Consider the following 49196-nt stretch of genomic DNA (forward strand, 5'->3'; position numbering starts at 1 on the left):
GTCCGGGCCGTCATTGACGACGCCGTGTTCGATGCCCGCGGGGGCGAAAAGGGTGGAACCGGGGCCATGCGCCGCTTCCTCGTCGCCGATGCGGAAGCGGCAGCTTCCCTCCAGCACGAGGTACACCTTGTCGGACGTGGCATGCCGGTGGGGCTTCTGCGCCTGGCCCGGGGCCAGGCAGTAGACGTCGAGGAAGAAGCGACCCGACTGGAAGACGGAGTGCTTCTGGAGCTTCTCCAAGGAGAAGCCCTGGAAGGCCGAAAGCTGCTTCACATCCATCGTGGCATCCGCTCCTGCGCCTCTATATAGCGACGGGCATGGAACCGCTGACGCTGCATTTTGTTCACGAGCAGGTGGGTGCCCGCTTCATTTCGGTGGGCGGCCGCGAGGTCGTGGCCGGGTATGGAGACGTGGGCGCGGAGTATGGCGCGGCCCGTGACGCAGTGGCACTGCACGATGCGTCCTACCGCGAAATCCTCCGGATAACGGGGGAGGATCGCGCCTCCTTCCTCCACGGCATGGTGACCCAGGAGGTGAAGAACCTCCCGGTGGGCTCGGCCGCCTATGCCGCCCTCATCACGGTGAAGGGCGCCATGGTGGGAGATGCACGCATCCTCAAGCGGGAGGACGACCTCCTGCTGGACCTGGAGCCCGGCCTGGGCGCCAAGGTGCGGGAGTTCCTGGACAAATACCTCATCTCCGAGGACGCGGAGCTGCACGACGGCACCCCGGAATGGGGCTGGCTGAAGCTGCTCGGCCCCCGGACGGCCCAGGTGCTGGCCGCCGTCCCGGGCGGCCCCTCGGAGCTTCCGGCGCCCCTGTCCAGCCGCAAGGCGTCCATCGCTGGCCAGGAGGTGTTGCTCCTGGGGACGGCGCTGCCGGGCGGGCTGTCCGGCGTGGACGTGCTGGTGCCGCGCGCGGGGCTGGAGGCGGTGTGGGCGGCGCTGGTCCAGGCGGGAGGGGCGCACGGGCTGAAGCCTCTGGGGTTCGACGCGCTGGAGCGGGTGCGGGTGGAGGCGGGGGTGCCGCGCTACGGGCAGGACATGGTGGACACCACCATCCCGCTGGAGGCGAACCTCACCAACGCCATCTCCTACAACAAGGGTTGCTACATCGGGCAGGAGGTCATCGCCCGGGCCACCTTCCGCGGGCACATGAACCGCAAGCTGGCGGGGCTGCTGCTGGGTGAGAAGGACGTGGCGCCCGGCACGGAGCTGCGCCGCGGGGAGAAGAAGGTGGGCTGGGTCACGAGCGTGGTGACGTCCCCGGTGAAGGGTCAGCGGGTGGCGCTGGGCTACGTGCACCGTGACTCGCTGGAGCCGGGCACGGAGCTGACGTTGGGCGAAGGCGCGGGCACCGTCACGGTGGCCGCCCTGCCCTTCACGGCCTCGTAGCCTGAGACAGCGCCTGGCGCACCGCCGCGCGCACGGGCGCGGGCACCGCATCCCCTGGAATGCGCCGGCACAGGGACACCGTGCGCTTGAGCGAGTCGCACGCCTCGGTACAGCGCGGGCAGCGCGACAGATGGTCCTCCAGACGCACGCAGGTGGCCTGGTCCACCTCCTGCGCGGCGAACTCGGAGAGCTCCCGCGCCAGCTCCGGGCACGCCGGGGCCTGCTCCTCGGAGCCCTCCCCCATCAGCGTGGAGAGGTGTTCGCGCAGCTGGAGCCGCGCGCGGTGCAGCCGGCTCTTGAGCGCCCGCACCTCGATGCCCACCACCTTCGCCGCCTCCTCCGCCGGCAGGCCCTCCACGTCCCGGAGGATGAGCACCTCCCGGTGGGCTTCCGGCAGCGCGAGGATGGCCGCCTGCAACACCTCCCCCATCTGCCGCGCATGGGACACCACGTCCGGGGTGGCAGCCTCCGCGGCGACGTGGGTGGCCGCGGGAGAGTCGAGGGGCTGGAACTCCTCGGGTGCTCCGGCGCGCTTGCGGCGCAGGCGGAGGCAGTGCGTGCGGGCCACCTGATACAGCCACGTGGACAGCTCCGCGTCGCCCCGGAACGAGTGGATGCCCTGGAAGGCCGCGAGCAGCGTCTCCTGGAGCACCTCCTTCGCGTCCTCCTCCGAGCCGCACATGCGCAGGCCAAAGCGGTACACCTGCTTCTCGTGGCGGGCGAGGACCTCATCCAGCGCCTTGTCGTCGCCAGCGCGCGCGGCCTCCATCAGCTGCTCATCGGTTCGCGTCGACATCACCCGGTCGCCTCCTCCACGCTCGCGGTCCTTGAGCAAGGTACATGCCGGCGAACATGGCGGGCACGAAGACGAGCAACTGCGTCGCACCGGTGGCGAGCGAGGTGAGCGCGGGGCCAGGGCAGTAGCCGCCGAGCCCCCAGCCCACGCCGAAGAGGCCCGCGCCCACGAGGAGCCCGCGGTCCACCCCGCGGGCGGAGAACGTGGGGAACTTCGCGGCGAACAGGGGCCGCTCACGTCCGAGGATGAGGGGCCGCAGCGCCGCGTGCACGGCGATGGCGCCGCCCATCACGAACGCGAGCCGGTAATCCCAATCCCCCGCGATGTCGAGGAAGCCGAGGACGTTGGCCGGGTCCGTCATGCCGCTGATGCCCAGGCCGATGGCGAAGAGGAGGCCGCTGAGAAACGCACTGATGTTTGAACGCATGGAGGGCTTTCCCTAGAGGACGTGGCGGATCAGGAAGACGGTGAGGACGCCGGTGGCCATGAAGGTGAGCGTGGCCGCGATGGAGCGGGCCGAGCCGCGGCTGATGCCGCAGACGCCGTGCCCGCTGGTGCAGCCGTTGCCCAGCCGCGAGCCGAACCCCACCAGCAGTCCGGCCCCCACCAGCAGCAAGGCGCCGCCCGCGCTCAAGGACGTGGGGGCCGGGAAGGAGCCAGGGCGCAGCCACGCCAGCAGCAGGCCCCCGGTGAGCAGTCCGGCGAGGAAGAGCACGCGCCAGGCGACATCCCCGCGCACGGGGGCCAGCAGCGAGCCCACCACGCCGCTGATGCCGGCAACCCGGCCATTGGCCAACAGGAGCAAGGAGGCACTCAGGCCGATGAGCGCCCCACCCAGGAGGGGAGGGAGGAGGGAGGAAATCATGTCCTGTAAGAGCCAGATTCGGAGGTGGAGGATTCCGCCAGGGGAAGGCCCTGAATCCTTTTGTCCGCCCCCTGGCTCTCAAGGACAGGAGGCTTCGACATGATTTTCCGCCAGCTTTTCGACGCAGAGTCCTCGACCTACACCTATCTCCTCGGCGACGAGTCCACGCGGCAGGCCGTCCTCATCGACCCTGTCATCGAGCAGGTCGACCGGGATCTGAAACTGGTGGGCGAGCTGGGCCTCACCCTCACCCACGTCTTCGATACCCACGTGCACGCGGACCATGTCACCGCGTCCGGCGTGCTGCGCGAGCGCACGCAGGCCACGGTGGTGGGGAGCAAGGGAGGAGCCGCCTGCGCCAACGTCCAGGTGGGCCACGGAGACGAGGTGCGCGTCGGGCAGTGCGTCTTCCAGGTGCTCGCCACCCCGGGGCACACGGACGACAGCGTCAGCTACCTGCTGGGCGACCGCGTCTTCACCGGGGACGCGCTGCTCGTGCGCGGCAACGGCCGCACCGACTTCCAGAACGGGAACGCGAGCCAGCTCTACGACAGCCTCACCCGCGTCCTCTTCCGCCTGCCGGATGAAACGCTCGTCTACCCCGCGCACGACTACCACGGTCACCTGGTGACGAGCATCGGCGAGGAGAAGCGACACAACCCGCGCGTCGCGGGCAGGAGCCGGGAGGAGTTCATCGAGGTGATGAACAACCTCCACCTGCCCAAGCCCAGGAAGATCGACGTCGCCGTCCCAGCCAACCGCGCCTGTGGGCACACGGCGCCTTCTCCGCAGGGGGCCTGAAGTCCCCTGCCCTTCCCAACAGGAGCAAGCCATGACACCCCATCACCCCTATCAGGACCTCACGCCCTCGCAGCTCGACACGCTCGGCCCCGAGGTGCGGCGCATCGACGTGCGTGAGCCGGACGAGTTCACGGGCCCCTTGAGCCACCTTCCCGGAGCGGAGCTCGTCCCGCTGGGCACGCTGGAGGCGGCGGCCGCGTCGTGGCCGCGGGAACAACCGCTGCTGCTCATCTGCCGCTCGGGTGGGCGCTCCGCGAAGGCGGCGCAGGCGCTCGCCCAGCGTGGCTTCAAGCACCTCTACAACCTGGCGGGCGGGATGCTCGCCGTGCGCGAACCCCGCGCGCCCCAGGGCTAGCGGAAACGGACCCCATGCCCATCCTCGGCTTCTCGCTCGCGGCCCTCATCGGCCTGTCGCTCGGCCTGCTCGGCGGCGGCGGCTCCATCATCACCGTCCCCATCCTCGTGTACGTCCTGGGCTTCGGGGCCAAGGAGTCCATCGCCATGGGGCTGGCCGTGGTGGGCGTCACCAGCCTCTTCGGAGCGGCGGGCCACTGGCGCAAGGGCAACGTGCGGCTCCGGGCGGCCTTCGTCTTCGGGGCGGTGGCCATGGTGGGCACCTACGCGGGGGCGCGCCTGTCCGTCTTCGTCTCGGGCGCCGTGCAGTTGCTGCTCTTCGCCACGGTGATGCTCGTGGCCGCCTTCTTCATGTTCCGCAACGGCCGCAAGGAGGCCGCGCTCGCCGCGCGCCAGGAGTCCGCGCCCGTGCCCGAGCCCCGCAAGGCATCCTTCCCCGTCATGGCCCTGGCCGCGCTCGGCGTGGGTGGGCTCACGGGGCTGGTCGGGGTGGGCGGCGGTTTCCTCATCGTCCCGGCGCTGGTGCTCCTGGTGGGCCTCCCGATGAAGCAGGCGGTGGGCACGAGCCTGCTCGTCATCGCCCTCAACTCCTTCGTGGGCTTCGCCGGCTACCTCGGCCACGTCCAGGTGCCCTGGCTCTCCCTGGGCATCTTCACGGCCATCGCCGTGGCGGGCATCCTCGTCGGCACCTGGGCCACCCACTACGTCTCGCAGGCGGCCCTCAAGCGGGCCTTCTCCCTCTTCCTCGTCGTGATGGGCGCCTTCATCATGTTCAAGAACCGGGACGCGCTGGCGGGGTGGTGGTGAGACGCTGGGGATGACGCGCCCCGGCGTTCAATTCCTTTCAAAACCGGACCACCCTGTCTGCCCTTGAGGGCATGGACAGCGCAAGAATGGGCTTGCCGTACTTCACGGCAATCACCCCAGGGACCATTCCATGCGTTTGTCATTCATCGCGACAGTGCTGTCGGTGGGCTTCTTCGCGGGCTGTGGCGGAGTGGAGCAGGAGGCGCAGGAGACACAGGATGTGACGGCCATGGCCCCGCCGCCGTGTGAGCGCGCCTGCATCACCATCTACAACCACTGTATGCGGACCGCGACGACGCCCGAGCGGCAGGCTTGGTGCGCGGAGGACCAGGACCGCTGCTTCGAGGGCTGCGACCTGGGCGCGGCGCCCGTGCAGGCCCAGCAGCTGCCGCCGTGCCAGGACGCCTGCTACAGGGAGTTCCTGGTCTGCGCGCGGGCCGCGAAGACGCCGGAAGACGCACTCGAGTGCGCCACCACGCGCAACGACTGCTACCAGATCTGCGAATAGAGTCCCGTTCAGGTCGATTCCACCTCTCCGAGCAGCCACACCTCCGTCCCAAGAGGAATGTCCTGCTTGGAGAGTGTGCCGAAGCAGAGCACATGCTGAGGACGTGACCGTCCGCCGAGTGGAATCTGCGCCAGCGCGACAGCTTGCAGGACGTCGCCCTCCGGCCGCCGTAACGCCACACGGAGCTCCATCTGAGCTCGCGCTCCCAGGTCCACCTCGGGAACGACAAGGATTCCGCGCCCCTGGATGTCGAAGGTGTCCTCGACCACCAGCAGTCGTCGTGCGCCGGGGACAGGAGCGACCGGCGCCGGGCTCGTGCGGTGTTCCAACTCGTCCCAGTCCCGGGGCTGTGTTGGCGAGGTCATGGGGAGAGGATAGACGAAGCGTGGTCAGGGGCGCTCAGGGGGACGCCTTCCCCGCAGGTCGCGCAGCACCGCGCGCGGCCCTTTCGTGACCAGCGTCATCAACATCGCCAGGACGAACAGCAGCAGCAGCAAGAGGATGGGGCCCAGCACGACGCCTCCGACGAGTCCCGCCACCGCCCAGCCGATTCCCGACCCGAAGCCCCAGACCGCCCCCACCACGCCTCCGCTGGCGGCTCCCACGAGCATGATGGGTTCAATGAGGGTCATTGGGGATTCGCGTCGCAGTACACGTACTTCGTGCCGGTGGAGCAGCCCATGACGGAGCACTGCGGGTCCTTCTGGGCCGCCTGGTCCTTCTGGATGAGCGCCTGGAGGTCGTCCTTGTTCGCGCAGGACAGACACTTCACCTCCGGCTCCACTCCGCCGCAGCAGCCACAACCACACGCCACGTAGGTCGCTTTGCAGTCCAGCGGCGCCTTCGCTTGCACACCGTAGTCGGCGGACTGGCAACCCCACCCCAGCGCGCCCGCCAGAAACAGCCCCATGAACATTCGCATGGAGTGAAGATAGGCGATGCATGCCACCCTGGCAGCCCGCCTCATCTCACTCAGCCATGATAGACTTTCAATCCCTGAAAGACGGGCCAACTCCAACCGGGGCGGACAATGCGAAAGTGCATCATCGGCGGACTTCTGTCGTTGGGACTGCTGGCGGGCTGCGGCGGTGTCGAAGCGGACGCGGACGTGGGAGAGGAGATCCCACTTTCGACGCGTGAGGATGCGCTGGACCTCTGCGCGGCCACCTTCCACGTCAAATACTACAGCGATGCCACCTATACGACGCAGGTGGGCAGGGAGATCTGCCTGGTCTGCAATCGGCAGGTGGGCCGGAGCGGCATCCGGACCCAGTTCCGGGAGTGGATCACGGAGCTGCAGGTGTGCGAGCCGTACGACCCCTAGCCCACCGGAGCGGTAGCCCGGCCGCGATGCTCCGCGGCCGGGTCACTCGCGAAGCTAGACGCGCCCTTCGGCCTTCTGCGCGCGCTCGATGCTCTCGAACAGGGCGCGGAAGTTGCCGCCGCCGAAGCCCTGGTCGCCCTTGCGCTGGATGATTTCGTAGAAGAACGGGCCCGCGTCCGCCTGCTTGTAGAGGCTCGCCGCGTCCTTCATGAAGATCTGGAGCATGTAGCTGCGCTCCTTGTCACCGTCGATGAGCACCTCCAGCTCGCGCAGGACGTTGATGTCCTCGTCGATCTTCTTGATGCCCATGTTCTGGATGCGCTCCGGCAGCGCGTCGTAATACGAGCCCGGCGTGGGCATGAACTGGATGCCCGCGTTCTGCCGCATGTCCTTCACGGAGGACAGGATGTCCTTCACCGTGATGGCCAGATGCTGCACGCCGTCACCGCGGTGGTCCTCGTTGAAGATGTTGATCTGGCTGGCCTTGAAGAACGGGAACTTGGGCTCGTTGTTCGCGAACTTCACGCCGCTCTTCGGATCCCACATCACTTCCGACTTCAGGCCGCTGCCGTGGTCGCGCTTCTGCTGCGACGCCACGTCCTCGGTGTGGAACTCGATGTGCCAGAACTTCTCGAAGCCCATCACGTGCTCCATCCACAGGAGCATGGGCTTCATCGTCTGGAAGTTCGACGTGACGTGATCCAACTTGTCGAAGCCGTACTTGTTCTGGCCGCCCAGGGGCTTCGCGTGCACCTTGAAGCCCGGGTAGATGGACTTGTAGTTGTCCCGCTGCAGGAAGCGGAACGTGGTGTCGCCGAACGGCGTCGTGATGGAGAAGAACGACAGCTTGCCGCCCGCGTCGTCCGTGAAGCGCTGGATCTCCGTGATGAACGTGGCGCCGCGCTGCTCCAGCAGCTTGAACGCCTTCTCCACGTCCTCCACTTCAAAGTTCAGCGTGCCCACGCCGTCCGGGTGCTTGCGCAGGTAGCGCCACGCGCGGCCGCCCTCGCCCACGGGCTGGCTCACGACGAGGGCAATCTCACCCGCCTGGAACAGCGCGGACTTCTGCTTGCCGTGCGCGTCCAGCTCCGGCCCGGACACCGCCACCTCCGCGAAGTCCAACCCCTTCGTGTAGAACTGGCGGCTGCGCTCCAGGTCATGCACGTACCAGTGGATGCTCTCCAGGGCCTTGATGCCCAGCGATTCCTGCTTGGCCATGTCGCTGACTCCTCGTGGTGATGAAGAAGATGATTCGTGACTACGCCGGCTGAGCGTCGGGCTGCCGGTCCGGCTGCGCCGCCTGGAAGGCGGGGAGTTCGTTGCACGCCGCCTCGATGCGCAGCAGCGTGGGATAGGGCTTCAGGTCTACACCGAACCGGCGGGCCCCGTAGAGCTGCGGAACCAACAGCACGTCCGCGAACGACACTCCGTCCCCCACACAATAACGCCCCGCCGTCGCCTGCACCGCCGCCTCCAGCGCCGTCAGCCCGTGCGCGTTCCAGTGCGCCGCCCAGGCCTTCTCGTCCGCCTTCAGCTCGTTCTTGATGCGCAGCGTTACCGAGGTGTTCTGCAACGGCTGCATGCCGGCGTTCACCATCTCCGCCAGCATGCGCGCCTTCGCGCGGAGGTACGCGTCGCCAGGCAGGAGGGCGGGCGAGGGCACGCGCTCCTCCAGGTATTCCAGGATGGCCATGGACTCGGACAGCTTGCGCGCCTGCCCGTCCGCTTCCGTCCACTCCAGCGTGGGCACGCGGGCCATGGGGTTCACCGCGCGGTAGTCCGCTGAGAACTGCTGGCCGCCGTCCTTGAGCAGGTGCACCGCCAGGTACTCGAAGGGGAGCCCCTTCCAGTTCAGCGCGATGCGCGCGCGCCAGGACGCGGAGGAGCGCCAGTAGCCGTGCAGCTTCAGGTTCTTCATGGCGCCTTCACCACCGTCTGGGAGATGCGGCCGAAGAGGCTGTGCCCCTCGCCATCCAGCATCTCGATTTCGATGGTGTCCCCGGGCTTCATGAAGGACGTCTTCGGCTTCCCCTCGTCGATGGTCTCAATCATCCGGCGCTCGGCGAGGCACGAGATGCCGCGAGCGCGGTCCTCGTTGGACACCGTGCCGCTGCCCAGGATGGTGCCCGCGGTGAAGGCGCGCGTGCGCGTCAGGTGCTGGATGAGGTCGCGGAAGGAGAAGTGCATCTCCGGGCCCGCGTCCGCGTCGCCCACGAGCTGGCCGTTGAGCGTGCTGCGCATGCGCAGGTGCACGCGGCCGTCCATCCACGCTGTTCCCAGCTCGTCCGGCGTCAGCGCGAAGGGGCCGAACGCGGTGGCGGGCTTGCTCTGGAAGAAGCCGAAGCCCTTGGCCAGCTCCTCCGGGATGAGGTTCCGCAGGGACACGTCGTTGGCGATCATCACCAGCTTGATGTGCTTGTCCGCGTCCTCGGCCTTCGTGCCCATGGGCGTGTCGCCCAGCACGACGCAGACCTCGCTCTCGAAGTCCAGGCCCCACGCCTCGTCGCGCAGCGGGATGTCCTGCGTGGGCGCGAGGAAGTCGCCGGAGCCGCCCTGGTACACCAGCGGATCCGTGCGCAGCGTGGCCGGCGGCTCCGCGTTGCGCGCCTTGCGCACCAGCATCACGTGGTTGATGTACGCGCTGCCGTCCACCCATTCGTAGGCGCGCGGCAGGGGCGCGTGGAGCGCCTTCACGTCCAGCGGGCGGCTCTGCACCGCACCGGCTTCCAGCTGCTGCGCCAGCGCGCGCAGCTGTGGCTCCTTCGCGTCCCAGTCATCCAGGGCCGCTTGAAGCGTGAGGGCCACGTTGGTGGCCAGCGCGTAGGCGGAGTTGTCCCGCTTGACGACGACGAGCCGCCCGTCGCGAGTTCCGTCCTTGAGCGTCGCGAGCTTCAATTTCGCGCTCCTCGGCGGCCTGTGGGGAGGAAGGGGGAGGCCGCCTGACCCGACGGGCTTTTCCGCCGGGCAACCAGGCGAGTCAAGCACGCCCGTTGAACGCGGCGCGGCATCCTTCCTCCCACCAGCAACGTTGCTGGCCGCTCGCATTCGCGTGGCTGTCGGCTGAAGGACGATGCGCGGGCCTCCACACGCCAGGGCGTCGTGGAAACCCACGTGTTCGCCTGTCGGGCCGCCTGCTCCACGAACGGACAGGGGGCACCAGGGGACAGGGGCGGGAAGCGGGAGCGTGCCGACTGTTCAAATCCCGAGCAACTCGCGCACGGCGCGGGCCGCTCCCCCCTGGCAGGGACCCGGGCGGAAACCCAGCTTGTGGAAGAGGGACATCCGGCCGACCACGCCGCCGGGGCGGCGCGGTTTGGGGGCTCGCGAGGGCATTGAATGGCGCAAGGCTTCCAACAGGCCGGCGACACCCCCAGGGAGCCACACCCGGGCCAGCGGCTGGGCAACCGCTACGAGCTGCGCCAGCGGGTGAAGGCGGGCCGGGGCATCTCCACCTGGCAGGGGTTGGACCTGCTCACGCACGAGCGCGTGCTCGTGAAGGTCACCGCCCTGTCCGCCTTCGTCCCCACGTCCCGCCACCGGCTGGAGCACGAGGCGGAGGTGCTGTCGCGGCTGCACAGCCCCGCGCTGGTGCCCGTACGGCACCTGGGCACCTCCGACGAGCTGCTCTACCTGGTCACCGCGTGGGTGGATGGCGAGACGTTGGCGGAGCGCCTGCGGCGCGGCCCGCTGTCCCTGCCGGAAGCCATCGTCCTGGGCCAGCGCCTGCTCAATGCGCTCGCGGCGGCGCACCGCGAGGGCGTCCTCCACCGCGACTTGAAGCCCTCCAACATCCTGGTGCGCGACTTCCCGTTGTCCGCCGCGTGGCTCACCGACTTCGGCCTGTCTCGCAGCGAGCGGTTGGATCCGTCCCTGCGCGACCTGCCCGTGGGCACCGCGCGCTACATGTCCCCGGAGCAGGCGGGGCTCATCAACCGGCCGGTGGAGGCGCCGTCGGACCTGTACGCGGTGGGCCTGGTGCTCTTCGAGGCGCTGTCCGGCCGCCCTGCCCTGGAGGGCGCGACAGTGGGTGAGGTGCTGCGCCTGCACCTCACCGCGCACCCGCGCCTGAGGCCCGTGGGCGTGGAGGTGCCGCTGGCGATGGAGGAGCTCATCGCGCGGCTGAGCCAGACGGATCCGCGCGACCGCTACCAGTCCGCGGACGCCGCGCTCGCGGACCTGAACGCGCTGGAGGCCGCGCTGTCCCGGGGTGAGGCGGAGCCCGCGCTCGTCACCGGCGCGCACGACCACCGCCAGAGCCTCACCGAGCCGTCCTTCGTGGGCCGCCGCGAGGAGCTGTTGACGCTGGAGCGCGAGCTCGAGCACGCGCGCGAGGACGGCTCGCGCGCCGTGGTGGTGGAGGGCGAGTCCGGCGGCGGCAAGAGCCGGCTGCTGGAGGAGTTCTCCGCCCGGGCCGCGGGCCAGCGCGCGTGGGTGCTGCATGGGCAGGCGCAGGACCAGGCCGCGCAGCGCCCCTTCCAGCTCTTCGCGGGCGTGGCGGAGGGCATCGCCGCCGCCGTGCGCGAGGAGCCCGCGCTGGGCGCGCTCCTGAGGGAGAGGCTCGCGGGCCAGGAGGCCGGCCTGTGCACGGTGCTGCCCCCGCTCACGGAGGTGCTCCTCCCGGACTCGCGGACGCCGAGGTCCCAGGGGCTGGGGCCGGAGTCCCTGAGCGAGAGCCGCAGCGTGTGGTGCCTCACCTCGCTGTTGAGCGCGCTGGGCACGCCGGACGCGCCCGCGGTGGTGGTGCTGGAGGATTGCCAGTGGGCGGACACGCTCACCCTGCGCGCGCTGGAGGCGTGGTCGCAGGGCCGCCGCGCCGGGGACGGACGGCTGCTGCTCATCGTGTCCTTCCGCAGCGAGGACATCCACGCGGACCACGTGCTGAGGCGCCTGGCACCGGGCGCGCACCTGAAGCTGTCCGCCTTTGGCGCGGCGGAGGTGGCGCTGCTGGCGGAGTCCATGGCCGGCGTGCTGCCGCAGGAGGCCGTGGAGCTGGTGACGCGGCTGGCGGAGGGCAATCCGTTCATGGCCTCCGCGGTGCTGCACGGGCTGGTGGAGGACGGCGTCCTCATGCCCGGCCCGGACGGTTGGCGGGTGCAGCCGGAGGCGATGGCGCACGCGCGCTCGTCGCGACAGGCGGCCACCTTCCTGGTGCGGCGCCTGCGCCTCCTGCCGCCGGAGTCCCTGCACGTGCTCAGCGTGGGCGCCGTGCTGGGCAAGTCCTTCGACGCGAGGGCGGTGGCGGCCCTCTCCGGCACGCCGCTGGACGCCGTCACCACCGCGCTGGAGCCCCCGCGCCGCCGTCACATGCTGTGGACGGAGGGCACGCGCTTCACCTTCGTGCACGACAAGCTGCGCGAGGTGCTGTTGGACCTGCTCTCCCCGGAGGAGCGCCGGGAGCTGCACCGGCTGGCCGCGAGGGCCTCCCAGCAGTCCGTGCCCACCGACCCGTTCGAGCTGGCCTACCACTTCGACGCGGCGGGTGAGCGCGCGCAGGCCCTGCCCTACGCGCTGGTGGCCGCGGAGCAGGCGCGCCAGCGCTTCTCATTGGACAGCGCGGAGGTGAACTACCGCATCGCCGAGCGCGGCGCTTCAGGCGCGGACGCGCACACCCGCTACCGCATCGCGTCCGGGCTGGGCACCGCGCTGATGATGCGCGGCCGCTATGACGAAGCGCAGCGGCAGCTGGAGGCCGCGCAGGCCCTGGCGCGCGACCGGCTGGAGCAGGGCCGCACGCTGGGCCACCTGGGCGAGCTCGCCTTCAAGCGCGGCCAGACGGTGCAGGCCAACGCCTACCTGGAGCAGGGCCTGAAGCTGCTGGGCCGCTGGGTGCCGCCCGGCACGCTGACCACCGGCGCCAGCGCGGCGTGGGAAATCCTCACGCAGGCCGCGCACACCGTGGCGCCGCGCCTGTGGCTGGGCCGCAAGTCCCTGGCGCGGGGCGAGGAGGACCTGCTCGCGGTCAACCTCTACAGCCGGCTCGCGTACGGCTACTGGTACCAGCGGGGCCGCGCCGCGGTGCTGTGGGCACACCTGCGAGACATGAACCTGGCGGAGCGCTACCCGCCCACGCCGGAGCTGGCGCAGGCCTACTCCGCGCACTCGCCCGCGCTCACCACCCTGCCCTGGTTCCAGCGCGCGTACGCCTACGCGGAGAAGTCACTGGCCCTGCGTCAGCAATTGGGCGACGTGTGGGGCCAGGGCCAGTCGCTGCACTTCTATGGCCTGGCCCTCTACGCCTCGTCGCGCTTCAAGGAGTGCATCGAGAAGTGCCGCGAGGCGGTGCGCCTGCTGGAGCGCACCGGCGACCCGTGGGAGGTGAACAACGCCACCTTTCAAATCGCCATGTCGCTCTACCGCCTGGGCCGCCTGAAGGAGGCCGCGGTGGTGAGCCAGAAGCTGCACGCGGCGGCGCTCGCGCTGGGGGACCGGTATTCGCTGCGCCTGGGCCTGGAGGCGTGGGCCAAGTCCACCGGGGGCCGCATCCCCGCGGCGCTGCTGGAGACGGAGCTGGCGGCGCCCACCGCCACCGACCCGCAGTCCTTCGCGGGCGTGCTCCAGGCGGAAGGCCTGCGCCTGTTGCGTGAGAACGAACCCGCGCGCGCCGCGGAGGTGCTGGAGCGCGCCGAGCGCGTGGTGGAGGACGCGCACCTGCGTCAGGAGTACGTGGCCCCCATCACCCCGTGGCTCGCCACCGCGCGCCGTCGCCTGGCGCAGCAAGCCAGCCCGCTCAATCCCAGGCAGCGCGAACGGCTCCTGAAAGAGGCGGATGGCGTGGCGAAGCGCGCCCATGACGTCGCGCGCACCTACCGCAACAACCTGCCCCATGCGCTGCGCGAGCGCGGACTGATGTGCGCGCTGCGAGGCCGGCCCGCGCGGGCCCGCAGGTACCTGGACGAAGCCCTGCGCGTGGCCGAACAGCTGGAGATGCGCCAGGAGCGCGCGCTGACGCTCCAGGCCCGCGGCGAGGTGGCCCGGGTGCAGGGCTGGCCCGGTGCCGCGCGCGACCTGGAGACGTCGGCGCGCGAATTGGAGGCCATGGAGGACGGCCTGCACAAGGGGACGGAGCACGGCACCGGCGTGGAGACGCTGTCGCTGGTGGACCGCTTCCCTCGCGTGCTGGAGGTGGGGCGCAGGCTCGCCTCCGCCCTGTCGCGCGAGGCCGTCTTTGAAACCGCGCGCCAGTCCATGCAGGAGCTGCTGCGCGCGGAGCGCTGCGCCGTGGTGGATCCGCGCGCGGTGGTGTCCGAGGAGGACGCGAAGAACCAGGGCCTCAGCCGCACCGCGCTCGCACGCGCGCTGGAGACCGGCCGCATCACCGTGCTGGGCCAGGGACTGCCCGGCGGCATCAGCGAGAGCATGGAGCTGCTCGGGGTGCGCTCGCTCTTGTGCGCGCCCCTCCAGGTCCGAGGCAAGACGGTGGCGTGCGTGGTGGCCAGCCACCGCAAGGTGGGCTCGCTCTTCGGCGAGGACGAGGAGCGCCTGGCGTCCTTCGTGGCGGTGCTCGCGGGCGCGGCGCTGGAGAACGCGGAGAACTTCGAGCGCGTCGCCGCCCTCTCCGAGGAGCAGGGCCGCCTGTACCGCGAGGAGCAGGAGGCCGTGCGCCGGCGAGACGACTTCCTGTCCATCGCCGCGCACGAGTTGAAGACGCCGCTCACGTCGCTGCAGCTGCACATCCAGGGGCTCCAGGCGAAGGCCAAGGGCGCGCCCATGCCTCCGGAGAAGCTGACCGCGAAGCTGGAGTCCGCCTTCTCGCAGACACAGCGGCTGGGGAAGCTGGTCAACGACCTGTTGGACATCTCCCGCATCGCGCAGGGCCAGCTGCACATCAAGCGCGAGGACGTGGACCTGGTGGCGCTGGTGCGCGCCCAGCTGGAGCGCAGCCGCGAGGCCCTGGTCCGCGCCGAGTGCGAGGTGCGCTTCCACGCCAGCGAGCCACGCCTCATCGGCCACTGGGACGCGCTCCGGCTGGAGCAGGTGGTGGGCAACCTCTTGACCAACGCCATGAAGTACGGCGCGGGCAAGCCGGTGGAGGTGACGCTGGACGGCGACGCGACGGACGTGCGCCTGGAGGTGCGCGACCACGGCATCGGCATCGCGGAGGAGGACCGGGCGCGCATCTTCGAGCGCTTCGAGCGCGCGGTGTCCGTGCGCCACTACGGCGGCTTCGGCCTGGGCCTCTGGATTGTCCGCGAAATCGTCCAGGCGCTGGGCGGCAACATCGACGTCGCCGGCGCCCCGGAGCAGGGCTCCACCTTCACCGTCACCCTGCCCCGCTCCGGCTCACCGATGCACTGACTAGCGGCGCGTCACTTCCAGGTAGATGACGTTGTCCTGCGAGTCGCGGAACAGCCGCACGTTGTCCACCTGCTCCAGCGGCGTCTCCGACAAGAGGTCGCGCATGCCGTCCTCGTCCCGGTAGGTGAGCCACCAGTCCATGAAGGCCTCCATGTAGCCCGTCTCCGGCGGGTGCACCGCGAAGTTGGCCACCAGCAGGCGTCCGCCCGGGCGCAGCATCTGGAAGAGCAGCGCGGTCAGGCGCGCGGCCACGGAGTCCGACAGGTAGTCGTACAGCCCGGCGGAGTACGCGAAGTCCAGGTCCGCGAACGCCACCTTGCCCGCGAGCAGCGAGCGGACCGAGCCGCACACCGGCCGCACGATGCCGCCCGGGTGCAGGCGCGAAATCTCCGCCAGGCTCACCGGGTCCTGGTCGAACGCGATGAGCTCCTGGAGCCGGCGCTCCGCCACCGCGCGCGACGCCTCCGCCTCCCGCAGGTGCCCGCACGCCACCGACAGCACGCGCCCGTCGGGCCGTCGCCCGGCAGTCTCGTCCATCATCCGAGCGAGCAGCTCCCGGCGCTCGCGCACGCTCCGCGCGGACGGCTGCCCGTGCATGTAGCGGTAGATTTCGCGGCCCGCGTGCAGCTCGTCCGCCGCGTGGTCCATGTAGAGGTAGTCGATGAGGGCCGCGTCACCCGCGTAGCCACGTGGCCGTTCGAAGGCGTGCCGGGTGAAGGGGCACTGGTGCAGGAAGGGGCGCATGGGGTGCTTGCGCGCCAGCTCCTGGCAGAAGCGCTTCCACACCTCCGGGCTCCACTGCCGCCGCCGGTGGATGAGCCCCCCGTGAAGGGCGGTCATCCCGGCATGCAGCGTCTCGTCCGGCCCCTGCATCATCCGGGAGTGCAGGCTGTCCAGCCACTCTCGCGCCTCCGTGAACACTTCCTCTGGTAAAGGCGCCTCTTCCCGGGGGGGATTCACCAGGACGAGGTGGTTGGCTTCAGGCGCGACTGGGAGAGCCGCGCCGTGGACCGACAGGATGGGCTGGCGCATGGGCATCATACTGACAACCTGGGAGTGGGGGTCATTCACTTCCCGAGCCCGCGCCTTTCGCCAGGCCCGCCTCCAGTCAGCCGGCCGGGGCTCCCCTGCACCACCCGGCCCACACCGGCCGCACGTGGCGTGACGCACCGGGTCCGTGTGGCCCTCCAGTCACGGTTCTACCCGCAAGGTCCGACAATCCCCGCTCCAGGGGAGGGATTGCGGGGGGGCGCGGTATCCGGCGACAGGCACTGCGGTTAGGATGGCGCGCCCCGCCTGGAAGAGAGCCGCAAGCCGCGCATGAAGATTGAAATCGCCCACCTGCCCCACGACATCATCGAGATCATCTATCCGTCGGAAGTGACGCCGAAGGACGTGACCGAGTACGTCGAGCAACTGAAGAAGGACATCACCGCCCGCGGGGGCTCGGAGTGGTCCGCGCTGGTGGACCAGTCCAGGTTGCGGGTGATGCCCTCCACGGTGGTGGGGGAGATGGCCCGGCTGAACGCCTACGCCCAGCAGCGCGGCATGAAGCGCTCCGCGCGCGTGGTGAGCGACCCCGGCAGCGGCCTGCAGGCGTGGCGCATGACCAAGAACGCCGGCCTCACCATCCCGGCGAAGACCTTCGAGACCCGCTCCGAGGCCCTGTCCTGGCTCGAAGCCCCCGACGCGGACTGAAAGCAGAACCCCCGACATCCCCTACCCCCCGGTCCTTCCATGCGACCGCACGGGTCCGTCTACGTCTTCCAGTAACACCCCCTTTCTTCGCTGTATCTGTCGCCGTACCCGTCAGGAGTCACCCCGCATGTCCGTGTCCGCCCCCGCCCGCCGCGCGAAGCTGCTCGGCACCCTGTTCTGTACCCTCACCGCCCTGGCCTGCGGGCCGGCTCCCGAGTCCGGTTCGCCGGAGCAGCAGCCCGCGCTGAACGAGTCGAACGCGCCGGTCGTCTACGGCAACGACGACCGCATGGAAGTCTACGCGCACCCCAGCGCGACCCTGCAGGACCGGGCGCGTCAGTCCACCGTGGCGCTGCTGACGCCGGACTTCATCGACGACTCGAACCCGAACAACATCATCGTGGACCAGACGCCGCTGAGTGAGTGGGAGGGCCTGTGCACCGACCAGCGCTTCTACAACGACCCGGCGCCGGCCTTCTGCTCGGGCACGCTCATCGACGATGACCTGGTGCTGACCGCGGGCCACTGCGTGACGAGCGCGGCGGAGTGCGCCGACACGCGCTTCGTCTTCAAGTTCTACAAGACGTCGGAGAACACGCTGGAGACCATCACCAGCCAGGACGTCTTCTCCTGCAAGAGCATCGTGGTGCGCCGGCAGTCGTCGAACAGCGCCGGCGACCTGGACTACGCCATCATCCGGATGGACCGCTCGGCGGCGCCGCGCTTCACCCCCGCTCCGGTGCGCGCGGGCAACACCGCGATGACCGTGGGCCAGAACGTGGCCGTCATCGGCAGCGGCAGCGGTCTCCCGGTGAAGATCGACTCGGGCGGCTCCGTCCGCGCGGTCAACTCCGGCCTCAAGGACTACTTCGTCGCGACCACGGACACCTTCGCGGGCAACTCCGGCTCCGCCGTGTACGAGACGGCCACCAACACCATCGCGGGCATCCTGGTGCGCGGCGACGAGGACTACGTGCTGCGCTCGGGCCAGGGCTGCTACGAGGTCAACGTGTGCTCGGAGACGGGTTGCGGTGGTGAGGAGATCACCTACGTGAACCAGGCCATCACGGCGTTCTGCGCGGCCAACACCAACGTGCGGCTGTGCAACACCACGCCGCCCCCCGCGACCAACTACGTCTTCACCGCGTCCAACACCTCCAGCGCCACGCGCAGCACCATCAACGGCACGGTGACGCTCAAGGCCGGCGACAAGCTCACCGTGGGCACCTGCGGCGTCACCGGCGCGGCCCTCACCAGCGGGGACTCCTTCCTGCGCCTGCGCGGCCCGACGGGCACGGAGGTCGCCTCCAACGACGACGGCTGCGGCAGCGGCTACGGTTCGAAGATCAGCTACACGGCCAGCGTCGCGGGCACCTATGAAGTCCGCGCCGGTTGCTACCAGGCCGGCAGCTGCGCCGGCACGGTGGCGTGGGAGATTGTCTCGGGCGGCACGACGACGCCCGCGAGCGGCACCCAGGCCTTCAACGTCAGCGACACCGCCAACGCCACGCGCAACACGCAGAACGCGAACGTGGACATCGCCCCCGGCCAGACGCTGACCTTCGGCAGCTGCGGCGTGGGGAGCGCGACGGGCACCGGTGACACGGTGGTGCGCCTGTTCAACGCCGCCGGCCAGCAGGTGACGTTCAACGACGACGCCTCCGGCTGCGGCTCGCTGTCCCGCGCGTCCTACACCGCGCCGGCGAGCGCGGGCGGCGCGTACCAGATTCGCGTGGGCTGCTTCGGCAGCGAGGCGTGCAGCGGCACGCTGGCCTGGACCCTCCAGTAGCCTCCCGCGCCTGAGCTGTCCTTCCGGGCCTGTCGCTCCCTCGTGATACGGGGAGGGACGGGCCCGGTGTCTTTTGGCGCCCAGCCGCTCCTGCCCCGGGGGCTTCCCTCCCCACCCGAGGCTTGACACCTTGGAGGGCGAGGTCTAACGCAAGGCGCCATGAGCACACCCCGCTTCCCGCCGTCGCCCCGCCGCCCCGTGAGCACCGAGGGTCCGCTGCGAGTCCTGCTGCTGGAGAACATCCACGCCTCGGCCCAGGAGATGCTGAAGGTGGAGGGTTTCGAGGTGGAGCGGCTGTCCGCCGCGCTCAAGCCGGAGGACCTGGCGGAGCGGCTCAGGGGCGTGCACCTGCTGGGCATCCGCAGCAAGACGACGGTGCCGGAGGAGGCGCTGAAGTACGCGGAGGACCTGCTGGCGATTGGGGCCTTCTGCATCGGCACGAACCAGGTGGACCTGCTCGCCTCCAGCGTGCACGGCGTGCCGGTGTTCAACGCGCCGTTCAGCAACACGCGCAGCGTGGCGGAGATGGTGCTGGCGGAGGTGGTGGTGCTGACGCGCCAGCTCTTCGACCGCAGCCGCGAGGTGCACACGGGGCAGTGGCGCAAGGTGGCCACGGGCAGCCACGAGGTGCGCGGCAAGACGCTGGGCATCATCGGCTACGGGCACATCGGCTCGCAGCTGGGCGTGCTGGCGGAGGCGCTGGGCATGCGCGTCCTCTACTACGACGTGATGACGAAGCTGCCGCTGGGCAACTCGCGGTCGGTGGCCACGCTGAACGCGCTGCTGGCGGAGTCCGACTTCGTGACGCTGCACGTGCCGGCGCTGGCCTCCACTCACCTGATGATGGGCGCGGAGCAGCTGGCCGCCATGAAGCCGGGCGCGTGCCTCATCAACGCCAGCCGCGGCACGGTGGTGGACATCCCGGCGCTGGCGCAGGCGCTGCGTTCCAAGCACCTGGGCGGCGCGGCGGTGGACGTGTATCCGGAGGAGCCGGAGGGCAATTCCGACGGCTTCGTGACGGAGCTGCAGGGGCTGCCCAACGTGGTGCTCACGCCGCACATCGGCGGGTCCACGGAGGAGGCGCAGGCGTCCATTGGCAAGGAGGTGGCCACGTCGCTGCTCAAGTTCGTGAAGGGCGGCGCGACGACGGGTGCGGTGAACTTCCCCAACGTGGAGGCGCCCATCAACCCGGGCACCCACCGCATCATCAACGTGCACCGCAACACGCCGGGCGTGCTGCGTGACATCAACCGCATCGTGTCCGACCTGAACGCCAACATCCACGCGCAGGTGCTGAGCACGGACGCGAACGTGGGCTACCTGGTGATGGACCTGGACCAGGACGTGTCCCGCCAGGTGTGCGAGGCCATCGCCGGGCTGGAGACGGACATCAAGACGCGCATCGTGTCCTGAAACGCCGGGCGCTGGACCGCGCCCTCAGGCGTCCAAAATCTTCCCCGGGTTGAGGATGCCCGCGGGGTCCAACGCGCGCTTGAGGGTGCGCAAGAGCTCCATCTCCCCGGGCGCGCGCGTGTAGTCCAGATAGTCCTTCTTGAGCAGGCCGATGCCGTGCTCGGCGGAGATGCTGCCGCCGTGCTTGCGCACGAGGTCGAACATGGCGTGGTCGGACTGCTTCGCGTGGGCGAAGAAGTCCGCCTTCTCCACCGCGTCCGGCTTCATCACGTTGACGTGCAGGTTGCCGTCACCGATGTGGCCGAAGAGGCAGATCTCCCAGCCCGGGTAGCGGCTGGCGAAGATGGCATCCAGCTCCGCGCAGAACGCCTCCAGGTTCGCCACCGGCAGGGAGATGTCGTTCTTGTGCAGCACGCCCGTGGCGGACAGGCTCTCGCTGATGGACTCGCGCAGGGACCACAGCTCCTGCGCCTGCGCCGCGCCCTGCGCCTGGGTGCCGTCGGTGACGAGCCCGCGCTCGAAGAGGGAGCCGAGCCACGCCTCCACCGCCGCCGGGTCACCGCCCTCGGACTCCAGCAGGACGTAGCAGCCGCTGGGGGCCTCGAAGGGCGAGCGCAGCTTGCGGTGGCGCTGCACGCGGGCCAGGCACTTGTCGGTGAAGAACTCGTAGGCGGAGAGCACCAGCGGCGCCTGGCGCGCGTCTCGGAACAGCCGCAGCACGGCGGCCACGTCCGGCACCGCGAAGAGGAAGACGTCCTGCTTGCCGGGCAGCCGCGTCAGCTTGAGCGTGGCCTCCGTGATGACGCCCAGCGTGCCCTCGCTGCCGATGAAGAGCTGGCGCAGGTCCGCGCCGGTGTTGTTCTTCTCCAGCGCGCCGTTGAGCTCCAGCACCTGCCCCTGCGCCGTCACCACCTGGAGGCCCAGCACCCACTGCCGGGTGAGGCCGTAGCGAATGACCTTCACGCCGCCCGCGTTGGTGGCGATGTTGCCGCCCACGGTGCTGCTGCCCTTGGACGCGAAGTCCACCGGCCAGGTGAGCCCGTGCGGCGCGCAGTGCTGGTGCACTCCTTCCGTCACCGCGCCGGCCTGCACGCGCACCGTGTTGCCCAACAGGTCCACGGGCTCCATGCGGGTCATCCGCTTGAGCGACAGCACCACCTCGCCGTGCATGGCCACCGCCCCGCCCGCCAGGCCCGTGCGCCCGCCGGAGGGCACCAAGGCAACGCGGTGCTGGTGGCACAGCGCCACGAAGCGGGCCACCTCCTCCGTGGTGCGAGGAAAGACCACCGCACCCGGCGCAGGGGCGTACACGCGCGTCCAGTCGCGGCCGTACTCCTGGAGCTCCGCGGGCTCCCGGGTGAGGAAGTCGGCGGGGAAGGACTCGGCGATGGCGCGGAGGAAGTCGGCGGGCAGCGCGGCGGTGGACATGGGTCCAAGGCGTATTGCAGCCCCCGGGGCATGACAAGCCCGGCGGCGCCCCGGCGCACGGGGCCTGACGCATGCCGGGCCGGAAAAGAGCCAAGGAGTCCGGCTCTCTCCGTATAGGGCTCGGACGCCGCGCCCCCGTCGCGGCCCTGCCCTTTCGAGGAACATCCATGTCGTCGCTCCGCGCACTCGCCCTGCTGGCCACCCTGTTCCTTGCTCCGAGCACCGCCCGGGCCCAGACCCAGCCGGAGCAGCCCGACTGGGGCGTGCCCTATGTCTTCGCGACGGTGGACTCCTACACCACGGGCCCCATGGCGCTCGAAGTCACCGGGACGCTCGTGGGAGAGAGCACGCCGCGCACCTTCCGGTTCTGGGCGGGGGGGTACTCGAACGAGGCGAGCGTCTCCGTGGAGGCGGAACGGTGTGACCGGCTGGCGCTGCTCGCCATGACCCGGCCAGGGCGCTTCCTGTTCACGTGGAAGTGGGAGAACTCCGCCACCAACTACGTGACCTGCACGCTGACCCGCCAGTAGCCCGGGCCCTCTTCCATGGACACGCGGATGCGCATGATGCGGACGTGGGTGTGGCTCGCCCTGGGACTCCAGCTTGGCTGTGGTGGCGGCGTGGGTCCCCGGGACCTGGACGGCGACGGCCATCCGGCGGAGCTGGACTGCGATGACGCGAACCCCACCATGTGGCGGGCCGTCACGGGCTACGCGGACACGGACGGGGACGGCATTGGAGACGCGGCCCAGCCCGTCACCTGCGTAGGCGACACGACAAAGGGTTGGGCCCAGGAGGCGGGTGACTGCGCCCCCGGGGATGCCACCCGCTGGCGCTCGGTGCCGGGGCTGTATCCAGACGCGGACGGAGACGGGGCCACGGGCACGGGGCCGGTGACGGCCTGCGTGGGAGCCACGGTCGCGGGCTACCAGGAGCAGCCGGGCGCGCCTGACTGCGATGACGGGGATGCGGAGGTGTCGGCCCTGTCACAGGTGTGGGCGGACACGGACGGGGACGGCGTGGGCGCGGGGATGGCCATCGCGTGGTGCCCGAGCCGGGGACGCCCGCCGCCCTCGGGGTACGCACTCACCGAGGGCGACTGCGCGCCCGGAGATTCGAAGCGCTGGCGGATGCTCCCCTTCACGCACCGGGACGCGGACGGGGACGGACTCGCGGTGGCGATGGAGGGCACGGTGTGCTCGGGCGAGCAGCCGCCCTTGGGCTACGACACCGTGTCCGACCCGGAGGACTGCGACGACCGCGACGCGAATCGCACGGTCCGGGTCGAGCGCTGGTTGGATCCGGACGGGGATGGCTACGGCGACGGAGCGCCGGTGCTCCGCTGCGCGGGTCCGGGGGAGTCCGCGCCAGGAGAGACCTTCCGGGGCGGGGACTGCGCGCCAGGTGACGGCACCCGCTGGCGGCATCTGTACTACGCCGCGCGGGATGCGGATGGCGACGGCCGCCTGGCACCGGCGAAGGGCGAGGTGTGCAGCGGCTTCTGGCTGCCCGCGGGCTATGCCTGGGAGGAGCGCGACGACGACTGTGATGACGCGAACGGAGCGGTGTACTTCACCTGGAGCGTCCACGCGGACGCGGACGCGGACGGCGTGGGGTCCGGCGTGGCGGTCTCCGTCTGTGGCGGGGCGACCGTGCCCACGGGCTACTCCACGCAGGACACCGACTGCGCGCCCCAGGACGCGACCGCGTGGCGGATGCGGAGCTTCACCCACCGGGACGCCGACGGCGACACGTACACCGTGGCCCAGAGCGGTACGGTCTGCTCGGGCACGACCCTGCCCGCGGGCCATGCCTCCCAGCCGCTGTCGGGCGAGGACTGCGACGACTCGAACGCCACCGTCTACCGGAGCCTGAAGGCCTACTCGGACACGGATGGAGACGGCGTGGGCGCGGGAGCACCGACGGTCCTCTGCACCAACGGCCAGGTTCCCAGCCCCTGGTCCGACCGTGGCACGGACTGCGCCGAGGAGGATGCGGCGCGCTGGCAGAAGCTGACGGCCCTCCACGCGGACCGGGATGGGGACGGCGTCACCGCGCCCATCCCCGCGCAGTTCGTCTGCTCGGGACAGGCGTTGCCCGCGCCCTACTTCTTCAAGGCCGTGGGCCAGGACTGCGATGACGCGGACGCGGCCCGCTACCGGTGGACCTACCTCTACCGCGACCAGGACGCCGACGGCGTCGGGGCCACGCCCCGGCAGATGACGTGCATCGGCCAATCGGTGCTCGCCGGCTGGTCGCGGTACGGGGATGACTCGGATGACCAGGACGCCGCCGTCCAGACGGACGAGGCCGCGGAGGAGGAGCTGAGCCTCATCCTGGACCTGTGAGCCCTACGCCTCGAGGAAGGCCAGCAGTGCTTCGTTGATGACGTCCTGGTTGACGGAGCACATGCCATGGCTGAAGCCGGGGAAGACCTGGAGCTTCGCGCCCTTCACGAGCGCGGCGGTGAGGCGCGCCGAGTCGTCGATGGGGACCATCTGGTCGTCATCGCCGTGCATCACCAGCGTGGGCACGTCGATGCGGGCCAGGTCGGCGCGGAAGTCCGTCTCGGAGAAGGCCTTGATGCAGTCGTACTCGGCCTTGAGGCTGCCCATCAGTCCCTGGAGGCGGAAGCTCTCGCGCAGCCCTTCCGACACCTTCGCGCCGGGCCGGTTGAAGCCGTAGAACGCCAGGCTCAGCTCCTTGAAGAAGCTGGAGCGGTCCCCGCGCACGCCCGCGCGGATGTCATCGAAGGCCTCCATGGGCACACCCTTGGGGTGCCAGTCCGTCTTGAGCATGATGGGCGGCACCGCGCCGATGAGCACCGCCTTCGCCACGCGCCCGGTGCCGTGGCGCCCGATGTAGCGGACCACCTCACCACCGCCCGTGGAGTGGCCCACGTGGACGGCCTTGCGCAGCCCCAGCGCGGAGGTCAGCTCCGCCAGGTCATCCGCATACGTGTCCATGTCGTGGCCATCCCACGGCTGGGAGGAACGCCCGTGTCCCCGGCGGTCATGGGCGAGGGTGCGGTAGCCGCGCTCGGACAGGAACAGCATCTGGCCCTCGAACGCGTCGGCCGTGAGCGGCCAACCGTGCGAGAAGACGACGGGCGGACCCTCCTTCGGGCCCCAGTCCTTGAAATAGAGCTGGGTGCCATCGCGCGTGGTGAGGAAGCTGCCGGAGATTCTTCCCGTCTGCGTTTCACTGGTCATGTGCCCGTCCTTCGAGGTGGCGAGTCCAACCGCCTGCGACGGTCCGTATTTCCCCTCGATGCCGGGCATTGCGCGTTGGGGGTCAAGCCCTCAGTGTCGCTGACGCGGGCCCGCGTGGCCGTCATCCCCGTCGCGGTGCCAGTAGGACGCGGCCTTGACCCACTCCGCCGGGTGGCCGCGCTCCTCGATGACGTAGGTCCGCAGCTCGCGCACCCACTCCGCCTCGCCCGCCAGCCACACGAAGCCATCCCCCGGCGGAGGCGTGAACTTCGCCAGTTCGCGCCGCAGCAGCGCGCCATCTCCGGGCCCCGGCTCTCCACGCACCACCCAGGTCGGGTGCCAGGAGGCCTTCGTGACGAAGGTCTGCTGCTCGGACGCGTGGGCCACGACCGCCACGGTCGTCACGGGGACGCCCGGACGCAGCAGCTCCACCCGGCGGCCGAGCGCCGGCAGCGCGCTCTCATCGCCCACCAGCAGGTACCAGTCGAAGTCATCGGGCACGAGCTGCGAGCCCTTCGGTCCGCCAATCTCCAGCGTGGAGCCGACCTTCGCGCCGGCGGCCCATTCCGTCGCGGGACCGGAGCCGTGCAGCGCGAAGTCGATGGTCAGCGTCTGGCCGCGGTTGTCGTAGGCGCGAGGCGTGAAGTCACGCATCACCTGCTCCCCCGCCTGCGGGAAGAACAGCTTGATGTGGTCATCTGGCGACGGGCTGCTGAAGTCCGCCAGGTCCGGCGACGCGAAGTGGATGCGCCGCATGCGAGGCGTCACGGACTCCACGCCACTGACGACCAGGCTGCGCCGCCGCAGCTCGTGGCGCACGCGAACGATTTGATGCAGGTCCTGGGTGCTCATGAGCGGAGCCTCTCGATCTTCTGCGCGGCCTCGTCGATCAACGCCGCCACGTCGAGCACGACCTTCTTGTCGACGCCGGGCGACAGCGTGTCGAACAGCACGCTCTTCAGGTTCTGCATCGCGCGCCGGACCGGAGCCGCGTCCGTGCGCTCGCGAAGCTCACCGGCCTCCGCGAGCCGTCGCAGCAGCCCCTCCACTACCTTCGCGTTCTCCGCGAGCAGCGCCTTGCCCTGTGCCGTGATGGCGAAGAGCTTGCGCTGCGTGTCCGTCGTGTCCGGCTCGCCCACCAGCTCCATGTCCTTGAGCAGGGTGAGCGTGGGGTAGATGACCCCGGGGCTGGGGGCATACACGCCCCGGCTCAAGCCCTCGATGGCCCGGATGAGGTCGTACCCGTGCCGGGGCTCCGCGTTGATGAGGTGGAGCAGGACGAGGCGCAGCTCGCCGCCCTCGAACATCCGATGCCGCCCACCGCCGGGGCCGCCGTGCCGCCCCCGGTGGCCCTCCCCGCGCTCATGGTGATGCCAGTGCTCCGAGTCGCCCCGGTCTCTTCCGTGTCTGCCGCGCATGTCGCGTCCTCTCAGGGGTTCAAGATACCTTCCAGATGGCTCTGAGATATATCTCAGCATTATCTGGTGCAACCCGATCTGCGGGCACCCTGCCGGGCCAGCCCTCGGGTCATACGTCGCCCAGTCTGGCGGGCTTGTCAGGGCTGACCGCTATGAACGGGCTCTGCACGCCGCACCGGAGCGCAGCCAGGAGGCAAGAGCGATGGGCAAGCGCGGGCGGGCGGTTCGGTGAAGGGCCTGGGAGTGGACGATGCGCGCTGACGTCCTGCTCGGGTGCATGGCACTGCTCCTCACCGGCTGCGCTTCGTTGCCTCCCGGGCCCGGAAGGACGCTGAGCTACACGTCCCGCACGGAGACTGACGCCCCTGGAGTACGAGCGTCGAACGACGAGGCACCGCGTGCATCTGCCTCGGAGCCGAGGGTCACGCCCCGCGAGGAAGCGCCTCCCCTGTACCGCCGCAAGACCGTCCGCGAAGCGGTGACGGGGGTACGCCCCGTTCGTGCGGTGGCCCTGGCGGACGTCACCCGCTCCGACGACGTGCAACCGGATGCCTGGGAGCAGTTGCTGACGAACGCGGGACTGGAAGCGCGAGACGAACGCACCCTGGGAGGCACGCTGACGCCTACTCAAGCGGCGCGACTGATGGGAGTGCTCCTGGGCAAGCCCGTCACGTTGAGCACCTTCCCGCCTCGCATGGCCGCGGGCTTCCTCCTGCGCGAGGTGATGGAGGGAGGCGAAGTCACCCGGAAGGAGCTGTCGCGACGGGTGGAGCGATTCTCCCGGGAGCAGGTCGCGGTGTTGAGACCGGATGGCTACCTCGCGTGGGCACTCACCGGGAGTACCCAACAGAAGGTGGCAACGGTCGAATGGAAGGACGGCGCCTTCCGAGCGCATGGCTTCGAACTGGGCCGCTTCTACAGCGGTAAGGGCGGCGTCTTCCGGAACGTGGACGCGCAGCTTCAGGCTTCGGATTGGCGGCCCCTGGCCGAGGTGTACGACGACGCGGACGTCATCAGCCGCACCCTGGATGGAGCCGAGGACGCCGTCGTGGAGCTGTACCACGCGCTGGGACAGTTGCTCACGCGCCCCGTGGACAGCATCGCGGGATTGAGCCACCTGCCAGCGGGCGTGGCGGCGCTCATCGCGGCATCGCCCGCGTACTGGGAGCGCTTCCAGTCCATGACCCGTGGCGAGCAGATCCGCGAAGTGTCGCGACTGACGACGGGGATGCTCGTCACCTGGGGCGCGGCGTCGGCCACGACACGGACGTTGAAGGGGATGGCGGTGGGCGCGGAGGCCACGCTGCCAGTGCTCTCGATGTCGGCGGAAGGCGTGCTGGCGTTGGAGCGCGTCTCGGTGTCAGCGGGGCGCGCGGCGGCAGCGCTGAGCGGCGGGCCAGGTGCGGCCATCATTCTCCAACGCGTTGATGACTCCGCGGGCTCAGGAGGTGGCGACGATGGAGGCCCACAAGGGACAGGTCCTTCAAGCGGGCCGAAGGGTTACTCGTCCTTCAAGTCCTTCAAGCGGGCCATGGGACCTGCGGGTGACGGAAAGGAGTGGCACCACATCGTGGAGCAGACCGAAGGGAACGCGACCCGCTTTGGGCCACATGCTCTCCACAACAGCGAGAACATCGTCGCACTTGGCAAGGATGTTCACAGTGGAGTGAGTTCTCTCTACTCGTCGAAGCGGCCTAGACTCACGAACTCGGAAACCCTGACTGTGAGACAGTGGCTGAGCACTCAATCCTTCGAAGCGCAACGAGACTTCGGATTGGTGGCGATCCAGCACGTGACGAGAGGAATCTGGTGACGGACCTCGAAAAGTGGGTGGAGGAGTTCGCGCTGAACGTGTCAGCGCAGACGGCAGCCATCGCGCGTGGAGATGCCAAGGCGGGGAACAAGCATGCGGATCGTTACATCGCTGCTGTTCGGAAGTTGAAGGGGCAGGGAGATGCGGGGCGGGATGCGCTTGCGGTGCTGCTCAAGCACCCTGACAAGGACGTCAGCACCATGGCGGCGGCATACCTCTTGAGGCATCGGACGGCCGAATCGAAGGCTGTCCTAGAAGAGGCTGCGCAAGGTGAAGGGTTGATCGCCTTTGAAGCCGCGCAGGTGCTGAAGAACTGGGAAGCAGGTGTTTGGGCGCTGGATCCGGGATGATCTTCCAAGGCGCGTGGCGTTGAGGACAGAGGCACGCTGATCATTCTGCCCCCCGAGCACATCGCACTGACGCTGACAAACGGCCCGGGCAACAGGTGCCCGGGCCGCCGAGTGTCCTCCGCTACGGGTGGCTGGCGGGGTCCGCCGGGTTGGTGCCCGCGGCCCGTTCATCACCGTCCAGGAAGCCGTCCAGGTCCCGGTCGATGCCCACGCGCAGGCCTGAGCCCAGCGGCGCGCAGGTGTACGTCAGCACGCCCTGGCTCGCGGCCACGCCCGAGCGCAGCGACGCGGACGGCACCAGCGGCAGCGCCGCTCGGTCCGCCTTGAACTGCCCGCTGCCCAGGTAGCGGAAGCCCATCTCGTACGTACCCGCGCGGCCCTTCGCCACCAGGTCGCATTCGCCCGCATCCGCGCGCGCCATCAGCAGGTCGATGCGCGTCCCCACCACCGCCGCGTTGGTCGCGGTGAGCGTCACCTGCTGCCCGACGATGGGCGCCAGGTTGGTCTCGAAGGCGAACATGTACTGCTCCATGTCCTTCTTCGCCTGGAAGCCCGCGGGCGTGTCCGGGATGCCCACCTGATTGAAGATGGGGTGGAAGTCGAAGCCGCTGTTGAAGAGGAACAGCGTGGGGATGGCGCCGTCGCTGTTGAAGCCCGTGCCGCGCACCTGGTCCCCCAGGAACGGATCCACCGGCGTGTTGCCGAAGGGGAAGCCGGCGCCGAACATGCCGACCTTCTGGTACAGGTTCCGCAGGTGCGGGACCTTGGGGAACAGCGGCTCCGCGTCGAAGGAGCTGCGGCCGTCCGTGCCGAAGAAGCCCTTGAAGGGGCCCTCGCCCGGGTTCGCGTTCACGTCCACGCGGTGGCAGGACTCGCACGACCCCGGGAAGAAGCTGGTCGTGTTCGTGAAGAAGTCCTTGCCCGCCTGCTGCGAAGCCGTGAGCGAGTTGTCCAGCTTGCGGATGGGGTTGGGCGGGTAGACGACCTGGAGGATGAAGTCGGAGAACTTCTGCATCTCCGTCTCCGTCAGCTGCGCGCTGCGGCCCAGCAGGTCCTTGAACGCGGGGTTGAACTGCTTGAACGCCGCGACCTCGTCGAAGGTGCCGCTGTTGGGCTGCACGCTGGGCGCGCTGTCGCCGCCAGTGCGGTCGCCTCGCCAGTGCATGGGGCCCTGGTTGGCCATGCCGCGCAGGCTCTGCGTGGACAGGGGGCCCTTCATCGGGTGGAAGGACGTGTCCTGGCCGAACGTGGGGTCCGTGCCGAACTCCGGCAGTACCGGGACGATGGGGTTGTAGCTCGCCTTCACGTCACCGTCCGGGTTGCCCAGGTCCCAGGTGGTGCTGTCGAAGTCGCCGAAGATGTGGCAGCTGCCGCAGGACGAGTCTCCGTGGCTGGAGCTGCTGCGCGCGTCGTAGAGGAACGGGCGGCCCTGCACCACGCTGACCGGCTCCGGGTTGAACATGGGCAGGTGCGCGACCTCCGTCTTCGTCGCGGTGTTGACGACGGAGATGGCGTTGTCGAAGCGGGTGAGCACGTACACGCGCCCCCGGGCTTCATCCAGCACCAGACCGGTGGGGCCGCCGCCCGTCAGCGAGACCTGGTTCGCGGTGGAGGGCGTGAAGGTGCCGGACTCCAGCTGGGACGTCGCGTACACGCCCAGCTTCGATGAGCCGAACGCGGCGACGTAGAGCGTGGCGCCGTCGGACGTCACCGCCATGCCCGTGGGCTGCGCGAGGCTCTTCTCGCTCTCCGTGTTGGGCGTGGCCGCGCAGCAGGCCGCGTAGTTGATGTGCGTGTTGAGGTGGCGGGGCGTGACGGAGGGCGCGCTGGGGCCGCCCAGCACGGTGATGCGGCTTTCGTGCAGGTGGCCGCGCAGGGTGTTGCCCGTCATCGTGCCGGGGCCCTCGAAGCGCAGGTCGTTTCGCGCCTCGGTGTTGCTCACGTAGACCTTCCCGCTCACCGGGTTGACGGCCATGTTGAACAGGATGGTGCCCACGCCCGCGTAGGTGCCCGACGCGCCGGACACCTGCACGGGCGGGTTGGCGTTGGCGGAGATGGCGAAGACGTCTTTGTCCGGCAGGGTGAAGCGGAGCGAGTCCGTCCACGGGCGGTTGAGCATGTCCAACCAGTCCTCGCCGTTGTACTTCACGATGACGGAGACCTCCGGAGCGGGGATGCCCTGGTGGTTGACGTTGGGGCCGGGGACGCCGCCCTCGGACTCGCCGCCGTTGGGCACCAGGCTCTCGTGGACCACGGAGGTGCGGTTGCCGGAGTGGAACGCGGCCGCGTACACCCGGCTGCCGTCCGGAGTCGCCGCGAGCGCGCGAGGCGTGTCACCGAACAGGGTGAGGCGGGTGAGCGGCGTACCGCCCAGCGTCGTGCCCAGGCTGTCCGAGTCGAACACCCAGACGTCCGCGCGGCCGACGCCCGGCGTGGTGAGCTGCGGGTCGAACCCGGTGTTCTGTCCGCGGTGCGCGGAGGTGATGAACGCGCGCTTCTTGCCAGTGCCCGCGAAGACGATGTCGCGAGGCTCGTCGCCCACGAGCAGCGTGCGCGTCACGCTGCCGCCCTGTCCGTTCGCGTCCACCTTCACGACGCTGACGCTGTCGGACAGGTGGTTGACCACCCACACCTCGTTGTTGGTGCGCGCGGCCACGGCCACGGGCTCCAGGCCCACGGGCACGGAGCCCTTGTGGGTGAGGCCGCTGGTGCCCACCTGGAAGATCTCCAACCGGTTGTCCGGCGTGTTGACGGCGTAGAGCCACTGGCCGTTGGGAGACAGGGCCAGGGGACGCACCTGGCCGCTTTCAAAAACGGTGAAGTGCTGCGCGTGCGACGGGCTGCCCATGGCGAGGCCCAACAGCAGCGTCGCCGCGGACGCGGTGCGCTGGAAGACGCGGCGCACCGCCGGGTGTCTGGCTTTCATGAATGTCTCTCGGGAAAGGGGGGCTGGGGACCCCGGCTTCACTGTAGGTGTGGCGTCTGACATTGAGGGACGGGTGGACCCGGACCCGGTGGAATCGTTGCGCGGCGCAACGACTCCCTCCCTGTGTACGCAGTGAAGGGCGTTCCCTGGTCGGACCGCCGTCAACGAGGCCAGTCGCGCAGGATCCGTTCGGCGGCATCCTGCTGGTCCCATTGCACCCGGCCGGTCAGCGCCAGGCCCCGGTGCTCGATGCGGATTCGCCGCCACACCGGGAAGCCCGGAACATGGCGCGCGTCCACGCGGGCCCAGGCCACGCCTCCGGTGGCCTCCACCATGCGCGACACGCAAGCGTCGAAGTCCGCCTCCGGCAGCCAGCGCAGCGCATCCAGCACCTGGTCCGATTCAAAGTCGCGCAGCGCCGTCGGCCTGCCGGTGACGGCGCTCAAGGCCTGGGGACTCTTACCCTCCGGAATGAAGGAAAGTCCCTGGGGCCCCAACACGCAGAACCCCTCACGCCGGCCGAGCTTCGCGGGAAACAGCGCCACGCTGTCCAGGCGCACACCCGCCCGGGCCGCGCCGCGCAGTGGAGGCTGACGGTGCAGCTCCACGAGCAGGGCGACCGCCGTGCCTCCGCGGACGGAGCGTGCATGGAGTCGCCGATCTCCCTCTACCTTGAGGTCCACACTCTGTTCCAGCCGGAAGCCGTCAGGGGAAATGCTGCCCAGCCGCACCTCCTGCGGCTCACCGAACACCGGCGCCCAGATGAGCCGCTCGCTGGTGAGCCGGATCCGCCCCGAACGCAGGAGCTGGGATGCCACGATGCCAAGGGTGCCCGACACCAGGCAGGCCATCACCGGGACAATCATCGACCTGGGGAGGACGAATGACAGCAGCAAGGCCAGCGCGGGCAGCGCTCCCAAGGCGAACACCAGACGCGGCGACACTTCCTGCCTCAGGAACATGGGCACGAGGCTCGGGTCCGAGCTTCGCCGGGTATCGTCCTCGAAGACGAGCACCTCGCCCGGCTTCAGCGCCCAGCTCGCGGGTTGGCGCACCAGCGCATCCAGCCGCGTCAGCGCCTCTTCCAGCGAAACGTCCGCCCGCGCCACCGTCAGCACATCCAGCCTGCGCCGGGCCAGCCGCGTCAGCCGCTCCCGCCGGGCCGACAACTCCCGGGCCGCCTTCACCACGGGCGTGTCGTCCGGCCAGGCCTCCTGAGCCGCGCGGCGCTGGACGCGCTCCAGCGCCTCCACCACCGTCCGAGCCTCGGCCACGAGCGCGGGCACCAACTCCGGACGCCGCACCAGCACCCGCCGCCACCGCCGGCCGGACAGCGCCTTCTCCAGCTCCGCATACGGGCGCCGCGCCGCCGCGAGGACCTCCGCGCGGCCCTCCAGCTGACGCTCGACGTCCGCCACCGTGAGGCCTGTCGGGGCAGTGATGGGACGTAACCGCTCGGGCATCGCGCGGGACAGCATAGCGCCGTGGACTGCAAGCCCCCACGCCGTTACTCGACCGGCGGCTCCAGCTCCAATCGCTCACACTGACGCAGCACCTCCTTCGCATCAGCGGGCTCGTCGGGCGAGGGCGGCGCCGCCTCCGACCAGGGTACGGACGGCTGGTCCGGCGTTCCCATCGACTCCTTCAGGAGCGCGATGAGGTCCCTCGCGGGGTCCCTGGGAAACGACGTCACCACCCGCAACGGCCGAGGCACGCCGGGCGGCAACTCCTCGCTCGGAAGCGCGGCGGCCTGGAGCAACAGCGCGGGCGAGGGCGCCGGGGCCACCACCGCCACGGGCTCCGCGGGCAGAAGGTCATCCGGGTCGAATCCGAAGGGCACCTGGGGCACCACCTGGAGCGACACGGCCTCGCGCTCCACGTCCGGCTCATCCCCCTCCATCGGGATGCACCGCAGGGTGTTCAAGCGGGGCGTGGGCGCGTCCTCAAGCGTCGGCGTGGACACGGCGTCCATGCGCTCCGGCGACAGGGGCTCTTCCACCCTGGGAGGCCACAGGGGCACCTGCAGCAGCACCACGGCCGGCTCGCGCAGGGGCAGCGAGCGCACGCGCGCGCCTCCCAACTCCACCGCCGCCTTCGTCACCGCGGCGGCGTGCTCCGCGAGCACCCGCTCCGCCCAGGTCTTCAACCACCGCGCCAGGGACAGCACCCAGGCAAGGTGCCGCCGCGCGCGAGGCCGCGCCACCAGGGCCTCGACTGGCGGAGCCGCGTGCATCGTCACTCCTCCTTCACCGGCATCCGGATGATCCACGGCGACGTCCCGGTGGCCAGCCCCTCCGACTCCACCGACAGCAGCTCCCCTTCCGCGCGCACCTCCAGCCGGCCCAGCGACTCCCCCCGCGGCGGGCGGGGAAAGTGGAAGTGCCCCTCCGCATCCGTGCGCGTGCTCAACTGCAGCGAGGGCAGCGCCACCCACGCGTCCCGGATGGGCACGTCACCGGGCCCCACCACCCGACCCAGCAGGGGGGCCTGCGCGGACGCCCCGCCCACCAATGACAGACATCGCACCTCCGCCCGGGGTTGCTCCTTGCGCACCTGCACCCGCAGGCGGAAGGAGGGACGCGGCACGGAGCGCAAACCCGCCCACAGCGCCGCCGGCACCGGGCTCAGGTCCACCTCCAATTCCTTGTCGCCCATGGCCGCGAAGACCAGGTCACCCAGCAGCCGGTGCGCGCGCTCGGGCGTCTCCGCGCCCACCGTCACCAGATAGCAGACGGTGAACTGCAGGGCGCCCTGCTTCCCCGCCCGGGTCAGGGGCGCCGGCCCCAGCTCCAGGAGGTAAAGACAGACACCCCGGTCCAGGGCCTCGCGGTCGGGCACGCCCAGGTGCACCGGCGCGTCCGTGGCAATGCGTCCCACCCACGCTCTCATGCGCAGATCGACTTCGTCGATCATCCTTGGCCCCCCGGTTTCCGGCCCTGAATGCCACGTCACCGTTTCCTCTCATCATACGCTCGCATCGAGAGGTTTTGCTGGACATCACCCAGGGGATTGAACAGGACGTCCTTGATTTGACAGGCATTGCACGCATTCCCAGGTCCTGGGGTACAGCGCAGCGTGTCGGGAACCGGGCAGTCCCTCCACCGCGGGTCGGGGCATCCCGGAAAGCCCGTACGGGTTTCGCGTGAAGCACTTCATTTCCTGCTCGCCTTCCGCGAAGAATGGCCGCTGGGCCGGCATTCACCGTGGAACTTTCGTCATGACGATGGACTCTTCTTCCTTGAGACGACGACACCCTTCCCTTCTCTCCTCCGGCATCGCCCTGGGGTGCCTGGCGGTGTTGGGCACCGCCACTCCGGCGCTCGCCCAGGACGACGCGCCCCACAGGGTGGGCCTGCTGCTGGACGCGGGCGCTCCGCACGGCATCGGCCTGTCCGCGGTGGTGCGCCCCACGAACTGGCTGCGGCTGCAAGCGGGCCCCACCACGAACACGCTCAGCATCGGCGTGCGCGGCGGTGTGACCCTCCTGCCGATAGACACCTTCATCGCGCCGACCCTCAACGTGGAGGCCGGGCACTACTTCGGTTCGGAGTACAGCGAGGTGCTGGACTGGCTGGGCCGCGAGCCGAGCTCCACGTCGGAGGCCATCCGCGACGTCACCTACAACTACGTGACGGGCAGCGTGGGCCTGGAGGTGGGCACGAAGAGCCGCTTCAACTTCTTCCTGAACGTGGGCCTGAGCTATGTGGCGCTCACCGTGCCGGAGCCCACGCCGCTCATCCAGGACGCCTCCGGCGACGACAGCGTCACGTCCGGACCGCTGCACCTGCGCGCCACCATCCCGTCGGTGAAGCTGGGCTTCATCGTCTACTTCTTCTGAGCCAGGAGACCTCTCACCATGCGAACGAAATCCTTCCGCACCCTCCTGCTCGCTGGCGCCGTGACCCTGTTGGGCACGGGCTGTGATTCGCTCTTCACCATCGAGGTGGAGGCCGAGCGCATCTGCAAGACCGAGAACGACCTGTCCTTCCCCGCCTCCCCGCCCATCGCCGGCTCCGTGGAGCAGTCCTTCACGATTCCGCTGGGTGACTTCGCCAGCGCGCTGCCCGAGGACGCCGACGTGGAGACGGAGCTTCGGCTGAAGCTCTTCGACGCCACCGCCAGCACGGACATCAGCGGCATCGAGCGCGCCAGCCTCGCCGTGCGCAAGCCGGGCTCCGCGGAGTACGTGCAGTTGGGCGAGTTCCGGCGCACCGGCACCGGGGGCTCCACGAACAAGCTCGAGCTCACCAGCAGCGGCGCGGTGGACGTGCTGGACCTGGCCAAGCAGGAGGAGCTGGAGTTCCGCTTCCAGGCCACGGGGTCGCCCCCCACGCAGTCGTGGACCGCGGACGTCGAGGTCTGCGTGGGCGCCAAGGCGAGCGCCAACTACTTCGGCCTGCTGTTCTGAAGCCTCCACTCCCGCCCCGGCGCAGGACGCGGCCGGGGCGGCGAGTCGGCCGGAAGCTGGACGGGAACACCTGGCGCCCTTAAGTGGGGAGGGTGGGACGCAAGCGGGCCGTGGGCGGCATCGAGATTCCGAAATGGGCGTGGCTGGTGCCGTGCGCGCTGGTGCCCGTGGTGCTGCTCAACCTGGGCGTGGCGTGGCTGGGCGGGACGCAGGTGTCGCCCCTGTCCTTCTCCTTCCTCCAGACAAAGGCGCGCGCGCTGGGAGCCTACGTGGCGCACCGGCCCGAGTGCGTGCTGGACGGACATCCGCCGCTGGAGCCGCTCATCGAGGACACGGAGCGCCGCCACGGGATTCCGCCAGGGCTCTTGAAGGCGCTCATCCAGGTGGAGTCGGAGACGCGGGTGCACCGCATCTCGCCCGCGGGGGCCATGGGGCCCGGGCAGCTCATGCCGGACACGGCGGCGCTGATGCGGGTGGAGGACCCCTTCGACCCGGCGCCATCCGTCGACGCGAGCGGGCGCTATCTGGCCGAACAGCTGCGCAGGTTCCGCGACGTGCGGCTGGCGGTGGCCGCGTACAACGCGGGCCCGGGGTCGGTGAACGGGCGCGTGCCGCACAACGGGGAGACGGAGTTCTACGTGGCCAAGGTGCTCGCGGCCTATGAGCACACGCGGCCGAAGGCCCCCGTCGTGGTGAAGCGCCCGGCTGTCTCCGCGACTCCGGTCAAGGCGGTCGCGGTGAAGGCCCCCGTCGCGCGGAAGGCCCGTCCGCCGGATGCGTCCGCGAAGCCGGCCGTCGCACCGAAGCGGACGGCCCCCGTGAAGCCCGCGTCCCGTCCAGCCTCGGGCAGCAAGCCTGCCGCGAAGCTCGCCTCCGCGACGCGTTAGGGGCGAAGCCTGGGTGGGGCCTCCGGGTCACGGCGCAGCACGAAGAAGTAGGGCGCCATCTCCCGTGCATCCATCAGCCCCAGCAGCGTGTCCCCGTCCACCTTCCGGAACACATCGAGGCTGGGCCGGTCGTCGTAGACCATCGTCGCGCTGAGCCGTCCGCGGTACTCCATCACGCGCAGCCGCGCCTTGAACTGCCCGGTCTCCACCACGGCCCGGTGCGGCGCCACGGGACCTGGGAGCTCCGGCGACGGCCACTTGCGCGGATCCACCGGGAACACCGCCTTGCGGTCCTCCGTGAAGAAGAGCAACGGGTGCACGCTCTCCGCGTCGATGAACTGCTTGCCGTACCAGCCGGTCGAAGCGAGCAGTCCGTCCAACGGGTGTCCCGTCTGGAACTCGCGCCCCTGCCACGTGCCGCGCATGGACCCGATGTCCACCGCGGGCAGACTGTCGAACAACGCGAGCGCATCCTCCACATGGACACGCCCGGCCTTCACTGCTTCATCGAACGTCATGTCGTTCCGCCTCCTGGCATGCACAGCACCGGTTTGACCGCCACGCGCGCCTCCATGTCGTGGACCGCGTCGTTGATGGCTTCGAAGGGATACGAGCGGCTCAGCTTCTCCAACGGGAAGCGCCCCTCCGCGTTCAGCGCGACCAGCCTGGGGATGAAGGCCTTCGGATCCACATTGCCTTCCAGGATGCCCACCAGCCTCCGGCCCATGAGCAGCGCCGTCATGGAGAGCGAGACCTCCGCGTCCCGGCCAGGAAGCCCGAGCAACCCGCAGGTCCCCAGCGGACGTGTCACGTCGAACGCCTGCCGCAACACCTGGGGCGACCCGACGCACTCCAGCGCGAAGTCCACGCCTCCGCGGGTGAGCGTCACCAGCGTCTTCGTGAGTCCGGGCTCGTCCGCCAGGAACGTGTCCGTGGCCCCCAGTTCACGCGCGAGCTCCAGTCGCTCCGCGCTGAGGTCCACCGCGAGGATGCGAGATGCGCCCGCGACCCGCGCCGCCATGATGGCCGCGAGGCCGACGGAGCCCGCCCCGAAGACGGCGAGCTGCTGCCCCCGCTGGAGCCGGAACGCCTCCAGCACCGCCCCCGCCCCCGTCTGGAACCCACAGCCCAGCGGGGCAATCCGCTCGAGCGGCACCGAGGCGTCCACCTTCACCGCGTTGTGCTGATGCGCCAGCACGTGCGTGGCGAATGACGACTGATGGAAGAAGCTCGAGCGGACGGGCTCTCCGCGCCACCGCATGGGGAATGAGCCATCCGGCCGCGAGCCGGAGAAGTTCCCCGCGTAGCCCCGCTCGCAGTACGGGAAGTGTCCGCCCGCGCACGTGCGGCAGCCACGGCACGAGAAGTAGCTGAGCACCACCGCGTCGCCAGGCTGGAAGCCCGTCACGCCCTCCCCCACCGCCTCCACCACGCCCGCGCCCTCGTGGCCCAGCACCGCGGGCAACGGGAAGCGGCCCGCTCCCGCCCGGTACGTGAGGTCGGTGTGGCAGATGCCGCTCGCCGCCACCCGCACGCGCAGCTCGCCCTCCCGAGGCGCATCGAGTTCGACCTCGTCGATGACGAAGGGACCACCCACTTCCCGCAGCAGCGCGGCTCGCACTGGAAGACCCATGGCCGCATACTATTGGCACTTCGCCAATAAAGTCACATCCCCCCGGCCTTTCGGGGTCGCACGTGCCTTTCCGGGTCAGGTCCGGGCTGCTTCCAGCTTGCGCCCGTGCAGGCCGCTGGCCGCGCCCGTGTCCAGCCAGAGCTCCACGTCACGGTGGAGCTGGAGGAACGACGCGGGCCACCGGGGCGTGAGCGGGCCGTTCACCATCGCCGTCACCGCCGCGGCCTTGTTCACGCCGAACGCGAGCACCACCACCTTGCGCGCCTGGAGCACCGCCGCCATGCCCAGCGTCAGCGCCGCCATGGGCACCTTGGACGGATCATCCCCGAACGCCATCACGTGAGACAGCCGCGTCTCCCGCGACAGGCGCGCGCGGTGGCTCGTCGCCGTCAGCACCTCGCCGGGCTCGTTGAACGCGATGTGCCCGTTGGGCCCCACGCCCAGCAGCAACAGGTCCAGCCCCCCGGCCGCCGCGAGCGCCGCGTCATAGCGCGCGCATTCCGCCTCCGCGTCCGGCGCGCACCCGTCGAGGAAGTGGATCCGCTCCATTGACAGATTCACATGCCGGAACAGGTGCCGGTCCATGTACGCGCGGAAGCTGCCTGCGTCCTCGGGTGGCAGCCCCAGGAACTCGTCCACGTTGAACGTCGTCGCTCGCGACAGGTCCAGCGCCCCCTGGGCCGCCAGCTCCACCAGGTTCCGGTACACGTTGAGCGGCGAGCGCCCCGTGACGAGCCCCAGCACCAGCTCCGGCGTGTGGCGCACCGCCTCGGCGATCCGCGCCGCGCAGGTGGTAGCCGCCTCCTGCTCCGTCTGGAACACCCGTAGGTCCATGTGTTGGCCAGCATATGCCGGCCTCCCCGCCCCGGTCGCCGGCCCCTCAGCCGCCCGGTGCGTGGCGCCGCGCGGCAAGGCCACATGCTTCCGGGAATGACACATGAGCGCCGCGGACGATTGACAAGCCCGGTCCCCCGCACGCCCGGGGACCGGGGAAGGTTTCCCACGGGCACTCCGTGCAATCCGTCCTCACGCGCGGAGGCCGGGTCGCGCTAGAACCGGATCCATGAAAGTCGCCGTGCTCACCGGCGGGGGTGATTGCCCCGGCCTCAATGCGGTCATCCGCGCCATTGTCCGCCGTGCCAGCGAGCACGGCTTCGAGATGATGGGCCTGCGTGATGGATGGAAGGGCCTGCTGGACGACAACCACTTCCGCCTCACGCGGGAGACCACCTCCGGCATCCTCCACCGGGGTGGCACCATCCTGGGCACCTCGCGCGTCAACCCGTTCAAGGTGGAGAACGGCCTGGAGCGCGTGAAGCGCTCCATGGAGCGCAATGGCATCCACGCCGTCATCGCCATTGGCGGCGAGGGCACCCTGTCCGCCGCCACGCGCATGTCCCAGGAGGGCCTGCGCATCGTCGGCGTGCCGAAAACCATCGACAACGACCTCAACGGCACGGACTTCACGTTCGGCTTCGACACCGCGGTCCACATCGCGACGGAGGCCGTGGACCGGCTGCACTCCACCGCGGAGTCGCACAAGCGCGTCATCGTCTGCGAGGTGATGGGCCGTCACGTCGGGTGGATCGCCACCTACGCGGGCATCGCCGGCGGCGCGGACGTCATCCTCGTCCCGGAGATTCCCGCGGACCTGGAGGCCGTCGCGCAGCACCTCCAGCGCCGTCACGCGGGCGGGCGCACCTTCTCCATCGTGGTGGTGGCGGAAGGCACGCGCATCAAGATGTCCGCGGAGCAGAACGAGCAGCTCGTCACGACCGGCTCCCTGGACGAAGCAGGCCGTCCGCGCCTGGGCGGCGTGGGCAACATCGTCGCGGCGGAGATTGAACGCCGCACCGGCTTCGAGACGCGCGTCTCCGTGCTGGGCCACATCCAGCGCGGCGGCGCCCCCACGGCGCACGACCGGGTGCTCGCCACCCGGTTCGGCGTGCATGCGTGCGACATGGTGGCCCGGGGCGAGTTCGGCAAGATGGCCGCCCTGCGCGGCAACGAAATCGTCAGCGAGCAACTGGCCGAAGCCACCCGCGAGCTCAAGCGCGTGCCCAAGGAGTTCTTCGAAGTCGCGCAGGTTTTCTTCGGCTGACATTGACGTCATGCGCCATGCCTGCCCCCACCGGGAGTGGCAGGCATGACGCCGCGCATCCGGTAGCATCCGGCCCTTCCCCCTCTCCCGAAGGGATGGTGCCGATGCTCACCGGTCGCATGATGGACTTCCCGCTCACCCTGACGCACTTCCTGGAGCGGGCTCGCTCCTATTACGCCGCGCAGGAGATCGTCAGCCGCAGGCCGGACAAGTCCCTGCACCGCTACACGTACGCGGACTTCCACCGGCGTGTCTGCCAATTGGCGAACGCGCTCACGCGGCTGGGAGTGAAGCCTGGGGACCGCGTGGCGTCGCTGAGCTGGAACCACCACCAGCACCTGGAGGTGTACTTCGGGGTGCCGGCGATGGGCGCGGTGATGCACACGCTCAACCTGCGGCTGCACCCCAACGACCTGGGCTACATCGCGAACCACGCCGAGGACACGGTGGTGGTGGTGGACCGCTCGCTGCTGCCGCTGGTGGAGAAGTTCGAGAAGGCCGCCGGCAGCATCAAGCACGTCATCGTCATCCCGGATGACGGGCCGGTGCCGGAGGGGCGGCTGGACTACGAGAAGCTGCTCGCGGCGGAGTCGCCCACGTTCGAGTTCCCGCGCCTGGATGAGAACAGCGCGGCGATGCTCTGCTACACGTCCGGCACGACGGGCAACCCGAAGGGCGTGCTCTTCAGCCACCGCTCCATCGTGTTGCACTCGCTGGTGTGCTGCATGCCGGAGGTGCTGGGGCTGAGGGAGTCCGACACGGTGCTGGCGGTGGTGCCCATGTTCCACGCGGCGGCGTGGGGCCTGCCGTTCGACGCGCTGCTCACGGGAGCGAAGCAGGTGCTGCCCGGGCCGCACCTCGACCCCCAGTCGCTCTTGGAGCTGATGCAGAACGAGAAGGTCACGGTGGCGGGCGGCGTGCCCACCATCTGGCTGGGCATCCTGGCGCAGCTGGACCGCGAGCCGGGCAAGTGGGACCTGAGCCGGATGCGGCACATGGTGATTGGTGGCTCCGCGGCGCCGCCGGCGCTGATTGACGGGTTCCGCAAGCGCCACGGGCAGAACGTGCTGCACGCGTGGGGCATGACGGAGATGAACCCGGTGGGCACGCTCGCGCGGCTCAAGGGGGACCTGCACACGGCGTCGCCGGAGACGCAGCTGGATGCGTACGCGTCGCAGGGCTACTCCGTGCCGTTCGTGGAGACGCGCCACGTGAGCGACACGGGGGAGATCCTCCCCTGGGACGGCAAGGCCATGGGCGAGCTGGAGGTGCGCGGCCCCATGGTGGCGGCGTCGTACTACGGGGACGAGGGCAAGGACCGGTTCACGAAGGACGGGTGGTTCAAGACGGGCGACGTGGTGACCATCGACCCGGCGGGCTACCTGCACATCACCGACCGCAGCAAGGACGTCATCAAGTCCGGCGGCGAGTGGATCAGCTCCGTGGCGCTGGAGAACGCGCTGATGGCGCATCCGTCCGTGCTGGAGGCGGCGGTGTTCGCGGGGCGGCATCCGAAGTGGGACGAGCGGCCGCTGGCGGCGGTGGTGTTCAAGTCGGGCCAGGAGGCGACGAAGGCGGAGCTGACGGCGCACCTGGAGAAGCAGTTCGCGAAGTGGTGGCTGCCGGATGACATCCTCTTCGTGACCCAGATTCCGCGCACGTCGACGGGGAAGTTCCTGAAGATGAAGTTGCGGGAGGATTACGGCGACCACCTGATGAAGGCGTCTGTCGCGTCCTGAAGTGGTTGGAAGGACCGCCGGGCAGCTGACACTGGGAGTCCGTGGCTCGCGCCAGGGCGGGGCTGGGGGTAACGTGGGGGCGTGATGCCCTCTGTCCAACAGCTCCGCCCGTTCGCCTACGCGCCCGTCCAGGCGTTTCTGCAAGCCTCCGGACCGGTGGTGCTGATCCAACAGCCGCCGGAGCCGGTGTTCCAGCAGGTGGCGTTGCGGTTGGCGGAGGCGCGCACGGTGGGGATGGCGCACCGCTCACGGCTGGTGGACCGGCTGCTGGTGATGCTCCAGGCGTTCGACTCGCTGGAGGTCCACTTCCTGGGGCCGGAGCAGGACGGGCAGGAGCTGCGGGTGGGGCGGATGGAGGGGTGCACGCTGATGGTGCACGACCCCTCCGTGTCGAAGCATCACGCGGTGCTGCGCTGGCACGCGACGCAGGGGACGTGCTCGGTGAAAGACCTGGCGTCCATGAACGGCACCTGGCTGAACGCCGCGGAGCTGGGCGAAGGCGAGGAGCGGATGCTCACGGACGGGGACGCGCTGGCCTTCGGGGATGCGCAGTTCCTGTACCTGCGAGCGGAGACGCTGCACTCGCACCTGCGGCTCGCGAGCCCGGGTGGGGGGATGTGACGCGGCTCAGCCGACGGGTAGCTCCTGATAGTGCACGTCACTGGGGCCCAGGCGTTGTAGGACTTCGACGAAGCGCTCGCTGACGACGCGAGGGTTGGCCCCTTCGATGCCGAAGACGTCGATCCCTTCCGGAATGGAGGAGCGCAGCAGCCAGCGCTTCGGAGGCAGGGAGAACGACTCGGGCTTGCCGCAGAGCTCACACGCGGGCGTCTTCCATTCACCGATGCAGTCGGGATGCAGCCGGGCGAGGGGCCGGGCTTCCAGCTCGTAGAGCGCGGGCATCGTGCTCCGGCGGGACCGGAGTTCCATCCGGACCGCGATGATGCCCCGCAGGCCTTCGGCCTTGAGCAGGTCCACCGCGTCCTCGCGGAGGAGCAGCCGCCATGCGGGCCAGCAGGTGATCGGACCGAACCTGCCTCTTGCCGTTCCGACCATGGGCCCGAACGAGCCCCCTGCTCTCACGGGAAGCTCGGGAGGAACAAAGGGGCGAATGAGCGCCACCAGCCGGCTGTACTCCGCGACGGACATGGGCCCCTTGGACTCGGCCAGCACCGGTTCCTGCACAGCGGAGAGGTCCACGGATGGAAAGGCATCCATCCATGCCCAGGGGCCGAACCTGGGACAGTCAACGCCGGACAGGTGCCATCGGTGCTCTGCCCGGTACTCACCGCTCCACTGCGGTTCCACACCGTCAGGCGGGCCACGAACTTCGAAATAGCGCATGGCTCAATCCTCGAAGGGCACGGGCAGCAGGTCGACCTGCTGCCAATACGTCATCGGAAGACCAAAGAGTTCATATTTTCGAATCATCCATGCGGCGTGCTCGAAATGATCCGGGATGTCAGCCTCGGCCCCTTGACGTTCGATGAAGGTATTCCAATCTCGATTCCAGGGTCCGCCCAACGCGCCACGATGGATGCGTGCGTGAACTTCCGCATCGATCATCAAGACGTACTTGTGGATCTCAATACCCTTGTCCTCGAAGTGCTTCTTGAACGCCTGCGGGAAGATGTGGTGCCGCTCCTTCGGCCGCTTCGCCCACTCCTGTCGCGCCTTCTCGCGGCGAAGCTGGCTGGGCAGTTTCTCCCGCCGGTGCCAGCGGAACACCATGACGGGCACGGCATCGCCCGGCAGGCCCTGCGCACTTCCCCACGTCCGCTGCGGTCCGCTTCCGGGCGCCACGAAGATGGGCGCCACCGGCATGGCCCCTCGCGTCCGCACGATGCGGTCCGGTGCCAGGTCCTCGCACCGGAACAGCGCGCAGACGTCGTCCTCGCAAACTTGAGTGAGGCACTGGTCCTCGTCGCTGGCTTCGCACTCCCGCGACGACTCTGCCCAGCCCTCTTGGGGCGAGGACACTGGCGCTGATGCGCACCCCGCCAGCAAGACAACCCAAAGCCACAACCACGCGCGCATTCCGCCTCCGCTCCTCGCTCCTCTGCTTCTTGCCCGCTTACTCCACGTTCTTCAGCTGGAAGCCCAGCGGGCCGAGGCGCGGCACTCGCACCTGAGGCTCGCGAGCCCGGGTGGAGGGATGTGACTACTCGGCGGGCAGCTCCTGGTAGCGCACGTCACTGGGGCCCAGGCGCTGCACGGTTTCGACGAAGCGTTCGCTGACGACGCGCGGGTTGGCCCCTTCGATGCCGAAGACATCGATCCCTTCCGGAATGGAGGAGCGCAGCAGCCAGCGCTTCGGAGGCAGGTCGAACGACTCGGGCTTGCCGCAGATGGCGCAGGCGGGCGTCTTCCACTCACCGATGCAGTCGGGATGCAGCTTCGCCAATGGCCGGGCTTCCAGTTCGTAGAGCGCGGGCATCGTGCTCCGGCGGGACTTGAGCTCCATCCGGACCGCGATGACGCCTTTCAGGCCTTCAGCCTTGAGTAACTCGACCGCGTCCTCGCGGAGGACCACCACCCACGAAGGCCAGCAGGTCACAGGGCCGAACTTGCCTTGGGCGGTTCCGACCATGGGCCCGAACGTACAACCCGCGTAGAGGGGAAGCTCGGGGGGAACGAAGGGGCGCACGAGCGCAGTCAATCGTTTGTATTCAGGGAGGGACATGGGTCCCTTCCACTCAGAGAGCGCGGGCTCCGCGACCTCGGACAAATCCACCGAGGGGAAGGCATCCATCCCCGCCCACGGACCGAACCTGGGACACTCGACCCCGGAGATGTGCCATCGGTGGCGAGCCCGGTACGAACCCGTCCAGTGCCCTGCTTCGTCGCCCTTCAGGCTCTCGACCGAAAAGTAGCGCATGGCTCAGTCCTCGGCTGGAAGCGGCAGGAGATCCACCTGCTGCCAGTACGTCATCGTCAATCCAAAGAGTCCGTACTTCTGAATCATCAGGGAGGCATGCTCAAAGTATTCGGGGATCTGGGCTCCGTCGCGCCGCCGCTGGATGAACGCATCCCAATCCCGGTTCCATGGCCCCCCTCGCTCGCCCCGATGGATGCGTGCATGCACTTCCGCATCGATGGCGATGACGTATTGGTGGATGTTGATCCCTTTTTCCTCGAAGTGATCCTTGAACGCCTGCGGGAAGATGTGGTGCCGCTCCTTCGGTCGCTTCGCCCACTCCTGTTGCGCCTTCTCGCGGCGAAGCTCGCTGGGGAGCTTCTCTCGGGGACGCCAGCGGAAGACCATGACGGGCACCGCGTCGCCCGGCAGGCCCTGCGCACTTCCCCATGTTCGCTGCGGCCCGCTTCCGGGCGCCACGAAGATGGGTGCCACCGGCATGGCTCCCCGCGTCCGCACGATGCGCTTTGGTGCCAGGTCCTCGCACCGGAACAGCGCGCAGACGTCGTCCTCGCAGACTTGCGTGAGGCACTGATCCTCGTCGCTGGCCTCGCACTCCCGTGACGACTCGTTCGAGGGTAAGGGCCCGGGTGCGGATGCACACCCCAGCAGCATCACCAGCCACAGCCACCCGACGCGGACGCCGGCCCCGGAGATTCTTCTCATTTTCCTGTTATTCCACGTTCACTCCCGTGGAGCCCAGGAGGCGAGCAACCCGGTCACGGGGCACAGCGCGCTGTCAGGCGAGCCGTTATCCTCGGGGTTCCTCACACCGAGAGCGCGCACACCATGGGAAGGCTGTTGGTCCTGCTGTTCGTCTACCTGGGCGCGTACCTCGTGCTGCGCAGGCTGTTGCCCGTCGTCACCCGAGGCTGGCGCCATGGCGTGCTGTTGGGCCTCTCTGTCTTCGCGTTCGCGGCGTGGACCGTGCCCGCTGTCACGGGCTACGGCCTGCACCACACGCCTCCGGCACTCGTGCCGGTGAAGCTGTTCGCCGTCGTGTGGAGCATCGCCGCGCTGCTGGTGATGCTGATGGGCCCGCAGTTCCTCATCCTCAAGCTGCGCGCCGAACGGAAGCGGCAAGCCGCGCCTCCGGGCGTGGACCTGGAGCGCCGAAGCCTCCTCGTGAAGGCCGGTCAGGCCATGCCCGTCCTCGCCATCGGTGCCAGTGGCGTGGGCGTCGTGGGTGGCAGCCTGGGCTTCACCGTTCGCGAGGTGGAGGTGAAGCTGCGCGGCCTCCCCGCGGCGCTCGACGGCTTCCGCATCGGGCAGATCACCGACGTGCACGTGGGCCCCTTCATCTCCCCTGAGTACCTGCGCGGCGCCGTGGAGGTGATGAACACCGCGGGCGTGGACCTCCAGGTGATGACCGGTGACCTCATCGACGACGTGAACCAGGTCGACGAGACGATGGCCGCCCTCGCCTCCACGACGGCCCGCCACGGCATGCTCGCGGTGCTCGGCAACCACGAGCACTGGCGCGGGCTCGACGAAGTCCTGGGCGGCTATGAGCAGTTGGCCCAGCGTGGCGCGCCAGTCCGGCTGCTGGTGGATGAAGCCCACGTGCTGGAGCACGGCGGCCAGCGCGTGCGCGTGGTGGGCGTGGACTTCCCCATGTCCGGCGCCAGCCGCACCGGGAAAGACCGCCGCTGGCAGCGCTCCGCGGAGACGGCCTTCAAGGACGGGAACCCGGACGACGTGGTGCTCTGCCTCTCCCACCACCCGGACTTCTTCCCCTACGCCGCCGAGCGCGGCGCCCGCCTCACGCTCGCGGGCCACACGCACGGCGGACAGGTGGCCTTCCTGGGAGTGCCGCTGTTCGGCTTCGCCTTCAAGCACATGCTGGGCCGCTACCGCTTCAAGGACAGCCACCTCTACGTCTCCGGCGGCACGGGGCACTGGCTCCCCTTCCGCATCGGCGTCCCGCCCGAGGTGACACTGCTCACCCTGCGGAGCGCCTGACGCGGTGAAGGGCCGTACAGCCACTCGGGGCGGATTGCCATCCCCCGGAAGTGGGATGTCCCAGGTCCAGGCTTCCTCCTACCCTCCGGTGCCTCATCGCTCGCAGTGGGGGAGGCGACCATGTCGGAAGAGGTCACCCGATTCGGCAAGCTCGAGGAGTTGGCCTGGCAGGTCTACCGGGTCCGCACGGGCTCCAGCAGCTACACGGTCGGCGTCTACGAATACGAAGGGCGCCGCTTCGCGGTCATGCGTGGCCAGTCCAAGAATCTTGGAGGCCATGTCGACCTGAGGGATTCCGACCCGAAGGTGGAGGGACGTTCGCTCTTCGAGGTTCCCCCCTCGGAGTGGGTGGGAAAGAGCCTCGAGATTGGCACCGCGACCACGTCGCGCGTCGTCGAGGTTCAGCAGGAGCGGGACTCCGACATCGTCACGAACATCACCCGGATCCAGGTCCTGGCGCCGTCTTCGCCCGCATCCGCGGCAAGGAAGCCTCAGGCCTCTCCCGAGCCCAAATACGAGGAGCCGCCCTACCCGGAGAACTGCGTCCAGGATGTCCGGGCTGCGGCGTACCTCCTCCGCAAGGTCTACAACCAGCGTCGGTTGATCGAGGACCTGGAGCAGCGCCCGGAACAGTTCGACCGGTTCAAGGTCGCGCTGGCGGATGCCGCCCTCATGATGAAAGCCATTGGCCAGAAACTTGGATAGGTCCCGCCATGACACTCAATGCTCATTTCGCCATGACCCGTGACACGCCCCATGACCCGGAGCAGAGCTGGTACATGTGGAGCGGGTGGAAGAACCGCCACTGGCCGACCTTCATCCTTCGTCCCGGACTGCACCTCTACGGCTACGACAAGAAGACGAAACGCTTCACCACGCTCCTCAAGGTGACTCGCGGCAAGGCGTTCGAGTACGAGAACAAGCGTCAGTTCACCCGCACGGTGAACAGCCTGATCGGCGTCGACACCCATGACAACTCCGAGTGGTTGAACGCAATGCAGCCCTCGGGGTTCGGTGTGGCCTTCGAGTACGAACTGGTCGCCAGGGTCGACCTCGCGTTTCCCGGAAGCCGCTTCCCTCACCTCGGCTGGTACAAAATGCCGACGAGAGCGGCTCGTGCGGCATTGCTGGATGACCCGGGTGGCCATGAAGAAGGTGGGAAGCAGTACCGGACACATCTGACCTACGAGCGAAGCGCCCGGCTGCGCGCGGAGGCGAAGTCCCACTGGAGGAACAGGCGGGGCCGGCTCACCTGTCACGTGTGCGGATTCGACTTCGTCGAGCGCTACGGTGCGCTCGGTGAGGACTTCATCGAGATGCACCACGAGGTCCCGGTCTCGGAAGGGAAACGGGTGAACTCCTTGGAATCACTCATCCCCCTGTGCGCCAACTGCCACCGGATGATTCATCGGAATCCGCAGGAGCTTCTCAGCATCCAAGCGCTTCGGCTCCTGCTCCAGAAGCCCGCATCAACGAAGCGCTAGAGTCAGGGCCGCGCGCCTGCGCCGAGCAGCCGCAGCGGCGTATCCCGCCCCATGGCGATGAAGGGCGCCCAGTAGTGCGGATGGGGCTGGGCGCTGCGCAGCTCCCGCATCGCCTCACGCAGCGCCGTGGCCAGGCCCTCGCCGCCGAGCAGGTGGCGATAGTAGGTCTCCATCAACGTGCGCGTCGTCGCGTCGTCCACCTTCCAGAGGCTCATCACCACCGTCTCCGCTCCCGCCACCAGGAAGGCCCGGCGCAGGCCGTAGACGCCCTGGCCTCGCCGGACCGCGCCCCGGCCGGTGTCACACGCGGACAGGACCACCAGCTGCGTGCCCCACAGGTCCAGGCCCGCCAGCTCCAGCGCCGTCACCAGCGCGCTGTCGGAGGCGCTCTTCTCCGTCTCCCCCGCGAGCAACAGGCCAGAGCGCAGCAGCGGATCCGGCGGGCGCGCGGCCTGCGGATCCTCGCCCAGCGCTCCGAAGGTCGCGACGGCTCGCGCGTTCTCGGGCGCGGCGGCGTCCTCCAGGAAGAAGCCGTGGGTCGCCGGAGGATGCCCGGCATGCGCAGGTTCAGCCCCTCTGCTAACTCACAGTGGCCGTGTTCAATCGAATGCACGCGAAAGTCGCTGGCGTGCTTGACCACCTCGCAAACGGACAGACGGCGACATTGAACTACATTGACCCCTGATATTGGATCTAAAGCTGGTCACGGCGCGCAGCCAACCTCACTAGGTATAGTGCTGGGCTTAGTACTACTTGATCAGATGCGTGACGGTCCTCGAGGAGGAGCGCGAGCGCCGAGTCTGCGGAGGCACAGCGGACAATGGCCGAGGCGGCGCAGCAGCAGATGCTGGAGCCGCCGGCGCACCTGGGGCAG

Annotated in this window: 49 protein-coding genes and 1 pseudogene; 23 read left to right on the forward strand and 27 right to left on the reverse strand. The window is 69.5% G+C overall.

What is annotated here, in order from left to right; all coding sequences use genetic code 11:
* The coding region (locus D7Y15_RS14395; protein ID WP_148712765.1) for a cupin domain-containing protein at positions 1–279 on the reverse strand (279 nt) is incomplete at its 3' end.
* A gap of 38 nt (positions 280–317) precedes the next feature.
* On the opposite strand from D7Y15_RS14395, the gene D7Y15_RS14400 reads away from it, so the two are divergent.
* The gene (locus tag D7Y15_RS14400; RefSeq protein WP_121752946.1) at positions 318–1394 is read left to right on the forward strand and encodes a folate-binding protein YgfZ; all 1077 of its coding nucleotides are present in this window, start codon (positions 318–320) and stop codon (positions 1392–1394) included.
* Here D7Y15_RS14400 and D7Y15_RS14405 read toward each other — a convergent pair.
* Genes D7Y15_RS14405 through D7Y15_RS14415 form a run of 3 tightly spaced genes read right to left on the reverse strand, consistent with a single transcriptional unit; the run spans position 1381 to position 3055 of the window.
* Entirely contained in the window at positions 1381–2190 is an 810-nt protein-coding gene (locus D7Y15_RS14405; RefSeq protein WP_121752947.1) for a sigma-70 family RNA polymerase sigma factor, read from the reverse strand. The two genes, D7Y15_RS14400 and D7Y15_RS14405, sit on opposite strands and share 14 nt — an antisense overlap.
* The gene (locus D7Y15_RS14410) at positions 2171–2617 is read right to left on the reverse strand and encodes a DUF6691 family protein (protein WP_120581478.1); all 447 of its coding nucleotides are present in this window, start codon (positions 2615–2617) and stop codon (positions 2171–2173) included. The genes D7Y15_RS14405 and D7Y15_RS14410 overlap by 20 nt, the downstream gene beginning before the upstream one ends.
* Before the next feature lie 12 nt (positions 2618–2629).
* A complete protein-coding gene (locus D7Y15_RS14415) occupies positions 2630–3055 on the reverse strand; it encodes a YeeE/YedE family protein (RefSeq protein ID WP_120581479.1) in 426 nt (141 codons plus the stop codon).
* A gap of 99 nt (positions 3056–3154) precedes the next feature.
* Here D7Y15_RS14415 and D7Y15_RS14420 point away from each other — a divergent pair, with 99 nt between their 5' ends.
* From D7Y15_RS14420 to D7Y15_RS14435, 4 genes are all read left to right on the forward strand, one after another.
* Positions 3155–3856 (forward strand): MBL fold metallo-hydrolase, encoded by a 702-nt coding sequence (locus D7Y15_RS14420; RefSeq protein WP_120581480.1) that lies wholly within the window; start codon positions 3155–3157, stop codon positions 3854–3856.
* Positions 3857–3887: 31 nt separating this feature from the next.
* A complete protein-coding gene (locus tag D7Y15_RS14425) occupies positions 3888–4211 on the forward strand; it encodes a rhodanese-like domain-containing protein (protein WP_120581481.1) in 324 nt (107 codons plus the stop codon).
* A gap of 14 nt (positions 4212–4225) precedes the next feature.
* Positions 4226–5017, forward strand: a complete 792-nt coding sequence (locus tag D7Y15_RS14430; RefSeq protein ID WP_121752948.1) for a sulfite exporter TauE/SafE family protein — start codon at positions 4226–4228, stop codon at positions 5015–5017.
* Positions 5018–5147: 130 nt separating this feature from the next.
* Positions 5148–5525 carry a hypothetical protein gene (locus D7Y15_RS14435; RefSeq protein ID WP_148712766.1) on the forward strand — a complete coding sequence of 126 codons (378 nt, stop codon included), beginning with the start codon at positions 5148–5150 and terminating at the stop codon, positions 5523–5525.
* Between the two features lie 8 nt (positions 5526–5533).
* Here D7Y15_RS14435 and D7Y15_RS14440 read toward each other — a convergent pair whose 3' ends face one another.
* The 3 genes from D7Y15_RS14440 to D7Y15_RS14450 all read right to left on the reverse strand — a co-directional run bounded on the left by D7Y15_RS14440 (position 5534) and on the right by D7Y15_RS14450 (position 6435).
* Positions 5534–5794, reverse strand: a complete 261-nt coding sequence (locus D7Y15_RS14440; RefSeq protein ID WP_120574584.1) for a hypothetical protein — start codon at positions 5792–5794, stop codon at positions 5534–5536.
* Positions 5795–5914: 120 nt separating this feature from the next.
* The gene (locus D7Y15_RS14445; protein ID WP_120574583.1) at positions 5915–6157 is read right to left on the reverse strand and encodes a hypothetical protein; all 243 of its coding nucleotides are present in this window, start codon (positions 6155–6157) and stop codon (positions 5915–5917) included.
* Positions 6154–6435, reverse strand: coding sequence for a hypothetical protein (locus tag D7Y15_RS14450; protein ID WP_148712767.1), 282 nt, complete (start codon positions 6433–6435; stop codon positions 6154–6156). The genes D7Y15_RS14445 and D7Y15_RS14450 overlap by 4 nt, the downstream gene beginning before the upstream one ends.
* Before the next feature lie 120 nt (positions 6436–6555).
* On the opposite strand from D7Y15_RS14450, the gene D7Y15_RS14455 reads away from it, so the two are divergent.
* Positions 6556–6849, forward strand: a complete 294-nt coding sequence (locus tag D7Y15_RS14455; protein WP_120574581.1) for a hypothetical protein — start codon at positions 6556–6558, stop codon at positions 6847–6849.
* Between the two features lie 54 nt (positions 6850–6903).
* On the opposite strand, the gene hppD is transcribed toward D7Y15_RS14455, so the two are convergent.
* The 3 genes from hppD to D7Y15_RS14470 are packed head-to-tail and all read right to left on the reverse strand — an operon-like array spanning position 6904 to position 9744.
* A complete protein-coding gene (hppD, locus tag D7Y15_RS14460) occupies positions 6904–8067 on the reverse strand; it encodes a 4-hydroxyphenylpyruvate dioxygenase (protein WP_120574580.1) in 1164 nt (387 codons plus the stop codon).
* A gap of 40 nt (positions 8068–8107) precedes the next feature.
* Positions 8108–8767, reverse strand: a complete 660-nt coding sequence (gene maiA, locus D7Y15_RS14465) for a maleylacetoacetate isomerase (protein WP_121752951.1) — start codon at positions 8765–8767, stop codon at positions 8108–8110.
* The gene (locus D7Y15_RS14470) at positions 8764–9744 is read right to left on the reverse strand and encodes a fumarylacetoacetate hydrolase family protein (RefSeq protein WP_121752952.1); all 981 of its coding nucleotides are present in this window, start codon (positions 9742–9744) and stop codon (positions 8764–8766) included. Before D7Y15_RS14470 ends, maiA begins: the two co-directional genes overlap by 4 nt.
* Before the next feature lie 441 nt (positions 9745–10185).
* On the opposite strand from D7Y15_RS14470, the gene D7Y15_RS46565 reads away from it, so the two are divergent.
* Entirely contained in the window at positions 10186–15144 is a 4959-nt protein-coding gene (locus tag D7Y15_RS46565) for an ATP-binding protein (protein WP_121752953.1), read from the forward strand.
* Here the strand turns inward: D7Y15_RS46565 and D7Y15_RS14480 are convergent, their stop codons facing one another.
* On the reverse strand, positions 15145–16176 hold the full coding sequence (locus D7Y15_RS14480) for a class I SAM-dependent methyltransferase (protein WP_120574594.1): 1032 nt from the start codon (positions 16174–16176) through the stop codon (positions 15145–15147).
* Positions 16177–16464: 288 nt separating this feature from the next.
* On the opposite strand from D7Y15_RS14480, the gene D7Y15_RS14485 reads away from it, so the two are divergent.
* From D7Y15_RS14485 to serA, 3 genes are all read left to right on the forward strand, one after another.
* Positions 16465–16842: an STAS/SEC14 domain-containing protein gene (locus D7Y15_RS14485; RefSeq protein ID WP_120574576.1), complete on the forward strand. Its 378-nt coding sequence runs from the start codon at positions 16465–16467 to the stop codon at positions 16840–16842.
* 127 nt (positions 16843–16969) lie between these two features.
* Positions 16970–18631 carry a serine protease gene (locus D7Y15_RS14490; RefSeq protein WP_120574575.1) on the forward strand — a complete coding sequence of 554 codons (1662 nt, stop codon included), beginning with the start codon at positions 16970–16972 and terminating at the stop codon, positions 18629–18631.
* A 159-nt stretch (positions 18632–18790) separates the two neighbouring features.
* Positions 18791–20044 carry a phosphoglycerate dehydrogenase gene (gene serA, locus D7Y15_RS14495; protein ID WP_120574574.1) on the forward strand — a complete coding sequence of 418 codons (1254 nt, stop codon included), beginning with the start codon at positions 18791–18793 and terminating at the stop codon, positions 20042–20044.
* 24 nt (positions 20045–20068) lie between these two features.
* Here serA and D7Y15_RS14500 read toward each other — a convergent pair whose 3' ends face one another.
* Positions 20069–21472, reverse strand: a complete 1404-nt coding sequence (locus tag D7Y15_RS14500) for an FAD-binding oxidoreductase (RefSeq protein WP_121752954.1) — start codon at positions 21470–21472, stop codon at positions 20069–20071.
* 167 nt (positions 21473–21639) lie between these two features.
* Here D7Y15_RS14500 and D7Y15_RS14505 point away from each other — a divergent pair, with 167 nt between their 5' ends.
* Positions 21640–22002, forward strand: coding sequence for a hypothetical protein (locus D7Y15_RS14505; RefSeq protein WP_120574572.1), 363 nt, complete (start codon positions 21640–21642; stop codon positions 22000–22002).
* A 27-nt stretch (positions 22003–22029) separates the two neighbouring features.
* A complete protein-coding gene (locus tag D7Y15_RS14510; protein ID WP_121752955.1) occupies positions 22030–23820 on the forward strand; it encodes a hypothetical protein in 1791 nt (596 codons plus the stop codon).
* Positions 23821–23823: 3 nt separating this feature from the next.
* Here D7Y15_RS14510 and D7Y15_RS14515 read toward each other — a convergent pair whose 3' ends face one another.
* The 3 genes from D7Y15_RS14515 to D7Y15_RS14525 all read right to left on the reverse strand — a co-directional run bounded on the left by D7Y15_RS14515 (position 23824) and on the right by D7Y15_RS14525 (position 26102).
* Entirely contained in the window at positions 23824–24684 is an 861-nt protein-coding gene (locus D7Y15_RS14515) for an alpha/beta fold hydrolase (protein ID WP_121752956.1), read from the reverse strand.
* A 90-nt stretch (positions 24685–24774) separates the two neighbouring features.
* The gene (locus tag D7Y15_RS14520; RefSeq protein ID WP_121752957.1) at positions 24775–25536 is read right to left on the reverse strand and encodes a siderophore-interacting protein; all 762 of its coding nucleotides are present in this window, start codon (positions 25534–25536) and stop codon (positions 24775–24777) included.
* Positions 25533–26102, reverse strand: coding sequence for a PadR family transcriptional regulator (locus D7Y15_RS14525; protein ID WP_233596596.1), 570 nt, complete (start codon positions 26100–26102; stop codon positions 25533–25535). The genes D7Y15_RS14520 and D7Y15_RS14525 overlap by 4 nt, the downstream gene beginning before the upstream one ends.
* Before the next feature lie 250 nt (positions 26103–26352).
* Between D7Y15_RS14525 and D7Y15_RS46570 the strand changes: the two genes are divergently transcribed.
* Positions 26353–27915 (forward strand): hypothetical protein, encoded by a 1563-nt coding sequence (locus D7Y15_RS46570; protein WP_126934668.1) that lies wholly within the window; start codon positions 26353–26355, stop codon positions 27913–27915.
* The gene (locus tag D7Y15_RS14535; protein ID WP_120574592.1) at positions 27909–28265 is read left to right on the forward strand and encodes a DUF2019 domain-containing protein; all 357 of its coding nucleotides are present in this window, start codon (positions 27909–27911) and stop codon (positions 28263–28265) included. Before D7Y15_RS46570 ends, D7Y15_RS14535 begins: the two co-directional genes overlap by 7 nt.
* Before the next feature lie 121 nt (positions 28266–28386).
* On the opposite strand, the gene D7Y15_RS14540 is transcribed toward D7Y15_RS14535, so the two are convergent.
* The 4 genes from D7Y15_RS14540 to D7Y15_RS14555 form a co-directional block, all read right to left on the reverse strand.
* Positions 28387–31191 (reverse strand): beta-propeller fold lactonase family protein, encoded by a 2805-nt coding sequence (locus tag D7Y15_RS14540; RefSeq protein WP_121752959.1) that lies wholly within the window; start codon positions 31189–31191, stop codon positions 28387–28389.
* A 161-nt stretch (positions 31192–31352) separates the two neighbouring features.
* The gene (locus D7Y15_RS14545) at positions 31353–32654 is read right to left on the reverse strand and encodes a hypothetical protein (RefSeq protein ID WP_148712768.1); all 1302 of its coding nucleotides are present in this window, start codon (positions 32652–32654) and stop codon (positions 31353–31355) included.
* Positions 32655–32698: 44 nt separating this feature from the next.
* Positions 32699–33424 carry a hypothetical protein gene (locus D7Y15_RS14550; protein ID WP_121752961.1) on the reverse strand — a complete coding sequence of 242 codons (726 nt, stop codon included), beginning with the start codon at positions 33422–33424 and terminating at the stop codon, positions 32699–32701.
* Between the two features lie 2 nt (positions 33425–33426).
* The gene (locus tag D7Y15_RS14555; RefSeq protein WP_121752962.1) at positions 33427–34104 is read right to left on the reverse strand and encodes a carboxypeptidase regulatory-like domain-containing protein; all 678 of its coding nucleotides are present in this window, start codon (positions 34102–34104) and stop codon (positions 33427–33429) included.
* Positions 34105–34429: 325 nt separating this feature from the next.
* Here D7Y15_RS14555 and D7Y15_RS14560 point away from each other — a divergent pair, with 325 nt between their 5' ends.
* From D7Y15_RS14560 to D7Y15_RS14570, 3 genes are all read left to right on the forward strand, one after another.
* Complete coding sequence (locus D7Y15_RS14560) at positions 34430–35029, forward strand: hypothetical protein (RefSeq protein WP_233596595.1); 600 nt, start codon at positions 34430–34432, stop codon at positions 35027–35029.
* An 18-nt stretch (positions 35030–35047) separates the two neighbouring features.
* On the forward strand, positions 35048–35599 hold the full coding sequence (locus D7Y15_RS14565) for a hypothetical protein (RefSeq protein ID WP_120574562.1): 552 nt from the start codon (positions 35048–35050) through the stop codon (positions 35597–35599).
* A 92-nt stretch (positions 35600–35691) separates the two neighbouring features.
* Entirely contained in the window at positions 35692–36486 is a 795-nt protein-coding gene (locus D7Y15_RS14570) for a lytic transglycosylase domain-containing protein (protein WP_120574561.1), read from the forward strand.
* On the opposite strand, the gene D7Y15_RS14575 is transcribed toward D7Y15_RS14570, so the two are convergent.
* The 3 genes from D7Y15_RS14575 to D7Y15_RS14585 form a co-directional block, all read right to left on the reverse strand.
* Positions 36483–37004 carry a DUF4334 domain-containing protein gene (locus D7Y15_RS14575; RefSeq protein WP_121752963.1) on the reverse strand — a complete coding sequence of 174 codons (522 nt, stop codon included), beginning with the start codon at positions 37002–37004 and terminating at the stop codon, positions 36483–36485. The genes D7Y15_RS14570 and D7Y15_RS14575 overlap by 4 nt on opposite strands.
* A complete protein-coding gene (locus D7Y15_RS14580; RefSeq protein ID WP_121752964.1) occupies positions 37001–38119 on the reverse strand; it encodes an NAD(P)-dependent alcohol dehydrogenase in 1119 nt (372 codons plus the stop codon). The genes D7Y15_RS14575 and D7Y15_RS14580 overlap by 4 nt, the downstream gene beginning before the upstream one ends.
* Positions 38120–38194: 75 nt before the next feature.
* Complete coding sequence (locus tag D7Y15_RS14585; RefSeq protein WP_121752965.1) at positions 38195–38953, reverse strand: glucosamine-6-phosphate deaminase; 759 nt, start codon at positions 38951–38953, stop codon at positions 38195–38197.
* A 229-nt stretch (positions 38954–39182) separates the two neighbouring features.
* Here D7Y15_RS14585 and D7Y15_RS14590 point away from each other — a divergent pair, with 229 nt between their 5' ends.
* The 3 genes from D7Y15_RS14590 to D7Y15_RS14600 all read left to right on the forward strand — a co-directional run bounded on the left by D7Y15_RS14590 (position 39183) and on the right by D7Y15_RS14600 (position 42580).
* Entirely contained in the window at positions 39183–40220 is a 1038-nt protein-coding gene (locus tag D7Y15_RS14590) for a 6-phosphofructokinase (RefSeq protein WP_120574557.1), read from the forward strand.
* Positions 40221–40324: 104 nt separating this feature from the next.
* A complete protein-coding gene (locus D7Y15_RS14595; RefSeq protein WP_121752966.1) occupies positions 40325–41959 on the forward strand; it encodes a long-chain fatty acid--CoA ligase in 1635 nt (544 codons plus the stop codon).
* Positions 41960–42043: 84 nt separating this feature from the next.
* Positions 42044–42580, forward strand: coding sequence for an FHA domain-containing protein (locus D7Y15_RS14600; protein ID WP_120561334.1), 537 nt, complete (start codon positions 42044–42046; stop codon positions 42578–42580).
* Between the two features lie 6 nt (positions 42581–42586).
* Here the strand turns inward: D7Y15_RS14600 and D7Y15_RS14605 are convergent, their stop codons facing one another.
* The 4 genes from D7Y15_RS14605 to D7Y15_RS14620 all read right to left on the reverse strand — a co-directional run bounded on the left by D7Y15_RS14605 (position 42587) and on the right by D7Y15_RS14620 (position 45542).
* On the reverse strand, positions 42587–43303 hold the full coding sequence (locus D7Y15_RS14605; RefSeq protein WP_121752967.1) for a double-CXXCG motif protein: 717 nt from the start codon (positions 43301–43303) through the stop codon (positions 42587–42589).
* A 3-nt stretch (positions 43304–43306) separates the two neighbouring features.
* Complete coding sequence (locus tag D7Y15_RS14610) at positions 43307–43996, reverse strand: TIGR02269 family lipoprotein (protein WP_121752968.1); 690 nt, start codon at positions 43994–43996, stop codon at positions 43307–43309.
* 124 nt (positions 43997–44120) lie between these two features.
* Complete coding sequence (locus D7Y15_RS14615; protein WP_121752969.1) at positions 44121–44837, reverse strand: double-CXXCG motif protein; 717 nt, start codon at positions 44835–44837, stop codon at positions 44121–44123.
* Between the two features lie 3 nt (positions 44838–44840).
* Positions 44841–45542 carry a TIGR02269 family lipoprotein gene (locus D7Y15_RS14620; protein WP_121752970.1) on the reverse strand — a complete coding sequence of 234 codons (702 nt, stop codon included), beginning with the start codon at positions 45540–45542 and terminating at the stop codon, positions 44841–44843.
* Positions 45543–45665: 123 nt separating this feature from the next.
* Here D7Y15_RS14620 and D7Y15_RS14625 point away from each other — a divergent pair, with 123 nt between their 5' ends.
* The 3 genes from D7Y15_RS14625 to D7Y15_RS14635 all read left to right on the forward strand — a co-directional run bounded on the left by D7Y15_RS14625 (position 45666) and on the right by D7Y15_RS14635 (position 48322).
* Positions 45666–46838, forward strand: a complete 1173-nt coding sequence (locus tag D7Y15_RS14625; protein ID WP_121752971.1) for a metallophosphoesterase — start codon at positions 45666–45668, stop codon at positions 46836–46838.
* Positions 46839–46958: 120 nt separating this feature from the next.
* Positions 46959–47543: a hypothetical protein gene (locus tag D7Y15_RS14630; RefSeq protein ID WP_121752972.1), complete on the forward strand. Its 585-nt coding sequence runs from the start codon at positions 46959–46961 to the stop codon at positions 47541–47543.
* An 8-nt stretch (positions 47544–47551) separates the two neighbouring features.
* Positions 47552–48322 carry an HNH endonuclease gene (locus D7Y15_RS14635; RefSeq protein ID WP_121752973.1) on the forward strand — a complete coding sequence of 257 codons (771 nt, stop codon included), beginning with the start codon at positions 47552–47554 and terminating at the stop codon, positions 48320–48322.
* Positions 48323–48324: 2 nt separating this feature from the next.
* Here D7Y15_RS14635 and D7Y15_RS14640 read toward each other — a convergent pair.
* Positions 48325–48864: pseudogene (locus D7Y15_RS14640) on the reverse strand (CHAT domain-containing protein); the annotation flags it as partial.
* Positions 48865–49196 lie beyond the last annotated feature (332 nt).

Source organism: Corallococcus sp. AB030, assembly GCF_003668965.1.
In the GTDB taxonomy this organism is placed as follows: Bacteria; Myxococcota; Myxococcia; order Myxococcales; family Myxococcaceae; genus Corallococcus; species Corallococcus exiguus.

Bases quoted from the DNA above. Each gene is read 5' to 3' on its own strand.
- D7Y15_RS14580 (WP_121752964.1), bottom strand. From the start codon at position 38,119: ATGGGTCTTCCAGTGCGAGCCGCGCTGCTGCGGGAAGTGGGTGGTCCC.
- D7Y15_RS14620 (WP_121752970.1), bottom strand. From the start codon at position 45,542: ATGAGAAGAATCTCCGGGGCCGGCGTCCGCGTCGGGTGGCTGTGGCTG.
- D7Y15_RS14510 (WP_121752955.1), top strand. From the start codon at position 22,030: ATGCGCATGATGCGGACGTGGGTGTGGCTCGCCCTGGGACTCCAGCTT.
- serA (WP_120574574.1), top strand. From the start codon at position 18,791: ATGAGCACACCCCGCTTCCCGCCGTCGCCCCGCCGCCCCGTGAGCACC.
- D7Y15_RS14525 (WP_233596596.1), bottom strand. From the start codon at position 26,102: ATGCGCGGCAGACACGGAAGAGACCGGGGCGACTCGGAGCACTGGCAT.
- D7Y15_RS14625 (WP_121752971.1), top strand. From the start codon at position 45,666: ATGGGAAGGCTGTTGGTCCTGCTGTTCGTCTACCTGGGCGCGTACCTC.
- D7Y15_RS14410 (WP_120581478.1), bottom strand. From the start codon at position 2,617: ATGCGTTCAAACATCAGTGCGTTTCTCAGCGGCCTCCTCTTCGCCATC.
- D7Y15_RS14615 (WP_121752969.1), bottom strand. From the start codon at position 44,837: ATGCGCTACTTTTCGGTCGAGAGCCTGAAGGGCGACGAAGCAGGGCAC.
- D7Y15_RS14555 (WP_121752962.1), bottom strand. From the start codon at position 34,104: ATGATCGACGAAGTCGATCTGCGCATGAGAGCGTGGGTGGGACGCATT.
- D7Y15_RS14425 (WP_120581481.1), top strand. From the start codon at position 3,888: ATGACACCCCATCACCCCTATCAGGACCTCACGCCCTCGCAGCTCGAC.
- D7Y15_RS14415 (WP_120581479.1), bottom strand. From the start codon at position 3,055: ATGATTTCCTCCCTCCTCCCTCCCCTCCTGGGTGGGGCGCTCATCGGC.
- D7Y15_RS14605 (WP_121752967.1), bottom strand. From the start codon at position 43,303: ATGCGCTATTTCGAAGTTCGTGGCCCGCCTGACGGTGTGGAACCGCAG.
- D7Y15_RS46570 (WP_126934668.1), top strand. From the start codon at position 26,353: ATGCGCGCTGACGTCCTGCTCGGGTGCATGGCACTGCTCCTCACCGGC.
- D7Y15_RS46565 (WP_121752953.1), top strand. From the start codon at position 10,186: ATGGCGCAAGGCTTCCAACAGGCCGGCGACACCCCCAGGGAGCCACAC.
- D7Y15_RS14575 (WP_121752963.1), bottom strand. From the start codon at position 37,004: ATGACGTTCGATGAAGCAGTGAAGGCCGGGCGTGTCCATGTGGAGGAT.
- D7Y15_RS14595 (WP_121752966.1), top strand. From the start codon at position 40,325: ATGCTCACCGGTCGCATGATGGACTTCCCGCTCACCCTGACGCACTTC.
- D7Y15_RS14550 (WP_121752961.1), bottom strand. From the start codon at position 33,424: ATGCACGCGGCTCCGCCAGTCGAGGCCCTGGTGGCGCGGCCTCGCGCG.
- D7Y15_RS14500 (WP_121752954.1), bottom strand. From the start codon at position 21,472: ATGTCCACCGCCGCGCTGCCCGCCGACTTCCTCCGCGCCATCGCCGAG.
- D7Y15_RS14600 (WP_120561334.1), top strand. From the start codon at position 42,044: ATGCCCTCTGTCCAACAGCTCCGCCCGTTCGCCTACGCGCCCGTCCAG.
- D7Y15_RS14430 (WP_121752948.1), top strand. From the start codon at position 4,226: ATGCCCATCCTCGGCTTCTCGCTCGCGGCCCTCATCGGCCTGTCGCTC.
- maiA (WP_121752951.1), bottom strand. From the start codon at position 8,767: ATGAAGAACCTGAAGCTGCACGGCTACTGGCGCTCCTCCGCGTCCTGG.
- D7Y15_RS14585 (WP_121752965.1), bottom strand. From the start codon at position 38,953: ATGGACCTACGGGTGTTCCAGACGGAGCAGGAGGCGGCTACCACCTGC.
- D7Y15_RS14450 (WP_148712767.1), bottom strand. From the start codon at position 6,435: ATGGGGCTGTTTCTGGCGGGCGCGCTGGGGTGGGGTTGCCAGTCCGCC.
- D7Y15_RS14490 (WP_120574575.1), top strand. From the start codon at position 16,970: ATGTCCGTGTCCGCCCCCGCCCGCCGCGCGAAGCTGCTCGGCACCCTG.
- D7Y15_RS14635 (WP_121752973.1), top strand. From the start codon at position 47,552: ATGACACTCAATGCTCATTTCGCCATGACCCGTGACACGCCCCATGAC.
- D7Y15_RS14455 (WP_120574581.1), top strand. From the start codon at position 6,556: ATGCGAAAGTGCATCATCGGCGGACTTCTGTCGTTGGGACTGCTGGCG.
- D7Y15_RS14485 (WP_120574576.1), top strand. From the start codon at position 16,465: ATGAAGATTGAAATCGCCCACCTGCCCCACGACATCATCGAGATCATC.
- D7Y15_RS14505 (WP_120574572.1), top strand. From the start codon at position 21,640: ATGTCGTCGCTCCGCGCACTCGCCCTGCTGGCCACCCTGTTCCTTGCT.
- hppD (WP_120574580.1), bottom strand. From the start codon at position 8,067: ATGGCCAAGCAGGAATCGCTGGGCATCAAGGCCCTGGAGAGCATCCAC.
- D7Y15_RS14610 (WP_121752968.1), bottom strand. From the start codon at position 43,996: ATGCGCGCGTGGTTGTGGCTTTGGGTTGTCTTGCTGGCGGGGTGCGCA.
- D7Y15_RS14590 (WP_120574557.1), top strand. From the start codon at position 39,183: ATGAAAGTCGCCGTGCTCACCGGCGGGGGTGATTGCCCCGGCCTCAAT.
- D7Y15_RS14480 (WP_120574594.1), bottom strand. From the start codon at position 16,176: ATGCGCCAGCCCATCCTGTCGGTCCACGGCGCGGCTCTCCCAGTCGCG.
- D7Y15_RS14400 (WP_121752946.1), top strand. From the start codon at position 318: ATGGAACCGCTGACGCTGCATTTTGTTCACGAGCAGGTGGGTGCCCGC.
- D7Y15_RS14435 (WP_148712766.1), top strand. From the start codon at position 5,148: ATGCGTTTGTCATTCATCGCGACAGTGCTGTCGGTGGGCTTCTTCGCG.
- D7Y15_RS14405 (WP_121752947.1), bottom strand. From the start codon at position 2,190: ATGTCGACGCGAACCGATGAGCAGCTGATGGAGGCCGCGCGCGCTGGC.
- D7Y15_RS14565 (WP_120574562.1), top strand. From the start codon at position 35,048: ATGCGAACGAAATCCTTCCGCACCCTCCTGCTCGCTGGCGCCGTGACC.
- D7Y15_RS14630 (WP_121752972.1), top strand. From the start codon at position 46,959: ATGTCGGAAGAGGTCACCCGATTCGGCAAGCTCGAGGAGTTGGCCTGG.
- D7Y15_RS14545 (WP_148712768.1), bottom strand. From the start codon at position 32,654: ATGCCCGAGCGGTTACGTCCCATCACTGCCCCGACAGGCCTCACGGTG.
- D7Y15_RS14540 (WP_121752959.1), bottom strand. From the start codon at position 31,191: ATGAAAGCCAGACACCCGGCGGTGCGCCGCGTCTTCCAGCGCACCGCG.
- D7Y15_RS14420 (WP_120581480.1), top strand. From the start codon at position 3,155: ATGATTTTCCGCCAGCTTTTCGACGCAGAGTCCTCGACCTACACCTAT.
- D7Y15_RS14445 (WP_120574583.1), bottom strand. From the start codon at position 6,157: ATGACCCTCATTGAACCCATCATGCTCGTGGGAGCCGCCAGCGGAGGC.
- D7Y15_RS14515 (WP_121752956.1), bottom strand. From the start codon at position 24,684: ATGACCAGTGAAACGCAGACGGGAAGAATCTCCGGCAGCTTCCTCACC.
- D7Y15_RS14520 (WP_121752957.1), bottom strand. From the start codon at position 25,536: ATGAGCACCCAGGACCTGCATCAAATCGTTCGCGTGCGCCACGAGCTG.